Consider the following 57,671-nt stretch of genomic DNA (forward strand, 5'->3'; position numbering starts at 1 on the left):
CATCAGGCACAAGATCAACAGGCACTCACCAGATCCTGCCGAAACAACACCCAACTGCCAAGCCCCACACCAAACTTCATTCTGAAACGATCAGTGAGTACGGCTGCGGCATCCTGGGGCAGGTCGTGGTCACCGAGCGTCGACAACAGGAGGAGCAGGCGTGCGTGTTCGGCGTGGACTCCCGCGCTGTTCAGGTTGGGTGTGCGTGCTATGTGGTGGAGCTCTCGCCAGGCCAGCCCCGGACCGGCCTGATGGCCGCCGACGGTGGCCAGATGGCCGTGCCGTTCCCACTCGGGGTGGGTGATGAAGTACTCCGTCTCCGGATCGTCGGGAACGTTACGTCCGAGGACCAGCGCGGTATGGCCACCCGCGAACGGGATCCGAAAGACAGGCCACCGGTCCTCGTCGCTCAGCGCATCGCAGGCCGCATCAGCGTCCGCCCCGTCGACACCGAACCATCCCGGAACAGGGTCGTAGTCCTCTGTCTGGCTCAGCCACATCAGGTAGGCCGCCCAGAAGCCCGGCAGCTCCATAAGTCCTTCCCCCGCGACAACGGGGGCGTTCTCGAATCCCTGTATCAGCACCGGTCCAGACTCTCACCCGGCTACGACAGCCTGTACCCGGCTCGGTGACTCCACCGAGGGGTCCTCTCTCTCATGGACTCATGCCTGAGTTTCAGTGGGGGATTACGTGACCGCTGGCAGTTTCGGACTGATGCCGAGATTGACCCTCGACCTTGTGAAGGGCTCAGAGTGCTGGACGTGGAGAGCGAGATGCGCAGCATTGGTCAAATGGCCCGGGGCAGCGGACTGGGCGTGGGACTGTCCGACGCCCGCACCGAGTTCTCCACGCTCCGAGCACTACTCGAACACAGGGAGAACCCCATGACGCCACTCCACACCGCCGCCGTCCGACTGACCGTCTCCGCGCCTGAGCTGGCCGCCGCGTTGGACGCGGTCCGATTCGCCGCCAGTACCGACCCGGAGCTGCCGATGCTCGGCGGTGTCCTGTTCGACATCGAGGACGAGGCACTCCGCGTCGTGGCCACCGACCGGTACCGGATGGCTGTCGCGCAAACCGGCGCCACGGTGAACGGCGGGCCCCGTGTGCAGGTCATCGTGCCCGTTCCGCTCGCCGACGCGATGCGGGCGTTGCTGAGTGGCGAGGAACCTGTCCAGCTCGCTGTAGACGGTGACCGCGTGACGTTGGAGACCGGTGACCGTCAAGCGGCCGGTCAGTGCCTGGACCACGACTTCCCTGATTACCGTCGCCTCGTCCGCTTGCCGGCCGGGCGACGCGTCCTCGTCGACGTGCCGGCCTTCCAGGAAGCGGTGGAGACCGGTCCCATCCGCATGAGCGATACGCGCAAACAGGACGGCGTGACCTGCGACCTCAGCGTGCTCAAGGTGACGGACGACAGCACGGTGACCATCTGCGAGGACGGTGACGACGACCAGAGCCAGGTCGCCGTCAACCGCGAGTTCATGCTGCACGCGCTCTCCGCCGGAGCCCGAGACCAACTGATCCTGGAGTTCGGCGCCCCGACGGCCCCCATCGCGATCCGTCGGCCCGACGACGAGGACACGTTCTCGATACTGATGCCGGTCCGCCTGGAAAACTAACGTGATCTTTGACCTTCGGCGTCGAATCGTACGTCGAACTTGATCACTCGGTTCGGCAGCCGACGTGCGCGGAGACGGCTTACGTCCGGCGTACCGGGTGCGCTGGACCCTCCAGCGGCACCTGTCCTTGGAAGGGGGCGCCCCAGAGAACGGGTCGCCAGACACGGACACTATCGCCTCGGCACGACCGTCCCACGCGCATTCGCCCCGAAGGCAACCCTGCGCCCCCTACTGAGAGGCGCGCCCCCATCTGGGCACACGCACACGCAAAGAGACCCGGTCACCCACGTGCGTGAGGACCGGGTCTCTTCGTCCGCTCAAGCCGAGCGGAGCGTGGCGCCTGGCTCGAAGTCCCCGACGGCGACGGCTGGGCGTCCCTCCGCGGTGCGCCTCCTGGCTGACCCACGCGTGGGTCCAGTCACCAAAACTTGGCCTTCACTGCTGCCAACTCCCGTGCTTTCTCGCCCAGTTCGGCAAGGAGACCGGCAGCGCTCGCTCTGAGAGCCTGCTGCTCGAGCTTCGAGGGGTTGGAAGGAATCGCAGAGCCCGGCGTGGCGAACTTCAGCCATAGGCGGGCGCGGCGAACGGTCCGGGGTGCCCGCTTGCTCGCAGGAAATCCATTGCCGAGGACGGATATCTTCCTCTCGACGCGATCGATCGCCTCACGAACCTTCCGCCGTTCCTCGGCAGTGGAGGCCTGAGTCTTGGCCCCCGTCAGGTCGTGCTTGTTCTTGTGCTGTTGGATGCGCCTGATCGACGCATCCACTTCCCTCTGCTGCTTCTTGGTCAGCGTGCGCGCCGGATTGGTGACGGGCAGTCGGCGTTCCACTGCGCGCGGCGGCTTCGCATATATCGCGATGGCCCGTTCCCTCTCCCGGGCCGCCCACGCGCGCAAGGTGGGCGAGTCGGCCGACAGGCCCCCGGTGCCCCTGACCCCGAGCTTCTCCAGTACGGCGGGCAGACACGGCAAGAGGCCCACGTCCTCGCGGAGCAGCACCGACAAGACCGGCTTGGTGTCCCAGAGTGGGCTGTCGACCTCGACGAGGAAGTCGATGCGGTCGCGCTCGGACATGCTGACGAGGGGCTCACCGAGATACGAGGCCAGGGCGGACCAGAGCAACGTGCGCCCTCGAGGTGCGCCACCCCTCAGAAGCTCACGGGCACGAACGATGGCTTGGTCTCGGGTGAGCGTCACACCCTTCTTCGCCTGATGCCGCTGGTCCGCCGCCGCTGGAAGCTGTGCCTTCACGGGCGCGATAGGCGGCTGGTGATCCGGCTGCTTCGTCCGAGGGGCCGGAACCGGCTTGGTCTCAGGCGCCTCGGGGAGTGTCCGGGCCAGCCCCGTGGGGGCGGCTTCGTGCGCGTCGAGGCGGACGAAACCGTCCAGGTGGACGGCCCACCCGTCGGCGCCCTCGCGAACCAGTAGACGCGCGCGGTCGGTTGCGCGGTAGACGTACTTCGCCGGAGGCAGTTCGGTGTCGCCGGGCAGGGACATCACCGCGCGCACGATGGAACTGCCGAACGGTTTGACGTCCGCCATGACCAGGCGGCGTCCCTCGGCGGCGAACGGCGAGTCGTTGGGGACGGGGGCTTCGGGGTCCAGGGCGAAGACCACGCCACCATCGATGGGAAACGCGAACGGCTCCGGGCGCCAAGCGGGTATGCGTACGGCCTCTGTGAACGGCGTCAGCAGTCCGGCCTGCGTGATCCGGCAGTCCTCCAAGAAGTCCCAACGTACGGACGGTTCGTCGTAGGTCTGGGCGCCGATGTACACGCGGCGCTCGCCGCCCACGGTCTCCAGGCGGAAGCGAAGGCTGTAGCCGTTGCGGGCGAGGAGTTCCTCGGTGAGCGGGCCGTCCGTACTGAAGAGCCAGTCGACCTCGTCCACGTCGTCGGCCAGGGTGAGATTCGCCGCGCGCCAGCCTCGGTAGTCGAGCCGTGAGAGCTGGAAGCGGAGCTTGCGGCCGGCAGCGGGCAGGTGCAGGTCCACCGCGCCGCCGGGTCCCGAGCCGAGGTCATGCGTCTTCACACTGCCGCGCTGCTCGTACTTGATGAGCAGGTTACGCAGGCCCCGCTTGATGAAGAGGTGATCGGCGCTGGATTCGCCGTTGTGCTTGCGGTGGCAGGCCGGGGCAGTCGGGTGGTGGGCAAAGTGGCACACCTTCGTCGTGTAGCGCCGGTCGCTCAGCTCGCTGCCACAGCCCCCAAGTTGCAGCCCGCACCAGTAGGTGTAGTTCGGGTGCGCCTTGCGCCACCTGTCCAGCTCCCAAACGTCCATCGGCAGGATGACCGGGTGATCGGAGTTCTTGTGACCGATCACGGCTGTCTGCACGAGACGGTGGTCGAGCATGGAACCTCGCAGTGGGACGCCCAAGGGCATGGTCACCCAATCAGGCAAAGACGATGCGAACTACATCAGTATGCCGACCATGTACTGAGTTCACAACAAATTTCTCCGAGGGACGGGACTGTGCCCACCGGCCTGCTCCGGTACCTGGCCGGTGCACTCGGCCTGGACAAGGTGACCGTGCGCGACCTCACCGCCTACGCGATGGCCGTCGCAGGGCACAGCGCCTTCACCGAGTACTTCGCCGAGGAACTGCTGACCCCGGGAGTCCGGTTGCCCCTCACCCGTGACCCGGAGCTGTGGAGCGAAGCGGTTCGCATCGGTCACGAGTTCCTGTGGGCGGCGACCTACGGCGAGAGCGGCACCCGACCCGACGCGTCGGCATCTGATCAGGACGGCGTCGGCTTTTCTCGGGGAGACCCGCCAGGTGCGGTACGCGACGCGGATCGGTTCCGCCGTACCCGACACGCTGAGTTATGACGAGGAGACCGGCACCCTGCGCGTCGGACCGGGCGCTTTCACAGGGGTCCCGCCGGAAATCTGGAACTACGAGGTCGGCGGCATGCTCATCGCCAAGAAATTGGTTCGCCTACCGGAAGGCCTCCCCCACCAGCCGGAGGACCAGCCCGCTTGACGACACCCACGTCACGTCCTGGCCGAGCGAGCGGACCGAGGAGCTGATCGTCTTATTGTCCGTACTGCGTCGGCTGGTCGAACTCCCTCCGGCGCAGCAGGCACTTAGCACGAAGATCGTGAGTTCACGGGTCGTCACCACCACCGACCTCACATCGACAGGTGTTCTCCCACCGCAGCCCCGGGCAAACCGCGCCCGGCGCCGCGTCGTCCTGGACCGACCGACCGGGCGACGCATGAACCGTCGCTACTCGCCACCCCCGGTGCGGACGTGGGCCTCCGCCTGCTCCAGGGTCCACGTCCCCTCCGCAAGTCGTTTCAGGGCATACCCGGCGGGGCGGGGCGCCGCACCGCCGGACACGGTGTTGGCGTAGGAGGCCACCGCGCTCAGAGGAGCCGTCAACTCGTCGCACTTTGCAGCGCGCAGGGCCGCCGCTCCGACCGGGGTGAGCCGGAGGGTGCTCCCGTCACCGTCCCGCTGCTCGACGAGCCCTGCCAACAAAAGCGTGGGCAGGACATCCCGGACCTCGTGCGTGTCGAGGTCCCGGGCCGCGCAAGACTCCGGTGCCGCTTCGGGAGCCGGTAGGTCGCAGAGATCCAGGTCCCTCAACAGGTGCTGCTGGGCGGCGACAGATGACCGGTGGAGACAAGCATGGCCCGCACCATGCGGGGGCAGACGCTTCTCAGCACCCTCGCGCTGCCGCGGCGTCCACTGCGGTTTGCCCCGTCTGCCTGCACGGCAATGGAGTCAGGCGGACCGCGCGACCTCCGCCCAGGCCGTCTTGGTGTAGGCGTCGCGGACTGTGCAGCCCCAGCGGTTCGCGAAGGCGTCGATCAGGAGGAGACCGCGTCCCGAGCCCGCGTCGGGTGGGGACGGGACCGGGTGGCGGCTGGGGCGGGAGGCGGCCCGGGCGGATGTACCTCGATGCGGACCGCCTGAGGCAGGAGCAGGAGGGTCAGGCGGAAGTCGCGGCCGGGTAGGTGGCCGTGGGTGATCGCGTTGGAAGCCAGCTCGGCGGTGACCAGGGCGACGGTCCGGGCGGTGCCGGAGCCGTACGCGATCCCCCACGCGGCCAGCTGCTGTTCGGCCAGCCGCCGCGCAAGACGGGCTCCTCGCGGGGGTACTGCTGAGGCGGATGACGAACTCGGCCGGCTCGGCACGGAGTCCGGCGGCGACGCTTCTCGGTGACATGCGGCCACCGTGCCGCCGTGCCCTCGGTATCGGCCAGGGCACCCCGCCGTACCACGGCGCACGGTACGGCCGTTGTACGGGGCCGCCGCAGTACGACCGTCGGCAAGCGCTGACGATCGAAGCAGCGTCGTCTCGCCGCCTGTCGCGCACGGGTTCGTCAGTCGTCGATGCCCAGATCAGCACGCATCGACTGCTTCAGTGCCCCCAGGTAAGGCCAGACCTGCTCGTGGAACGCATCTTCCAAGGCCTCCAGTTCCTCGGCGTATGCGGAGGGTTCAGCTCCGTACTTCCTGAGCGTGCCGTACACGGTGTTCAAAGCCGTCTTGGCCGCGCTAGCGGCACGCAGCACCGCGTCCGGAAAGACCATCTGGGACTCCGCGTAACTGTCCCGAAAGCCCAGTCGGGCCACTTCCAATTTGTTCAGCGCCGCATCGACGTCCTGTCTGCCTGGCAGCGCATGCACGTAATTGGTCATCTCCGTCAGGTACTGGCGTGAGGCGGTGTTCAGTGTGATGTAGCAGGCTCGCCGCCGTTCAAGGCTCTCGCTCTGCCACTGCCTGGCCTGCTCCGCCTCGAGCAGCGCCTCGGCATGCCCACGTTCCTGGCGCCGCTGTTCAGCGGCGGCCTGAAGTTCCATGCGCTTGGTGCGGTCGGCACGGTTCTGTGTAAGTAGCGCGGCTCCCAACGTTCCCGCAACGCCAACGATGGCGATCAGCAAACCCGCCCAGTTCGCACTCATGCTCATTCCCCCTTCGCGATGTCGAAAGACTGGGTCAAAGTAGACCTCGAACTCCCCCAAGTGGGGTTGGCCAGCATCGAGGATCTTCGAAAGAAGGCTCTCTGACCTGCTCAAACGTGTCTCTCGCTGCTGGTCGGCGACGGCTGATCCGGATCTAACCCTCTATTTCGCCGAGTTCAGTTGTCCGGCTGGCCCTCGGAGTCGGACGAGGTAGATGTCGGCAGAGCGTCCTCCTCCCGAAGCAGATCGAACACGCCGATCGCGTCATCATCCTGCGCGAGGCCGGCGTCGCCGTAGTTCGGGTCACCGGTCAGGTCGCCGCCTGACTTCTCGATCAGGAAGCGTTCGCGATACGCGTCGCGCGCCGAAACGGCGATGCGATCGATGAGCATGTAGCTCAGCCCTGCACCGAAAGCCATGCCCGCAATGGGAACGAACTGCCCGAGCTTCTTCTTCGGTAGCTGCTGCGCGAACCTCGCTGCGAAGGTCTGGGCGATCTTGGTGAGAACCTTCTCGTTCAACTTCGCCCAAGGAGCATTCCTTACCAGCAGCTGAGTGAGTTGGGACAGTTCGGCGTACGCGGCCGTCTTCGCCGAAGTGCCCGTGGACAGTCCGAGAGCGATCACAGACATCACGAAGAGTTCCTCTTCGGGATCGCTCGGGTAGTAGCCGTAACAGAGAGCTGTGGCAGCCACCGTTCGAGTGGCAAGGGCGAGCATCATTGCAGTGTCGGCGGCCATCGCCCCGGCTACGGTTCCGATTCCGGGTGCGGCACCCGCGCCGGCGCCGGCGATTGTTCCGGCGCTGGCGAGTACCTCTCCACCTGTGACGGCTGCAGCAGATCCAAGGCCAGTTGCCGCTGCCGAGAGCGCGTGGCCATACCGAACCAGATTGTGCCTCGCGACCTCATCGACGACCCGCAGGTCGAGCTCACGGATCTCGTCCAACCCAGCGATGTCATGTCCGGAACGTCGATACTGCTCAACGACACGCTTCTTGCTCACTGTCCGGCTTGCGGTGTCTCCCACAGCCTTGCCGAGGCCCTTTGCGGCTACGCCGTAGGCGGCAGCCACTTTGTCGGCGCCCGGGGCACTCATCGCCTTCTGGCCGAGCGAAGCAAGTCGGTCCCGGGCCTGCTGTGGAATGACGTTCCTCGTCTGCTTGTTGAGGGAAGCCGCCTTTCGCTCTTGGAGTCGGTCCCACTCCCGTTGTTCGTAAGCGGAGAGAGTCATGTCGTCGCCTCAATAATTAGAGTGCTTGGAAGCAGTCCCGCCTGATCGCGGCCATGAGTCTGCGCCGCTGGACGAGGAACTCCTTGTAGCTTCCCGCCGAGAACGCAGTCAGATTCGCCGGGTCTGCACAGTGAATGGCGCAAGTCCAGTTTGAGAAACGGTAGTTGATGAGTCCCCCTGGAAGAACATCATGAAGCAGAATACGCGTCCGGCGAGGTCCATGGAGGTGGTTCGTTGGACATCCTTGGGCTGTGGGCCGGCGAAGGGGTGGTGAAGATGCCAAGTGCTGGCAGCGGGTCCCTCAAAAATCGGAGGCCGTGACGTCCTGATGCTGGGCTACGACGGGAGAAGGAACTGCCCACGTCAGTAAGCATCGTCTGGCCGCGGACCGTGGTGTAGACCCAATGCCGTTTGGACTGAACCGTTCCGGATTCAATGGAGACTCGATTCCTTGAGAGGATCGAGTCATGGCGCGTCCCTCCCCATACACCGCAGAGATGCAACGTCGCGCCGTGCGCATGGTCGCAGAGGTGCGCCCCGACTGCGAGACCGAGTGAGCCGCGATGAAGGCGGTCGCGAGCAGAGTCGGTGTCGGTACGGCAGAGACGGTGTGCCAGTGGGTCCGCCGGGAGCAAATTGGCTCCGGGGCCCCGGTCCGGGACGACAACGGAGGAGTTCGCCCAGGTCAAGGCGCTGAAGAAGGAAGTCGCTGAGCTCAGGCGGGCGAACGGGATCCTCAAAGCGGCGTCGGCTCTCTTCGCGGCCGAGCTTGACCGGCCACATCTTCACTCGTGACATTCCTCGACGAGTTGCGGGACCACTTCAGCGGCGTCGAGCCGATCTGCACCGGGGTGACCAAGCATGGCATCAGCCTCGCCTTGTCCACCTACTACGCGGCTGAGGCCCCGGTGATGTCTCGCGCGTACGCCGCCGCCTCGTGGGTGTTGGTTCAGCGCTGTTGGGCTTGTACGGGCTTTGTACGGGGCCGGAGCCGTGACGCGGGAATGGCCTCTGCTGTTGAACCATGTTCAGTCGCAGTGGGGTGGCCGGAAGGGCGTGAGGGCAGTGCGGGATACGCGGGACGGACGCGTGGCGAAGGTGAAGGCCAAGGAGGACAGTGAACTGCCGGGGGTGTGGGTGGCGTACGGGACGCTCCTCCAGCATCTGGGCAGGCGAGCCGAGTTGAGCCAGCAGGCCCTGGGGGCAGCCATCGGCTACTCGGTGGAGCAGGTTGCCTCGGTCGTGCAGGAACGGTGGCCCGCGAAGGAGGCGTTCACGGTCGCCGCGGCACGGGTGCTGGCGGCGGGCGGCGTACTGGAAGTCCTCCAGGGCGAGGTGGACCGGGCGAAGCCTCCCCGGTTCTTCCGTAACTTCGCCCTCATCGAGGCGGAGGTGCTGAGCCGTCTCTCGTGCGACCCACTACTCGTGCCGGGGCTGTTGCAGACGGAGGCGTACGCACGGGCAGTGTTCGCCGGCCACTGCCCGCCGCTGAGCAAGGAGATCGTCGACCAGCACACGGAAGCGCGGCTGAGCCGCCAGAAGCTGCTGACGCGGGACCCGCTGGCGGAGCTGTCGTTCATCATCGGCGAGGAGGCGTTGCGCGACCCGGTGGGAGGGGGCGAGGTTATGCGGAACCAGTGGGAACACGTGCTGAAGGTAAGCAGGTTGAGGAATGTGGAAGTGCAGGTGATGCCTGGCGGGCAGGGCTTCCACCCGGGGAAGAACGGTCCGTTCGTCACCGTACAGACGAAGGAACATCGACACCTCGGATACTTCGAGTCACAAGGCGTCGGGTGCACCGTGAGTGATCCGACAGACGTCAGCTCCTTCGGGTTGCGATAGGCAAGCTGCGATCGCAGGCGCTGAACGTTAAGGAGTCTGCGCGGCTCATCGAACGGCTGGTGGGAGAGCCATGAGCATGGAAGAATGTGGACGAGTTGCGCTGGTTCAAGAGCAGGTACAGCGGATCGGACGGCGGCGACTGCGTGGAGGGGGCTGCCGGCAACGGTGCTGTGTACCTACGGGACTCGAAGGTCGCGGGTGACGGGCCGGTGCTACGGGTCGGCCGTGGCGAGTGGGCGGCGTTCGTGTCGCTCGCGCGGGGGTAGAGCGCCGACGAGGCTCCCTGAATGGAAACGACGGGCTCGCCCGCATCGCGTGAGGTGATGCGGGCGAGCCCGTCGTCATGCGGAAGGCTCAGAAGAGGGAGCCCTCGGCGCCCTCGCCGAAGTCCGAGCCACCTCGCGCAGCGAGCTGTTCCTTGCGCTTATGGATGGCTTCGGCGGAGGGCTTCGGCATGTCCGGGTGCTTGGCCGGCTTCTTGTGCAGGCCGAGGTGGACCTCGTCGGCGTACGCCTGGTGGTTCAGCTGGCGCAGCCGGTCGATGATCTCGGTCCGAGCGAGCAGGCCGATGGTGTAGCGGGTGCCCTGGTCGGTCTCGTGGAAGCCGTGGTCGAGCGGGAACGTCTCGTGGGTCGGATCCGCGTGCGGGGTCTGCCCGTAGTCGTCCAGGAGGTCGAACCAGCCGTAGGCCTCGACGGTGGCCTTGTCGATCTCTTCGTGGATGCGGCGGAGTTCGGCGATGTCCTCGTCCTGGCAGTCGGGGTTGTGGACCAGGTTGTAAGTGGCGGTGAGACCCATATTGCGGGCGAGCATCAGGTCGCGGCGGTAGGTATCGAGGTGGGCTCCGGCGGCGCATAGACGGTCGGTGTCTGTCGGACGCAGAAGAGTTTCGAAGACGTCCGACGGCGTGTATCGAAGGTCGCCCTTCATCGTTGAGCCACAATCGATAGCCCACCAGTAGTGCGGGGCGCTACTCAGCACGGCGAGTGAAGCAAAGCCACTCGTAGCGATGACAGCCAACGCGTCCGAAAAGATCTGTCGAGTCGAAACCATCACCGGCATAACCGTGTGGGTATGTCGCGTGAAGACGACACAGAGATCCAAGTCAGCAATCTTCGAGTACATGCCAGGAGCACGCTCAGCAAACTGCCACCATCGTTCACGGCGGGCAATCCTATTATTTCTGTCCCGCTCAGGTTTTACTTGACGTAGAACCTGCCCATACGCCTTGGGGTAGCATTTAGCTTTATCTTCGCTCCACCCCTGAAAGGAGATGATCCAACGATCACCGCGGTGATCAGGATCATTATTCACTTCCCTTCCGTTCACATAAGGAAAGAGGACATCCGAGTATCGTGAATCATCATTGATCCAAGATTTAGCCTCCACCGCCGGCAGGGTGAACCCCAGGCTGTCAGCCTTACTGCCGTTGAAGGACAGCTCGGCGTTCCGCTTCAGCCTCTCAACCCATGAGGTCATCCGCGTAGTAGCGTTGAGTGACGACGAGATCCCGTTCGGCGCGGTGGAGGCATCCAGCAAAATGCCGGCCGCATCGGCAACATCAGCTTCACTTGCCCACACAGCGCAGTAGTCCAAAACGGCGGACTTCGACGGCCAGCGCCGACTCTTGATAGCCCGACGAATCACCACTCTCCTCGCAGTCAACTGGTCGAGACCAACTTCACGAGTGTCACCTTGCGCCAGAGTATTCGTGGCAATCAGACCACTCTGCCCCCGGCGGTTCAACAAATCATGCGCTCGCAGAACGAAATACGCCACAAGGTCAGCGTTCCCACGTTTGCCCCGAGCAGGATATTCAACAAGGCATTCACGGTATGTGTCACCAAAGGCCCCCGTGATCTTACTTCCCCCCAAAAAAGGCGGATTCCCTACAATCGCATCGAACCCACCCCCTCGCGAGAACACCTCCGGAAACACCAACGGCCAATGCATCGGCCGCCGCTCCAGTCCCCCCGTCGGCAGCTCCGCCGCCAGCCACTCCTCCGCCGTGGCCCGTGCCTCGCGCACCACGTCCGAGTCGTCCTCGACGCCGTCCGCGACGATCCTCTCCACGATCCACGCCGCCTGCGGGAACAGGTCCCTGACCCGCTCGCCCCCGTCCGCCGCGTACCACTCCACCCGACCCGACGCACACGTCGCCAGCGCGGCCCCCGCAATCAGATCGCCCACCAGGCGCAGCCGCCGTGAGTGACGGTTGACCTCCGCCAGACCCGCGCGCTTCCGCTGTAGCGCGGGCAGGTCCACTCCCTTGATCGCCGTGATTGCCAGGCGTTCATGCGTCAACTGGTCCACCAACTGCCGCGCCTGCTCGGCCAGTACGTCTGACTGCTGCTGCGGCTTCAAGTGTACCGACTGCAGTTGCTCCATGCTGTGCACGCCCAGCAGCGAGTCCCCCGTGACCAGTCGGTCGTCCAGGAAGGTGAACGGCCGGGTCGGGTCCATCGAGACCAGCCACAGCGACAGTTTCGCCATTTCCACTGCCATCGGGTTGATGTCCACCCCGTACAGGCAGTGCTCGATTATCTGGCGACGCGACTCGACAACCACCGGGTCCTGTTCCGCATCCGCCGCCGTCACCGCGTCCACCGCGCGGCCCGCCCGGTAGGTCATCGCGTCCGTGCGACCCTCGTTCTCCCACGCCTCGATCAGGCGGTCGCCCAGGTAACGGCAGGCGGCGACCAGGAAGGCCGCCGAGCCCACCGCGATGTCCGCGACCTTCAGCTTCAGGATCTGCTCGGGTGACTTGAGCCGCCACTCCTCCGCGTCCGCCGTCTGCAGCGGGCCCGGCTCGTAGACCAAGGGTTCCAGCGCGTGCCGGACGACGTCCTCGGCCAGGAAGCGGGGCGTGTAGTGCGTGCCGGTGTTCTTGCGGAGCGAGGACTCAGTGACGTACAGCGAGCCGTTCGGGATGACCATCGGCAGGTCACGCAGGTCCCGGCGCAGGATGCCGAAGAAGGGGAGCAGGCGCTCGCTCAGCGCCGGGTTCTTCGTCACCGCGTTCAGCTGCCGGCGGGCCTCGACGTCATCCGTGGCCGGGCCGAGCAGCTTCTCCAGCTTTGCCGCGCTCGCCGGGGGCTTCGGGTCCTTCCACTTCTCGTGGATCGACTTGGCCAGGGCCTTCACCGAACCGCCGGACTTCGCCGCCAGAGACTCCAGCTCCCGCAGCGGCACCTCGTGTTCGAGGCCCTCCGGACCGATCAGGCCGACCATGTCCTCGACCGCGCGCTCGCCGCCGTACGAGAGCAGACCCTCGTACACGTAACCGATCTGCTCGACGTCGAGGGCGCGGAAGCTCAGGGTGCGGACTTCGGCGTTCTTGCCCGTGCCGACGCGAACCTCCTGCACCGACTGGAGCATGTGCAGGACCGTGCGGTCGTCGATAGGGAGGAGCGGGGTGTTGAGCTCCAGCCAGGCGTACGTGTCGGGGGCGAAGATCGAGCCGTCGTACGCGGGCAGCTGCAGCTCGGGGTGGTCCACTCCTCCGTACACCGCGTGGAAGAGGGCTATCAGGCGGTGCCAGGCGGAGGTGGTGTGTTCCAGGGCGCTCTCGCCGTCCGCGTCTGCGCGGGCCTTGAGTTCGGCGCGCAGGAAGCGGGCGGAGTACGCCGTCGCGTACACCTCGTTGTCCGCCGGAAGCAGGCCGCGCTCCTCCGCGTACAGGAGGAAGACGACACGCATCATGACGGCGACCGCGCCCCGGTAAACCTCGCCTGCCGCGACACCCGACGCGTGGAGGCCCGGTGCGCCGGCGTCCATCGCACGGACGTCGGCTCGCCCTATGGCGTCAACGAGGAGTTCGACGGCCTGGCGGACCTGGATGCCGAGTGCTTCGGTGACGTCCTCTCCGGCGGCCAGGCTGGCCTTGAGCAGGCCGACCAGGGTCTCGGCTTCCTCGTACTCGAAGAAGCGGCGGCGACGCAGGAGGGAGACGAAGGCGCGGACGACGTTGCGTTCGGCGGCCTCGTTCCAGCCGATGGTGTCGAAGACGGCGGTGGTCGTGACGCCGCCGATGGGGGCCCAGACCAGGCACCACCAGCGGCCGTCGGTGACCAGGCCGAGCGGGATGTCGTGGTGGCGCAGCAGCCGGGCAAGGCGGTCGGCGGGGGCCGCCGCCCAGTCGGCGCCCGCGGCGGCGCGTGAGGTGGGGACGGTTCCGGTGGGGACGGTCGTGCCGAGAAGACGTACGCGTTTGGCGGCGGCCGCGGTGTTGGGTTCAGTGGCAAGGTCGGTTCCCGGTTCGACGAGGGCGAAGTCGGGGCACAGGACAGCGCCGTGTTCCGGGACGTGGACGGTGAGGCGGTCGAGTCCGAGGTCGTCGGACTCGCCCTGGCGCAGCGTGAGTGCGTCGCCCCAGCCGAGGAGGGAGCGCAGCACATAGGCGACCCATTCGTCGCGGCCCGCGGTGGTGTCGTTCTGCCAGTCGGCGTGACGCGCGCGCAGCCGGGCCCGTTCGTCCTTCTCCAGGACGTCGAGCTGGGGCCAGTGCTGTCGGAGCACCGGCATGGTGAGGAACGGGCCGGAGACCTCGGTGAGGTCGAGCCACTCCTGGTGCTGGCGGCGGCCGTCGAGCGCCTGGGCCTTGGCTGCGGCGAGACCACGGGAGACGGGGCGAGGGCTCATCGGCGGGCTTCCTTTGCAGGGATCACGAAGACGACGGCGACGGGGAAGAGGTGGGCGCGCGGGTCGCGGTAGCGGGCGGCGATTGCGGCGAGTTCGCGTTCCAGTTCGCCGGGCAGGCCGTCGAGGCGCTGCTGCCAGCGGGCTCGGTCGTCGTCGTACTGACGGCGTTCGGCGGCGGTGATGTCGTGCGCGCTGAAGAGCGCGTACTGCTCGCCGGTGCCGTCACCCTCTTCCTTGAGCTTGGCGCGCAGAGTGGCTTCGAAGCGGCCGAGGGTCGCGGTGATGCGGCGTTCTTCCTCGGCCTGCCGCTCGGCGAGCGCTCGCTCCAGGCTGTCGCCTCGCTCGCGGGCGCGGGCTTCGAGGGAGGTATTGAGCGGCTTGGCCAGCTTCTCCCAGGCCGTGGTGAGTTCCTGCCTGAGGTGCGGGGCCGCCTCGGTACCTTCGGTGAGCGCCTTCGCGAGGACGCCGCCCTGAGTGCGTACGGATTCCCAGCGGCGGAAGCGGCCGGTGTCGCCGAACCAGCCGCCGGCGTGGACGACTTCCTCGTGGAGGCGGGTGCCGTCGTTGCCGACGAGGACGTACCGGGCGTACGCGGAGACGAGGGTGGTGGTCACGGCCGGGTCGTCGCTGACGACGGCGGTGACGCGGTGCAGGCCGACGGAGTCCGCGTTCCAGACGGCGGCGGTCAGCAGGCGCGTGGAGAGGGCGACCAGCGGGTGCTTGAGGTGGGTGAGGACGACGTCCTCACGGCCCTTGGCGGCGACGGCGGTGTCGAAGGTGATGGGGCGCTGTTCGTCCTCGCGCAGCTTGTGGGCGAGGCCACGGGTGGCTCGTTCCCAGGTGCCGGAGAGCGGCGGGACCTCGTACAGCTCGCCCGGCTCGAAGTCTTCGGCGAGGCTGCGGTCAGGGGCCAGGGGCGGCTGGTGGTCAAGGGCGAGGGCGGTGTCGACGACTCGCTTGATGTTGGCCGGCGTCAAGCCGAGGGTGGAGACGGTCTCGTCGTACTGGTCGGCCAAGCGCTTGGACTGGGCGGTGACGTTCTGCTCGGGGGCGACCTCGCCGCCCGTGCGGCGGCCCTGAATGGTGCGCGGCTTGGCGTTCTCGATGTCTACGGGCATCGTGTCGCCGGTCATGCGGCGCTGGACGGCCTCGGCGATGACGGCGTTGACCGAACCGAGGTCCTGTTCCATGCGCGCGACCTTCTTCGCGACGCGGGACAGGAACTCCAGGTCCGCTTCGTACGATCCGGCCTGGGCCTGCTGCCAGCCGGAGCCGATGAAGTGGGATATCTGCGGGTCATTGCGCTGACCCCAACGGTCGATGCGGCCTATTCGCTGCTCGAGCTTGTTGGGGTTGAAGGGTATGTCGTAATTGATCAGACGGTGGCAGTGGTTCTGCAGGTCGATGCCCTCGCCGGCCGCGTCGGTGGCGAGCAGGATGCGCACCGCGCCCTCGTCGGTGGACGGATCGGCCTGGAAGCCGAGGCGAATGCGCTCGCGGTCCTCGCTGGTGAGACCACCGTGGAGGACGGCAACGCGGCCGTCGTCGGTGAGCTTCTCCTGGCGGAGCAGGGTGAGGAGCCAGTCCAGGGTGTCGCGGTACTCGGTGAAGACGACGATGCGCTCGTTCATCCAGTGCTTGCCGTCGGCGGTGCGACAGATGGCCTTGAGCGTACGGATGAGGAGGTCGGCCTTGGAGTCGGCGGCTGCCTCATGGGTGACCGCCCAGCGCTCCATCCGCTGCAGCAGGTCGAGTTCCTGGTTGTCCTCGGCCGGGGTGAGGGACGTGGAGCGGGTGAGTGCGGCGTCCTCGGCGTCGACGAGACCGAAGTCGTCCAGGTCGGCGACCATGTCCGCGAAGTCGTCGAGCCAGTCGGGGACTTCGGCCGCCGCCGCACGTGTACGGGAGCCCGTGTCCTCCAGGTGGGACAGGTAGACGCGGACCGTGTGGAAGAAGGCGGCCGGGGAGGAGAAGAGACGCTTCTTCAGCAGCAGCGTCACCAGGTCGGCGGCGCGGCGGCCACCGCGGGCGGTCGGGACGAGCTTCTTGCGGCGCAGATCGGCGAACGAGCCGAGCAGACCGTGGATCTCGCGCTCAGCGTCCGTGTAGTCGACGGCGAGCTGCTCGGTCTTTCGCGTACGGAAGCGGGGCGTGCCGTCCGCGTTGGTGACGGTGGCCTTGAGGCGCCGTACGACGGTGTCCTTCAGCGCTTCCTTGTCGGGGTCCATACCCCGCGCGAAGCGCTGGTCGTCGATCAGCTCCAGGAGCGCGGTGTACGACTCGGGGTAGCCGTTGTGCGGCGTGGCGGAGAGGAAGAGACGGTGCTCGAAGTGCGGGACGAGGCGCCGGATCAGCTTCGTCTGCTGGGAGTCGACGGCGTAGACCTGCTTGGGGGCGGACGGGGCGACGTGGTGGGCCTCGTCGAGGACGAGCAGGTCGAAGAACCGCTTGTGGTCGCCGTTGCTGCTCTCCTCGGGGGCGCCTATGACCTCGTCGAGGAGGCGCTGGGCCTTCGTGCCGCGCAGCCAGGGCAGGGACACGATGGTCAGCGGGTGCACACGGAACGGGTTGGCCGCGGTGCCATGGGTGCGGCGGAGCCGGGCGCAGTGCTCGGAGTTGACGATGGTGAAGTCCAGGCCGAACTTCTCCGCCATCTCGTCGCGCCACTTCAGGGTGAGCCCTGCGGGACAGACGACCATGATGCGCCGCGCCCGGCCGCGCAGCAGCAGCTCCTGGGCCACGAGACCCGCCTCGACGGTCTTGCCGAGGCCGACGTCGTCGGCGAGGAGGAGGTTGACACGGGGGGCCCCGACGGCGCGGGAGACCGGTTCCAGCTGGTACGGCTCGACGGCTACGCCGGAGCGGAAGGGGGCCTGGAGAGTCTTTCCGTCCGCGGAGGCCACGGCGGACCAGCGGACCGCGTCGAGGAACGCGGCCAGGCGGGACGGCGGGTCGTACTGGCCCGTGGAAGCGTCCGGGAGGGAACCTGCGGGCAGTACGCGGCGGCCCGGCTCGACCTCCCAGATCACGGAGAGGGTGTCACCGAAGCGGCCATCGGCGACGGACTGGAGGTGCACGAGGGTGGCGGCCCTGCGCTTGTCGCTCTCGCTCGCGGCCGGGGACGGCTCGACGCGGGCGACGACCCAGGACTGGCCGCGCACCTCGACAAGCTTCCCCTCTTCCGGAAGCTCCTCGGTACTGGTCCGCCCGCTCTCACGCTGGGCTGCTGTCGACATCGGCAGAGTTCCCCCTCGATCTGCACTGCTGCTGTCGTCCGTAGACCATGTCGGTCCCCCACCCGAACGACGCAGACGGAGCGTAACACCCACTTTTACCTGTGAACAGAGATAACAGCCGCAGATCTTGACCGGCCGTCACGCCGAACCGCGCGTGACCGTCAGGCCATGCGGTCGAGCCGCTTCAGCAGGGCGCGCGAACGGCCGCGCCGGGGGTCGTCCGCGACGAGGAAGCGCTCCTCGTCGTCGGCCAGACGGCGCAGCAGCTCCACTGCAGGATGGCGCTCTCCGGTGCGTACGAGAAGGACCGCGATCTCGTAACGCGTGTCCAGTACTGCGGTGTCCGCTGGTCCGAGGAGGCTGCGCTGCTCGGCGAGGACGGACTTCAGCTCGTCGAGGGCCTCGCGGGAGCGGCCGAGCGCGCCAGCACACAGGGCGGCCCCGACGCGGGCGGCGAGGAAGTCCGCGCGTCCGAGGCCGGGGGTGGCGAGGAGTTCCTGATATTCCTCCAGCGCGTGGGCAGGACGGCCGGAGCGGCGGAGGGCTGCGACTTCGGCCAGCCGCGGGTCGGTGCGGCCCGCCTCGGCCGGAGCGGGAACCCAGGTGGCAAGCAGGGCACGCACCTCGGCCGCCGAACCGGGCCGGTCCTCCGGCTTCTTTTCGAGCAGGCCTGCGACCAGCTTCGTCAGGCCGGTGGGTATGCCGGGGCGGTGACCGGAGAGCGGTGGCACGGGCTCGTTCGCATGCTGGTGGTACAGCATGAAGAGGCTGCCGTCCGTGAACGGCGGCTTCCCCGCGAGCAGTTCGTACAGGACGCAGCCGAGTGAGTAGAGGTCGCTCGCGGGCACGGTTCTACCCACGGCTTGTTCAGGTGCCATGTAGACGACGGTGCCGGGCGTGGCGTTGGCGGCGGTGAAGCGGGTCTCGCCGGGGCGGGGCTCCAGGGCAGCTGCGACACCGAAGTCCAGGACTTTTATCTCGCCGGAGGGCGTGATCATCAGGTTCGACGGCTTGAGGTCGCGGTGGACGACGCCCTGGCCGTGTGCGTACGCCAGGACGTCGGCGACCCCCTGCGCGACGCCTGCGGCTCGATCGACATCCAGCGTTCCTTCGTCCTTGAGCACCGCGTCCAGTGCGCGGCCCGGGACGAGTTCCATGACGAGGTACAGCTCTCCGTCGTCACTGCCGTGGTCGTACACGACGGGGATACCGGGATGGTTCAGGCGTCTGGTGAGGCGCGCCTCCCGAAGGAACCGGCGTTCCAAGGTCGTGAGTTCAGAGCCGTACCCCCGTGGGGCGAGGAGCTTGACGGCCACTTCACGCCCGTCGTCGCGGTCGCGCGCCGCCCATACGACGCCCATGCCTCCCCGGCCCAGCTCGTGCGTGAGCTCGTACCGCCCAAGGCTTCGCCGCATTGCGCCCGTCCCCAGTTCCGGCGCCGGCGGCGCCTGTCGCACCCCTACGACCGGGGCAGTGCGGCGCACCCGATCGGCCGCACCATCCTCTCACCGATCACAGCGGCTGCGGCCCCTGCGGGACGAGGAACGGGCGGCGCGGGTCCTCGGGAAGGCCGCGGCGGGCGGCCGCCGCGGGATCCGGTCCCGGCAGATGGGGTGCAAGGGCCACATAGACCTCGGTGGCGGAGGAAGGGCGGTCCTCCGGGCGCTTGGCGAGCAGGGCCGTCACCAGTTCCTGGAGCGAGGCCGGCACATCCACCCCTGATTCTCCGATGAGGGGAGGATGCGCGGTCAGATGCCGGGAAGCAAGGAGGGCGGGCTGATCGGTGGAGAAGGGCGGAGCGCCGGTGAGCATGTGGTGCAGCAGGCAGCCCACCGCATAGAGGTCGCTGCGGCCGTCGAGACGGCCGCGGCCGGAGAGCAGTTCGGGCGAGGCACAGAGGATGTTGCCGATGCCCTCCCCGGTCATGGTCAGACGCGGGTCCACGTCCGCGAGAGACTTGACCAGGCCGAAGTCGAGGATCTTGACGACGCCGTCCCGCCTCACCATGACGTTCTGCGTCTTGAGGTCACGGTGGACCAGGTCGGCGGCGTGGGCGGCCGACAGGCCGGCGCACAGCTGTGCGGCGACTGCGGCTGCCGTGGGCACGTCGAACCGTTCGTCCTGCTGCTGGTCGAAGAGATACTCCAGGGTCGTTCCATCGACCAACTGCATCACCAGACAGCAGACTTCGTCCGTGATCGACGCGTCGTGGACGGTGGTGATGTTGGGGTGGTCGAGGCGGGCAGCAGCCTGAGCCTCCCGCTTGAAGCGGGCCAGCGCCTCGTCGCGACTCCGGGGAACGGCCAGCAGTTCCGACGCGACGGTCTTCACCGCCACGGGCCGCTCCAGGTAGAGGTCGCACCCCCGCCACACCTGCCCCATCACGCCTCGGCCGAGCACGGACTCGAGCCGGTACCGGTCCCGCAGCACCATTCCCGGTGCGAACGTCTGCATATCTCCCATCCTCCACATGTTTTACACAGTGACACCACATGTCGAGCCTGTGAACAAAGTCAATGTGCGTAGTAGCCTGCCAGTACTGCGGCCGCTGCTGGGACGCCGACCCGCCTAGCCCGCCAAGGACCCCGGAGACTCTCGATGAGCACAACCAACGCTGTACCGGTCAGCCTGGCCGAGATCGCCCGGATCGCCGGGGTGGGACGCGCGGCGGTGAGCAACTGGCGCCGCCGCCACGACTCGTTCCCCTCACGTATCGGCGGCACGGACGTCAGTCCACAGTTCTCGCTCTCCGATGTCGAGCAGTGGCTCCGCAGCAACGGGAAGCTGACGGACGCCGGCGCCCGCGAGTTCCTGTGGCCGCGGTTCGAGGCGCTCGGCAGCAGGGACGAGTCGGGGCTCGCCATCGCCGACGCAGCCCGCCGGATGCGCTCCCCCCGGGCCCGCTCCGCGGCATCGGGACTCTCCACCGAAGCGAAAGACCTGGTCGGCGAAGCTGCGCGTCTCGGGCGCAGGGAAGGGCCACGCGAGACGTTCGAGTTCTTGCTGCAGCGGTGGCTGGACACCCATGTGCGACAACTCAGCACCACGCCGACCCAGCTGGCCACGCTGATGGCGCAGATCGCGCTCGACAGCCGACTCGGCGAAGGCGATGGAGGGCTCACGGTCTTCGATCCTGCATGCGGTACGGGACATCTGGCAGTAGCTGCCGCTCAGGAGTACGACGGTCCGGGCCTGACTCTGCTGGGGTGCGAACGGGATCCGGCCCTGGCTGCCCTCGCGTCCGCGCGCCTCGACTTCGCGACCGAGGGCCGGGACGTCCGTGCGGAGATCGCAACTGTCGACGCACTGCGGGACGATCCGTTCGCCGGCCTGCGAGCGGATATCGCACTGTGTAACCCGCCGTTCAACGAACGCGACTGGGGCTACGAGGAACTGGCCACCGACCAACGCTGGACACACGGCCTGCCGCCGCGCACCGAACCGGAGCTGGCCTGGGTGCAGCACCTGCTGACACACCTCAGACCCGGCGGCACCGCAGTCGTCGTCCTGCCTCCGGCCGTCGCATCCCGCAAGGCGGGTCGTCGCATCCGGGGGTCGCTGTTGCGCACCGGCCTGCTGAGAACTGTCGTGGCCCTGCCTCCGGGGTGTGCGCAGCCGCACAGCGTCTCCCTCCAGCTGTGGGTACTCCGCGCAGCTCCGGATGGCCCCCAGGTCGGCCCAAGCGCTCAGGATGCACTCCTGGTCGACGCGACACGGCTGGGCAAACCGGGTGCACGCGAGCCGGGGCCCGACTGGGATGCAGTGACCGAGTTCGTCCGCTCCGCCGTCTCGGAACTCGACAAGCCCGGGGGCCAACTGCCCGAAGGCGCCGTACGGGTGTCCCTGCTGGACCTGCTGGACGACGAGGTGGACGTCACGCCGGGCCGTTACACGGCATCCGGCAGTGAACCGTCCGGGGTCGAACTCGCTGCTTCATGGGATGAGCTGGCCGGGTCTCTGAATGAACTCGGCGACCTGACGAAGTACCTGTCAAAGATCGACCTCATGGCAGTGGAGCCACGGACGACCGCCACGGTGGGAGATCTCATCAAGGCTGGCGCGCTCACGTTGCTCGCGGGGCAGCAGCCTTCGGACAGCACGCCGCCACGGGGAGCGGGTGTTCCGCTGCTCACCGTTGCCGACCTGCTGATGGACGGCACACCCAGTGGGCTGCTGGATCCGGGTGCCGCGCAGGCCGTGGCCGAGGAGGGCGACGTGGTGGTCGCGGGGGTCGTTCGCGCGTTCAGGGCGTGGGTGCACCAAGGGCCGCCGGTCGCACTGGGGCCCCAGCTGTACGCGCTGCGCGTCACCCCGGAGAAGCTGGATGCCCACTTCCTTGCCGGCTGCCTGCGCGCACCGGCCAACGGACGCCAGGCGGGTACACACGCGTCCAGTTCGTCCCGTGTCGATATCAGACGACTCCAGGTGCTCCAGCTCCCCATCGAGGAGCAGGCGACGTATGCCGAGACCTTCCGCCGTCTCACCGCCTTCGAGGCGCTGCTGACAAGAGCGGGGAGCCTCGGCAAGGGCTTGGTGGACGATGTCGGCGACCGGCTCGCTGCAGGTGGTCTCGCGACTACCCGCAGCGGAATGTCAGGACCGGTACGGGCACACATCTGACCGGCCTCGAAAGCCCAGGCCCTCCCTCCACTGTGTATGCCCGGACTCGTTCGTCGGCCGGGTCCGGTTCCGGACCCGGCCGACGAGCGGGGGGACGGCGCCCCGAGGGCCCGCCTGATCAGCCGATTTCCGCCCCGAATGCCGCCAGCGCCTCGGGCACCGGCTGGAAGAAGGTCTCCCCGCCCGAGGAGCAGTCGCCGCTGCCGCCGGAGGTCAGGCCGATCGCGGTGTCGCCCGCGAAGAGCGAGCCGCCGCTGTCGCCCGGCTCCGCGCAGACCGTCGTCTGGATGAGGCCTTCGACGATGTCGCCGTTGCCGTAGTTCACCGTGGCGTCGAGACCGGTGACCTGGCCGTCGTGCACCTGGGTGGTGGAACCGCTACGGGTCACCGTCATGCCGACGGTCGCCTCGCCCGCTTTGGTGATCGGCTGGGTGGAACCGTTGTAGAGGTCGACCTCACTGGGGTGCGGCGTGTCGGAGGTGTACTTCACCAGCCCGAAGTCGTTGCCCGGGAATTCGGATCCCGCGTTCGTACCGATCTCCGCGCCGCCCTGAGAGTCGGACCAGCTGCTGATCGCCTCGGTGCAGTGTCCCGCGGTGAGGAAGTACGGCTCACCGTCCTTGACCACGTTGAAGCCGAGCGAGCAGCGCCCGCCGTTGCCCCAGATCGCGTCGCCGCCCGCGATGAACGGCTTGAACTCCCCGGCGGTCTTCTTGAGTTCGGCCTTGCCGCCCAGCCCGTCGACGACCGCGCCGAGTCTGTCCCAGGCCGCACCGTCGACTGTACGGTCGGCGGTGACGACCACCTTGTTGCTGACCGGGTCGACGGCCCATGAGGTGCCGGGGATCGTGGCCTTGGCCGTAAGGGTCTGACGGACCGACTTCAGCTCGGCGAGCGAGTTCGATACGACCCTGGCCCTGCCGCCCGCCTGCCGCACCTGCTCGGCGGCGGTCCCGTCGACCACGTTCACGACCAGGCTCTTCGACTTGGCGTCGTAGTACGAGCCGGCCGCGTCGCTGCCCAGATCCTGCCCGAGAGTGGTGGCGAGCTTTCCGGCCGCGTTCGCCGTCAGGGTCCGGACGGTGAACTGCGGTACGTCGTCACTGGCGTTCGCACTCTGGAACGTGACTCCCGCTGCGACCAGGGCGACAACGGCCGACCCGGCCATGACCGCGCGCTTCCTGGATATGCGTCGATGCTTCAACTTCTACCTCCTGTGGGGCCGCACACAGGCAAGTGGGGTGCCTGTGTACGGAGGATGGAGCCGCCCACTATTCCGACCGGGCAGTTAGCACACAAGGTCGACTTCAGGACGCACACACGGCACCACCGTTTCGCCGCGCCGTGTTCACTTGGCCGCCGTCACACCATGTCGGTTCCGATTGCGAACACCGCGTGCAACCGGCCGGTCGGCAGTGGGTAAGGACTGGACCTGTCCGGTACTCGCCGTTGATTTACCTCAATTGCCATTCCACACAGGGACTTTGATGAGCCATCATCGAATTGCACGAAGAAGCCGGGCACTCGGTGCCCGCACGAAGTGAAGGAGGCGCGGAGTGCGCAATCGGGTGCGCGCAAGGGACGGGCGGCATCTGATGGTGGAGCGTCTGGGCGACCCGCGCGGCAGACCGGTCTTTCTGCTGCACGGAATGCCCGGCAGTCGCCTCGGTCCGGCCCCGCGCGGCATGGTGCTGTACCAGCGCAAGACACAGCTCATCACCTACGACCGCCCCGGCTACGGCGGCTCCGACCGGCTCGCCGGCCGTTGCGTGGCGGACGTCGTGGAGGATGTGCGGGCCATCGCCGACTCGCTCGGGCTGGAACGGTTCGCCGTGGTGGGCCGCTCCGGCGGTGCCCCGCACGCGCTGGCCTGCGCCGCGCTGATGCCCGAGCGGGTCACCCGTACCGCCGCGCTGGTCGGACTGGCCCCCTGGGGCGCGGACGGCCTCGACTGGTTCGACGGGATGGCCGCCTCCAATGTGCTGGCGTACTCCACGGCGGCGGCCGATCCGGACGGACTGGCGGAGTCGTTCATCTCCCGGTCCGCGGTGATCAGACAGAATCCGGTCCGGCTCATCGACGACCTACGCCGGGAGCTGACCGACTCCGACCGGCTCGTCGTCAACGACGCCGGGATCCGTTCGATGCTGCTGCGCAACTATCGTGAGGGATTGCGCACTTCGGCGTACGGATGGATCGACGACGCGATCGCCCTCTGCACCCCGTGGGGCTTCGACCCGGCGGACATCACAGGCTCCGTGATGCTGTGGCACGGCGAGAAGGATGTGTTCTCACCGGTCGGCCACTCCCGCTGGCTCGCTGGGAAGATCCCGGGCGCCACCGCGGTGCTGGAGCCGGCGGCAGCGCACTTCGATGCGCTGTCCGTGCTCCCCGGCATCCTCAACTGGCTGTTGGAGGAGCAGGACACCGCCGCCGCCCCGGAGGACTGAACCGGGCCGGGCCCCCCCGATGGCGGGGCCCCGGCCTGCTCAGATCGTGATCGGTTCCAGTTCGCGCTGGAACCGGCTGTCGTCCCGTGCGATCCGGGTCAGCGGATGCTCGTCGCCGAGCTGCCGGGTCAGCTCTTCGACCACCTCCGCCCGTACCTGCACCGCCTCGTCCTTGCGCCCCATCTCATCGAGCGTGACAGCGATGTTCGACGTCATGGCCAAGGTCTCCGGATGGTGCGCCCCGAGAGCTTCCCGGAGCTGCGCGGACACCCGCCGCTCGGTCTCCAGCACGATGTCGAGGCCACCGAGGTCCGCGGTCGCATTGGCCAGGTTCATCACGGAGAACAGCGTGTGCGGATGCTCGCGACCGAACACCTCCCGCATCAAGGCGACCACTCGCGTCAGCAGCTTCTCCGCCTCCTCCGCCGCTCCGGCCCCCGAGAGATAGACGCCGAGGTTGTTCTGGGCGGCCAGGGTGTACGGGTGCTTCTCCCCCGGCACCTTCATGTACTGGTCGACGACTTCCCGTGCCGTGTCCCTGGCCTCGATCGCCTCACCGGCCGCAAACAGGTCGGCCGCCATATTGAGATCGCAGGCCAGCGATTCGGGATTGGCCGAGGTGTACTTGGCCCGGTACCTGGCACGGGTGGCCACCGTCAGTCTGCGGGCATCCTCCAGCTGGCCCGCCCTGCGCAGCGACACAGCCAGGCTCTTCGCCGCGCTCAGCGTGCCGGGGAAGGTGCGCCCGAGGTGCGACTTGTAACTGTCGTAGGTGCGGCTGAGCAGACCGACGGAGTCCTCGTATCGCCCTACGTCCCGCAGATCGCGGGCCAGGTTCATGGCGGAGGACAGGCTGTACGGGTGGTTCGCGCCGAGTACCTCGGTACGCCGGTCGTAGACGTCCTGATCGATTTCCCTGGCCCTGGCGTACTGCCCGACGAGGCGCAGATTCAGCGCCAGGTTGTTGGCCGCTGCCAGCGTCCTGGGGTGCGATTCGTGGAAGATCTGACTGAACCCCTCAGTGGCTTCGGTCGCCAGCTCGATCGCCCGGCCGTACTCGCCGAGCGTGCCGAGGTCCGTCGCGAGGCTACTGGTGGTCATGTACGTGTGCGGGTGCTCCGAACCCAGAACCTCCCGCTGGCGCGTGAGGGTGATTTCGTCGAGCTCCTTCGCCTCCACATAACGTCCGCGCGAGCGATAGATGTTGGAGAGGTGGAAGCAGAGGTAGAGGTACTGGAGATCCCGCTCGCCAAGCATCTCCCCCCATGCCTCGCGCAGTTCGGCGCCGAGGGTGCCGGCCGTCCTGAAATCACCGCGCTTCCACAGGTAGCGCACTCGGTCGATCAGAAGCCTGCGGGTCTCGGGTTCCTTGCAGTTGCGCGCATCGGACGGGCCGAGATGCGGCCAGATGGTGGCGAACCGCGGCCATGTCAACGGGTTGTCGATCGGCTCGTCGTCATCGGGCCTGGCACCCGCCAGAATGCGGTGGACGACATGCCGGGCCTCGCGCTGCTCCTCCTCGCTGAGCTGCGCCCGGATGACGGCCTGAACGAGGCGGTGCACCTGGATGGAGTTGGAGACCTGGTCGACCTTGGCGAGGGCGAACCGGCCGATCTCCCGGATGACCCGTCCCAGCACCAGCTTCTCCTGGAGCGAGGCGTCGTACGGTTTGAGTGCCTCGATCATCTCCTTGCTGTACAGGAGATCCCCCGAAATCGGCTCGGGGGCGAAGAAGGCGCAGAGCTGCAGCAGCCGTACGGCGGCGGGCGAGCGCTCCTTGAGGCGCTCGATGGAGATGTTCCAGGTGGCAGCGACGGGTTCCGGGTAGCCCGCGGGCTGGTTGAGGGCCAGGACCTGGGGGGCCTGCTGGGCGAGCTGTTCCAGATAGGTGTCGATCGGAGTGGCGGTTTCCGCGATCCAGGCGGCCGCCTGTTCGACGGCGAGCGGCAGGTCGCCGACGGCGGTGGCCACCTGGGCGGCGTCCTCGTCACTCAGTCCCGGGGCGCGGCGCTGGAGGTGCTCGATGGACTCTTCCCGCAGAAAGACGTCGACGGGCAGTGCGTCACCGTGCTGGGACCAGGTCTGATTCCTGGAAGTGACCAGGATGTGACCGGACCCGCCCTGAGGGAAGTAGCGCCTGAGCCGTTCGGGGTCGTCGGCATTGTCGAAGACCAGCAGCCAACGTTCTGACGGAACTCCGCGGCGCAGCAGGTCGACGGCCTCCTGGGAGGCCGCGGCCATGTCGTCGCCTCCCTGGGCTCCGAGCCGGACGGCGAGTTCGGCGAGGCCTGCCACCACATCGTCGGTCTGCTCGGACGATATCCACCAGACCAGGTCGTAGTCGGCCATGAAGCGGTGCACGTACTCCAGGGCCACCTGGGTCTTGCCGACGCCACCGAGCCCGTACAGCGTCTGCGGCTGGGGAAGTACGACGGCCATCCCGCCGCCGAGCTGATCGCGCATCCGCTCCAGGACCAGGGAGCGACCCGTGAAGCCAGGGTTGCGGGGTGGTGCGTTCCAGATCTTCGGCACGGTGCCGGGGAATCGGGGGCCTGGAGCGACCCCGTCGACGAGCTGCACCGGGCGGTCCAGGGCACGCATCAACGCCGAGGTGGCGTGCACCTCGTCGAGCCGGAAGAGATCGACGGGGTTGCGGTCGATGTATGGGGCGGAGAGGCGTACGTCCCCGACCCTGAGGGGAAGCAGCTGACGCCTGCCGCCACCCGGGTCCTCGGCGACCGCCCTGTCCCACAGGCTCACGGCCCGCTGGGACTTGAGATACGCACTGGAGAGCAGGACGACGGTACGCGTGGCGGTCTCGGCCGCGGCGTGCGCCGGGTCGGCCGTGCCCCGTTCGGCGGAAACATCACGCGGGACGACGCGGAATCCGGCCCGGGTGAGGACCGATTCGATCCAGTCGGCCCACATCCGGTTCTCCGCCACGTAGTTGAGGAAGAGATCGGCCGGCAGCGCGGGCCTGCGCCGAGTGAAGGCGTCCCGGATGCGGAGCCGCACCTCTTCCGCCACGGGGGGCATCGAGGTGATCTGCCGGTCGGTGATGACGGCGGTGAGCCGCTCAAAAGCGGAGAGCAGCGAGTTGGTCAGACCTGCCTCGTCGCCGAAGGTGGCCAGGGTCTCCTCGTACGCGTAGTAAGGGCGGTACGGAATCTCCACCGCACCCCAGTAGGCGGTGAGTTCGTCACTCGAGAGGTCTCGGGGCAGCCGGTCGAACTTCAGCCGGGCCAGGGCCCGGCCCGCATCGGCCTTCTCCTTCTCGCCCTCGTCGATCCGCATCGGGACGGGGAAGATGGAGATGGGACGGCCGGTATAACGCTCGGAAATCTGCCGGGCTACGGATGCAGCGCCGTCGATGGACTGGTCGCTGAGCGTGAAGCAGTCGACGAGCAGGTCCGGAAGGTGGACGGTGCAGATGTCGGCGATGTCGCTGAGGCCGGTCCGGCTGTCGATGAGGACGTAGTCGTAGTTGGCCTTCATGTCGTCGCGCAGGGCGTCGAAGAAGTGGCCGCCGCCGAGCCGGTCATAGAAGTTGTCCCAGTCGAAGGTGGAGACGGTCGCGGAGTACTCGCGGTTCTGCCGACCGGCGGACACGAAGTCGAGCGTTCCGCCCTGTGGGAACTCCCAGCCGAGTGTCTCGGGCGTGAGGGAGACCGCGTGCGGCTGGATCCGGGCGTAGTCGCGGTGCCAGTCGTCGGCACGCTGGACCGGGCTGGTCGCGGCCCAGGCGTACTCGGTGATCAGATCGATGACGCCGGTGGTGGCACCGAGGGTCGAAGGGTCGAGGAACGGGTGGAAGAACCGGTGGAGTCCCGGCGCCTCCAGGTCCCAGTCGACGGCCAGTACCCGTTTGCCGTTGGCGGCGAGTATCCAGGCGGTGTTGGCCAGGGCCATGGTGCGCCCGGTACCGCCCTTGTACGAGTAGAAAGTGACGATGCGTCCGTCACGCCCGGCCGTCATACGTCCTCCGCATCCGTCGCAGGGTCGTGCATGTCCGGTATGAACTGCGTGTTGCCCATGGGCCCCATCAGTCGTGTCCGTTCAGTGTGGCCGCCGCCCGTCGCCGGCGGATAGACCGCCGCATGGCGCAGATACTGCTGGGCCGCCGCCTCCACGACCTGAGGCAGGACCTGTCCGAAGGCATCCATGCTCGGCACTCCCCTTGCCGCGGCGCGGCAAAAGGCGCGCCCTTGGCGGATCTTCGACGGCATGGTCTGTTCGAGCTTCTCGGTCAACTCGGCCTCGGCAGCCCTGCTCTGGGGGTCCTCGCGGTTCCACGGCACCACCATGGTCACCCATGGGCGGTTCTCGGCGTCGAAGGCTGCGAGTCTGCGGCGGCGGTCCTCGTCCATCAGCGCCCAGCGGTCGACGACCAGGATCTCCGGCCTGTTCGGTGGCCCCTTGCTCTCCGCATGGCCGGATTCCTCGTCGAAGGAGGTGATGGTGGCCTGATAGTTGAGGGCACGTACCAAGTCCTCGGCGACGTAAGCCAGAGGGCGTACGGAGGCCGGGTGGTACGGGTTCCAGTCGTGCGGGTTGTCGCCGTAGTAGTCGGCGCTACGCCCCTCGGGCAGGTCGTGCCGGGTGGGAGCCACGATGGTCACCTTCATCGGGCGGGGTGCACCGGCACCGCTGCTCGGCGAGCCGAAAGCACTGGGGGCCAGCCGGTAGTCGACGGGACGCCCCACTTCGATCCGGGCGGTGGCCGCGACGCTGACGATGCGTTTCGCAAGTTCGTAGACGGCCCGTTCGTACTCCTGGGCGAAGAGCCTGAGTTTGATCAGCCCGTAGAGTCCGTCACTGACGTAACGGTCCCCGAAGTCGCGGTGATTGAACTGCAGCCGCTCTGCCGGACCGGGCAGTTGGGTCGGTGGCACCGGCACCCACAGAGCGGGCACGATCGCCTCGGCGGGCTGATTGCTGCGGGCCCGGTGGGCGATGGCACGCTGCTCGAAAGCGTGCCACTCCTTTCCGCACATCTCGCTGGCGAAGTAACGCGGCGAGAAGAGCGGAACGAACACCCGGCAGGTGGCCAGCACGCTGCCGAGCCGTTCCGACCACCCCTCGCCGGACCGTATCTCCCGGTCCATGAACCCGGCGGAGGCACCCGCCGGGAGGTCGGTCATGGCCATTACGTGGCCGCAGAGATCCTGAAACAGCCGCTCGACCCACATATCCGGGTCCGTTCCACCGCCGTACCCCGGTGTATGCGCATAGCTCAAGAAGAAGTACGGCCGATGGTCCGCCGCTCGCGGTTGCGTTGATGCGTGCACACGACCCCCGTCCTGTGTGAGCACTCGCATCCGAGGAGTGTGGGAAGAATGCGAGCGAATTCATCATTCCGGAGCGGACCTTGCTCCACCCCCATGGCGTTCGGTCATTCACCGCTGCTTTTCAGTCATCCAGCCTCACGCCCGGTCAATCGGGTTCTTGATCGAAATCAGTCTTGCAACTGTTCTTCCCGGATGTCCCGTGTGTACCGCTGATCTCCTTCCGGACTGCGGCCAGCAGCTGCTTTCCGTCGATGGTCGTCTCGGCCGCCGCTTCGAGCGTGTCGAGTGCCTGCGGCACGCCGTCCAGGAACCGGGGGTCGAAGAGACCGAGCCCCACTCGCTCGTAGGTCGAGGACAGCAGTCGGGAGAAGGGAACGGACTTTTCCTGCCAGGGCGTCCGATGTTCCCAGGCTCCGTCCAATGCGTACAGATCCGTGACATCCACAAGGGCCCTCAGCTTGGCCCGCCGGAACCCGCGGAGCAGACCGAGCGCCGGCTCCTCGGTATCCCTGCAGACCCCGATCCCCAACGCTCCGTAGCCGTGCTGTCCCGCCACGGGGTGTCCGGTGACGAGTGGTGTCAGCACTGTCAGGCTGCGCGCCATCTCGGCCGCCTGGTCCGGTACGACCACCGTCAGCTGTTCCCATGCCCCGGCGAGGCGCGCGCTCCACGCGTCAGCCTCGGACTGCCCGAGCCGGGGAGCGACGGGCGTACCGAAGCAGTCGCGGTACGGATCGAGATCGTCGAGCAGGAACCCGGGCGCCCCGTCACCGCCGACACGGCGCACCGGAAGCCAGCCGAGAGGGCCCTCCGTCGAGTTCCGGACGATCCGCTTTTCGGCGGCGTGGCCATCCCGCCGGATCAGGAATCCGTCGTCGGTGGCGCGCACGAGGGCAATGCCACGCTCCTCCGACCCACCGATCCGCAGTTCTCCGAGAGTGGGGAGGTAGATGCGGCCTTCCCGGTAGGGGACGGGGACGACCCGTTCGAGCCCGGCGCGTACGGCGGCTGCGGCCACCGACGACGACAGCCGCAGCGTCGCTGACCGGCCGGCACCGGGCCGTTCGTCACTCACGACGTCCAGCGCGTCGAGCAGCCAGGTGCGGGTGTAGGGATGGGCCAGGACACCGTCCAGGCCGCCGGCGCCCGCTTCCGTCCGGTCCAGAGCCTGCACCAACTCCCAAGCCTCGTCCCATCGCTCCCCGCCTCGTCCGTCGAGGTCTGCGTGGAGCCGGGCGAGCAACGTTCGCGTCAGGTCCTGGTGTGCGCCGATCAGCTCGTGCGGTTCCGCAACCGCGGCCGACTCGGTTTCGGCAGCGGTTCGCACCTCGATGCCGTGCACCAGTGCTTCGAGATCCGCGCAGTACACCGAAGGGTTGTCGAATCCGCTGTCCGAACGGTAGCGGTGTGTGTAGAGCCCCCCGCCGCACGAACGTACGACGGGGCAACGGCGGCAGGTCTCACTGACCCCGGCCAGTCCGAGCTGCCGTGCCCGGACCCCGGGGTGCGCCGCGACCTCGTCGAAGGCATGCGTGAAGACGTCGAACCCGGTGGAGGCCGCGCCCTCGTAGGCGCTCTTGAGCGAGTCCACCTGTTCCAGCTGCCCGTCGGTCTCGACGACGACGAGGTCGGTGGGGGCCAGACCCAGGGACTCGGTGAGACTGGGGCCACCGCTCAGGCTGGACAGGACCGAGGAGAAGAACCGCACCGGCACCGGCCGGCCCTGTTCCCTCCAGCGGTCGAAGATCGCGAGAAGCCAGTCGGCATAGGCCGTGGGCGATCCGTCCGGACGCGGCGGGGGCTGGTCCCAGGTGGCATGCGGAAGAAGGAAGTCGATGAGCGGCGGTTCGAGTTCGGCCAGGGCGTCGAACACCGCGTGCGGATCGTTCCGGATGTCGACGGTGCACAGCAGGCCGAGGTTGAGGTGGCGGTAGCGCTCCTGGCGCAGAAGCTCAACTGCTCGGAGGACCAAGGGGTGGCTGGTGCGTCCGTCGGCGAACCGGCGGTGCCGGTCGTTGGCGGTCCGGTCTCCATCGAGCGAGATGCCGACCTTGACACCGAACTCGTCGAAGAGATCCAGATAGCGCGGGCTGAGCTGCAGACCGTTGGTATGGATCCGTAGATCGAGAGCGGCGATGCCGTTCAGTGCCGAGGTCAGCTCCTCGCAGACGCGGCGCAGACGCGCGGGGCCCGCCAAGAGAGGCTCCCCTCCGTGCAGGATCACTGACACGGAGGGCAGCGCATGCGTCAGAGCATGCTCGGCCAAGCGTTGAGCGGTCCAGGAAATAGCCTCATCAGAGATTGCCTTAGGGCGGGTACGCCAGCTCTGATCAGCATGTTCATAGACGTAGCAATGATCGCAGGCAAGGTCACACCTGCTGTGCACTTTGAGCACGATTTCACGGAAGGGGACCAGGGGTCCTGTCATTCCGTCAGTCTAGCTACCTTACGGCACGACTCAGAGAGCCGAGCTGAAGGTTGACGCCTTGGTGGAACGGCCGGCTGACGTGCTGAATACCCGATCGAGCTTCCTGGTGGCTTCGGCACCACGGACGTCGATCTCGGCGAGCGGCACACGGCTCTTCGCATTGGCGAAGGATGAGTTGGATTCGTTGGTCTTCACGGCCGTCCTTGATGGGATTGTTCCGGACACTGAAACGCTTCCGGCTACTGCATAAATGCAGTGTCCGGCGGCACGACTTTACTCTGCTGACAGCGCTTGGCAAACGCCGAGGGCGCCCGAAACGCAGCTTTCACACAGCATTACGCCAGACGGAACGCGACTCGACATTCCTCCGTCGGAGTGAGGGAAGAAAGGGCAGGCGGGAGCAGCTGACACGAGCCAGTTCCGACAGACTTGACGATCCTCCCCGCCCTCCTGTGCACAAGCCGGCCGGGGCACCCATGCATCAAGGACGAGCGATGCGCCACCCCGATTCAGGTGAAAGATGCGTGGATTTGACTTCGGGGCAGATGCCCGAAGCCGCGCGTTCACTTCCACTCCGTCCACCCGTTCGGCGCCACGTTCTGCCGGTTCCATCCGCGAACACCTCGCATCGGCCGCCTCTGCCGAGAGGGTGGTCGGGTTCTGCCGAACCTCAGTCGAGCGGGGCATTGAGATCCGTCCTCGCCCCCTTCATGCAGTCCAGGATGCGCTCGTGGGTGTCACCTACGACGTCGGTGATCCTGAGCCGTATGTAGAACGCCTCGACGTCGCGGACGAACCTCTTCGAGAAGGCACCCACCAGCACCGTGTCGTATCCTCCGGTGCTCACCAGGGGGAAGCCCGCACCGAAGTGGATGATCTGGAAGTCCTGCGCTACGACGAGCCCGGCAGCTGTCAGTTCGGTCACGGCCTCGTCCAGGTCGCCCCAGGGCGCACTGGGGGAATCGGCCTGTCCGGCCAGGACCAGACGACAGTCCCAGGCGTCGACTACGGCAAGGTGCTGCCCGCCGTTGAGCACGCCGACGCGCCACCCGGATGCGTCCCCCTTCAGATGTCCCTTCTGCCAGGATCCGCGCCAGCCCAGGTACGGCCGCACCGTACGGGCGTACTGCGCCCTGGCCAGGACGGCGCCACCGGCGACGGCCAGCAGGCTGCCCAGTGCATCCATGTCGAGCAGGTGCAGGCGCCACGGCCAAGCGGACCGGGCCTCACCCGCCATGTTCGTCCGGATCACTTCCCAGAGAAGGATCGCGGCGAGAAGCGCGAGGAGCGCGAGGGGCGTGGTGAACAGCAGTGGGCTTCGCCGGATCCTCCGTTGGACACCGGCCGGCGACTGCACATCGTCCTGATTCGCATCCTGCACGTTCGCTCCCCCCAGCGAGAGGCGAGCCCCGAAGCTGTCAGGTGGGTAACTCGCCTGTAATCAAAGACAGTTGGTCAACCATGCCACAGCGCCTCGGATCGCACGAGAGCGACCGGATCCGGGCCGAGGGAGGTTGCCGTCACCCGGGGGCACCATTGCAGTGCCCGGACGCTCGATCTACTCTCGTGCCCCCGGTCGGCCTCCGCGCACGCATGCGTGCGCCCCGGGCAGCGCACAGGGGCCTTCCAGCTTCCGGCTGGACCGAACAGGCCATCCGCCTAGCTGAACGGGCATGTCCAAAACTGCAGACGGGGTGAACATGACGGCGATTCCCGGACCGCTTCAGTCCATGGTCTTCAGGGGTGAGGACCTCCCGGCGCTCTTCCACCACACGGACGCCATCGCCATCGCACGCCAGCGGGAGGCGGTCAATACGACCCGTGGCCAGCTCGCCCTCCTCGTGCTAGGTGCCGTACCGGCGGCCCTGCCGTGGCACGGCAGGTTAGGTGGCTCATTTCAACTGCTCGACGCGATAGGGGCGTTGGCCTATCTGGGGGTTCTGGTCACGACGTTTGCCGCTGCCCGGCGCAAAGCAAAGTCGCATTGGCAACTGAACCGTTCCGCCGCCGAGTTCATCAAGTCGATGTGCTGGCGATACGCCGTGCACGGCTCCCCGTTCGACACCGGTACCCAGCACCCTGAGGCGGTGTTCGCCAACCGGCTCGAAGAGGGGCTGCAGGAGCTCAGAAAGGTCGGCTGGGTGGACCCCCGGGACGAGATGAGCGATGCCGGCGACGGGCTCATCACGGAATCCATGCGGGAGTTGCGGAGCAGGGCGTTCACGGTGCGCAAGGAGACCTACATACGGGACCGGCTGATCGAACAGCGGCGCTGGTACCGCAGGCGCCAGCACGTTTCGCGGCGCGGGGCCGTCGTCTGGTCCAGCGCCATCGCGGCACTGACCATGCCGGCCCTGGTGCTCAGCCTGCTGCAGGCGTTCGGGGCCGCCCGGTCCTTCGCCCTGACAGGGGCGCTCTCGGCGGCAGCGGCCGCCTGCCTCGCCTGGAACGAGATGCGCCGCCATCACCCGCTGATCTCGGCGCACTCGCTGGTCGAGAAGGATCTGGAGTCGATGCAGGCCGCCATGGAGACCAGTCTGACCGAACGGCAGTGGCCGGTCGCGGTCTTCGAGACCGAGCGGATCGTCTCACCCGAACACACCGATTGGCTGGCCCGGCATCGCATGTGACGTGACGGCCGGTCAGGCGCGCTCCACTCCGTCACGCCAGATCACCGTCACCGGGCGGCCGAGCGTCCGGGCGTACGTCACGATGTCGCCCGTGCCGCCGAAGCCGCGGGCCGGGCGGCCGTCCCAGACCGCGAGCAGCCGGTCGCAGTGGTCGGCGATGTAGGCGCCCGCCGCGTAGTACGCCTCGTCGGTGGAGTGCGGGAAGTCCAGCCGGACCTCACGGGCCGCGCGGCCCTTGAGGCTTCGGTAGCGGGCCAGTTCGGGGCCGTCGGCGAAGCATGCCTCGTAGTCACCGCTGGGGATGACCACGGTCAGTTCCGCCCCGCAGGCGAGTGCCAGGTCGGCGAAGAGCTGGTCCGCCCCCACAGCCAGGCTGGAGAGGGCTTCCAGGGAGCCGTCGAAGCCGCAGAGCACCGCTCGTATCCCGGCCATCACATGGGCGTGCGCTTCCTCGGGGATGCTGCGATGTCCGGTCACTCCGATACGTTTCACGGACTGGAACCCCCTGGGGTGTCTGCCGGGGGTCCCGGAGGGCATCCCTCCGGAAGGCACAGCATCCGCCCCCGTTGTTCCTGCGCGACCGTCCTCCCCCACATCCTCTCAAAAGCCGCGGGGTGAACGGGAGCCCCCGCCCGGAATTCGGGCGGGGGCTCTGGCGTTGCCGAACGCGGTTTCGAGCAGGTGCGCGAGGTGCCGGGTGTCAGTAGACGCTGACGCCGTATGCGCTGAGTGCCTCCGTGACCGGCTGGAAGAACGTCGTACCACCGGAGCTGCAGTTGCCGCTGCCGCCCGAGGTGAGCCCGATCGCACGGGTGCCGGAGTAGAGCGGGCCACCCGAGTCGCCGGGCTCGGCACACACGTTTGTCTGGATCATGCCGTAGACGATGTCGCCGCCGCCGTAGTTGACCGTGGCGTTGAGGGCGGTGACGGTTCCGCTGTGGATGCCGGTGGTGGAACCGCGGCGGGTGACGGACATACCGACCGTGGCGTTGGCCGCACTGGTGATGTCCTGGCTGCCGACGGTGCCCGCGTGGGCGACCGAGGCGTTGTCGTACCGCACGATGCCGTAGTCGTTGGTCGGGAAGCTCGAACCGACCGTCGGGCCGATGCTCGTGGAATTCGACGAGTTGGTGTACCAGGGCGGGTTTCCGTCGGTGCAGTGACCGGCGGTCAGGAAGTAGTAGGTGCTGCCGCTGCGGACGTTGAAGCCCAGCGAACAGCGCCAGCCGGGCGCGTAGATGGCGTCGCCGCCGGAGAGCAGCTTGTTGAACGTGCCGGACGTGCGCTCGATCCGCAGAGCGCCGGCGTTGGCTCCCGCGGACTTCTTGATCTGCTTGATCTCGGCCTGGGAGACCGTGCTGTCGACCGTGACCCTCAGGGTCTTGGTCGCCGGGTCGACGTTCCAGGCGGTTCCGGCGATGTCCGCGCCGAGCACGGCGTCGCTCGCGGCGGTGAGCTGGTTGGCGCTGAACGTCCCGGTGGAGTTGGCGTGGGCGCTGGGCACGGCGAGAGCGGCGACAGCGACAAGGCCTGCGGAGATCGCGACGGCCCTGCTTCGTCTCGCCATACCGCTGAGGGGGGTGGTGCGCTTGATCCTCACTTCTGATTCCTCCCAAGGGGAAACGGGGGTCCGCCCGTGGGGTGGTCGGACCCGTGAGGCGCAGTCGGGCGCACGGCCGTGCTCCGCATTCCGGATACGGCGTGCCCCTGACAAGCGCTGCTCGGGAGTATTCAAGGCGTCAACTTCTTGCGCAAGAGGGCCTTTTGGCCTGAGGTCGTCGCCCCGCGCATGCGGCCGGCAGGCGCCGGACACGCGGCAGGGCCCGGCAGCTCGCGAGCTGCCGGGCCCTGCCCGGATGAAATGTGAGGGTGTGTCTCCGGTACGTCAGCGGTACGTCAGTGGTCGATCCGGTTCCGCTCCCCCGCCTCGACGGCGACGGGAAGGGTGTTACCGGGTGGCGGGAAGGGGCAGATGAAGTGGTCGGCGAAGGCGCACGGCGGCAGCACGGCTCGGTTGAGGTCGATCGTCACACTGCCGTCCTCGGCCGGCACCGCGGGCCGCAGGAAGCGGAAGCGAAAGCTGCTCTTCCCGCTGGTGGCGTCGGCGAAGACCGCCCAGAGCGAGCCGTCCTGCTCGACCGCGACCTGGAGGGTGTGCTCCGTTCCCTCCACCTCGAAGGCGATCTCACCGCCGAGACCGAGTCCGCGCTCGACTCCGTCCGCGTTCTCGACCCGGACCGAGCGGACGGTGTCGTACGGCCGGAAGGTGCCCGTCAGCGCCCAGCGGGCGTCGTACGACGTCGCCTCGATGGCCCGGAAGGATTTCCGCGCCGCGGAGTCCGGGTCGAAGTCCCTTACCGCCCAAAGCCCTTCGCGGTTCAGCACGACCAGCCGCCGCTCGCCGTGAGCGACGCGGGAGGATTCGATCGCGACGCGGTCCGCGGTGAGCCGCACCTCACCGGTGAAGGGTTTCCCGTCGACGGTGAGCCCGTCCTCGGCGGTGGCTGTGAGCACCAGTTCGTCGCCGTCCTCCCGCCACTGCCCCGGGACGGCCGGAATTCGACCCTCCGGGTGGTCGGACAGCCAATGGGTGCCGGTGAGCGAGAGCGGTCCGTACGGTGCCGAGACCGTGGCGGTGCGCTCCCCGTGCCAGCGGTTCCATTCCTGCTCACTCTGTTCCGCTGGTTGCGCCTGCTGTGTGTCCGTGCTCATGCGATCAATCCTTCCCTACCGGATCGGCCAGCCCGAGATGGGACCGGAGAGTGGAACCGGCGTATTCGGAGCGAAAGGCTCCGCGTTCCTGGAGGAGCGGGACGACCCGGTCGACGAAGTCGTCGAGGCCGCCCGGGGTGAGATGCGGTACGAGGATGAAGCCGTCGGCCGCGTCGGTCGAGACGAACTCGATGAGCTCCGAGGCGACCGTCTCCGGGCTGCCGATGAACGACTGCCGCCCGGTCGTCTCGATGACCGTCTGCCGGATGGACAGCCCCTTGGCCTCCGACAGCGCGCGCCAGCGAGCCGCGACGGCGAGCGGGTCACCGATCCTGACCCGGCCCTGGACCAGTCCGGAATCGGGGTCCGGGTCGATCTCGGGGAGCGGCCCGTCGGGATCGTACGAGGAGAGGTCGCGGCCCCAGACCTGTTCCAGGGCGAGGATCGCGTTCTGCGGGGAGATCTGCTGACGGCGGATCTCGGCCGCCGACTCCTGGGCCTCGGCGTCACTGTCGCCGAGGACGAAGGTGACCCCGGGCATGATCTTCAGGTCGTCGGGTTGCCGGCCGTACTTCGCCAGCCGCGCCTTGACGTCGGTGTAGAAGGTGCGGCCCGCCTCCAGGGTGCCGTGCCGGGTGAAGATGACATCGGCGGCGGACGCGGCGAACTCGCGGCCCTCCGGGGAGTCCCCGGCCTGGATGACGACCGGGTGGCCCTGCGGGGAGCGTGGGACGGTGAACTCGCCCTCGATGGCGAAGTGCTGTCCCTGGTGACGGAACGGGCGCGGGGTTCCGTCGGGGGTCCAGGTGTCCCACAGTTCGCGGGCGGTGGCGACGAACTCCGCGGCCCGGGTGTAGGGGGTCCCCCCTGTTCGAGCGGAGCCGAGAACTTGGGGGAGGTGGGCCCGGTCGAGGTAGCCGCCGCGCCGGAAGTTCTCCCCGGTGAACGCATCGGAGGAGGTGACGACGTTCCAGGCGGCCCGGCCGTCGCTGAGATGGTCGAGGGTGGCGAGCCGCCGGGCCAGTTCGTACGGCTCGTTGAAGGTCGCGTTGACGGTGGCGGCGAGGCCGACCCGGTCGGTGACGGCCGCCAGAGCGCTCAGCACCGTGAGGGACTCGGGGCGGCCGACCACGTCCAGATCATGGATCCGCCCGTTGTGCTCGCGCAGCCGGAGCCCTTCCGCGAGGAAGAAGAAGTCGAACCTGCCGCGCTCCGCCGTGCGGGCGAGGTGCTCGAAGGAGGAGAATTCGATCTGGCTCTTCGAGCGGGGGTCGGTCCAGACCGTGGTGTTGTTCACGCCGGGGAAGTGGGCGGCCAGGTGCATCTGTTTCCGCGTCGGTGCGGTCATGCTCGTCCCTCCGCAAGGGCGTATCGGTTCGCCGGGCGCGCCAGTCCCAGGTGCTCGCGGAGCGTGCCCCCCGGGTAGAAGGTGCGGAACAGGCTGCGGTGCTGGAGCAGGGCGACGGTTCCGTTGACGATCCGTTCGAGATCGCGCTCCGGTGTGATGGGCGTGAGGTGGAAGCCGTCGACGGCTCCGGCCCGGTGCCACCGGGCGATCAGTTCGGCGAGGTCGACGGGGCCGCCCCGGTAGTACGAGCCCCCGGCGGCGAGCGGCGGTCCGCTCTCCGTACCGGGTTCCGGCACGGTCTCGGCGTCGCCGAGGTCGACGGTGAGCGCCACCAGCACCCGCAGGGTGTCGGGGTCGCGGCCGTACGCCGCGGCGCGGCGCCGTACGTCCGCCCGGATGCCCGCTGCCTGCGCGGGCCCGGTGGCCCGCACGAGTACGACATCGGCGTGGCGGGCGGCGGCCTCCTGGCTCGGTCCGCCCGTCCCGTCGATCACGGTGACCGGGTGGCCCTGCGGGGGCCTGGGCACGATGGCCGGTCCGCGGACGGTGAACGTCGCGCCCTCGAAGTCGACGTAGTGCAGCTTGTCGCGGTCGATGAAGCGGCCGGTGGCGACGTCCCGGATCTCCGCGTCGTCCTCCCAGCTGTCCCAAAGCCGGGCGCCGACATCGGCGGTCTCACCCGCCTCGCGCCACAGCTCGGCGGCGGGCGCGGCGGACCGCCGGCCGAACAGCCGGGCCTCGGCCTCGGTCGTCGACACCTCGGCGCTCCAGCCCGCCCGGCCGCGGCTCACCCAGTCCAGGGTGGCCACGGCGGACGAGACATGGAACGGCTCGGTGTGGGTGGTGGTGACGGTCGGCACCAGCCCGATCCTGCGGGTGGCGGGCGCGACCCGGGAGAGCACCGCGAGCGCGTCGAGCCCGGGGCGGGCGAACGAGTCGCCGAGGGTCACGAAGTCGAGTGTCCCGCGCTCGGCGAGCCGGGTGAGCTCCACGTAGTGCCGGGCGTCGTAGTGGGGCGGGCCGCCGATCTCGGCAGCCAGATGAAGAGCGGTGGTGACAGACATCGCTGTGCGTACCTCTCGGGCTCAGTTCTTGGGCTTGGGAAGGCCGGGCGGGTTGATCTCGGACTTCTCGACGGCCTCGTCGGAGAGTCCCCAGCGCCCCAGCACCTTGGCGTACGAGCCGTCTTCGATGATGTGGTCGATGGCGGCCGCGTACGCCTCGACCAGGCCGCTGTCCTTCTTCGTGGTGGCGGCGATCTTCCCCTGGAGTCCGTCGCCACCGCCCGACAGCGTGCCGACGACCTCGGACCGGCCTGCCGACGCCACGTGGTAGTTCACCGACGGGCCGGGGCCGAGATACCCGTCGATCCGGCCGGACTGCAGGGCCAGGTAGTAGTCGGTGTCCTTCTGGAAGTACTTGATGTCAACCGGCTTGCGTCCGGCCTTGACGTTCTGCTCGCTCCAGTCGACAAGGATCTTCTCCTGGTTGGTGCCGGACGCGACGGCGATGGTCTTCCCCGCCGCGTCCTCGGGGCCCTTCACCTTCCAGCCGGAGCCTTTCTTGGCCTCGAAGGCGATGTTGTCGAGCCGGTAGGTCGCGAAGTCGTACTTCTCCTTGCGTTCCTCGGTGACCGTGACGTTCGAGAGGACGCCGTCGAACTTGGAGCTGTCGAGGCCGACGAAGAGGTTCTCCCAGGAGACCTCCTCGAACTCGGGCTTCAGCCCTAGCGTGTCGGCGATCAGGGTCGCCATGTCGATCTCGGAGCCGATCCGGGTCCTGTCGTCGGTGGCGTAGAAACCGAGCGGCGGCGAGGCGTCGGCGCTCGCGCCCAGCCGCAGCGTGCCGCGTTCACGGACGGCTGCCGGCACCTTCGCCGCGATGGCGTCGACCTTCTTCTCCCGGATCCGGTGCTGGTCGGGGCCGATGTTGATGCCCGTGCCCCGCTGCCCCTTCGGGTCGATCTCGTCGGTGGCGGCGTCGCTCGTACCGCAGGCCGTGAGGAGTCCGGCGGCGGTGAGGGTGGCGAGCGTGGCGGCGAGGGTACGGCGGACGGACACGTGAGCGCTCCTTGCAGACGGCGCGGAAGGGGTGGAAAGGGACATGAGGTCACAGGACCTTGGAGAGGAAGGCGCGGGTGCGCGGGTGTTCCGGACGGTCGAGTACGTCGGCGGGGGCGCCCTGCTCGACGATCCGTCCCTCGTCCATGAAGACGACGGTGTCGGCGACCTCCCGGGCGAAGCCGATCTCGTGCGTGACGACGATCATCGTGGTGCCGCCGTGCGCCAAGTCCTTGATGACATCGAGGACTTCGCCGACCAGCTCGGGGTCGAGCGCCGAGGTCGGCTCGTCGAAGAGCAGCAGCTTCGGCTCCAGAGCGAGCGCGCGGGCGATGGCGACGCGCTGCTGTTGCCCGCCGGAGAGCTGCTTCGGGTACGCCCCCGCCTTGTCGGCGAGTCCGACCCGGGCGAGGAGCTTCTCGGCGGCGGCGACCGCGTCCTTGCGGGGGCGGCGCAGGGCGGAGACCGGCGCCTCGATGATGTTCTCCAGGACCGTGAGGTGCGGGAAGAGATTGAAGTTCTGGAAGACGAAGCCGATCCGGGTGCGCTGGCGCAGGACCTCGCGTTCGCGGAGCTCGTGGAGTTTGTTGCCGTCCCTGCGGTAGCCGACCAGGGTGCCGTCGACGCTGATCCAGCCGTTGTCGACCTTCTCCAGGTGGTTGATGGTGCGCAGCAGCGTGGATTTCCCGGACCCGGAAGGGCCGAGGACGACGGTCACCTCTCCGGCGCGTACGGACAGATCGATGCCGCGCAGGACTTCGAGAGTGCCGAAGCTCTTGTGCACGGCGCGGATCTCGACCATGGCGTCCGGGACGGCATCCGTGGAATCGGCAGCGGTGGCGCTCATCGCGCGGCCCCCTTGGCGTAGTGACGTTCGACGTAGTGCTGGAGGACGGAGAGCACGGTGGTCAGGAGGATGTACCAGACGGTGGCGACCATCAGCAGCGGCACGACCCTGCCGTTGCGTCCGTAGACGACCTGGACCTGGTAGAAGAGTTCGCCGATCGCCATCACGGAGACGATCGAGGTGCCCTTGAAGAGCGAGATGATCTCGTTGGCGGCGTTCGGCAGGATGGAACGCATCGCCTGCGGCAGCACGATCCGCCACAGCTGTCGGTGCCGGGGGATCCCCAGCGCGGCGGCCGCCTCCAACTGGCCGCTGTCCACGGCGAGTACGCCACCACGGACGATCTCCGCCGCGTAGGCCGCCTGGTGCAGCGCGAGCCCGAGGACGGCCGCGCTCATCGCGCCGACCAGGTTCATCGTGTCGAAGGAGAAGAAGCCGGGCCCGAACGGGATGCCGAACTGCAACTCCTTGTAGAGGTAGGCGAGGTTGAACCAGAAGAGCAGCTGGACGATGAGTGGTATGGAGCGGAACGCCCAGATGTACGCGTAGGCGACCGCGCCGAGGAACGGGCTGGCCGACAGTCGCATGAAAGCGAGCACTATGCCGAGCGCGAAGCCGAGCACCGTTCCGTAGAAGGTCAGTTGGAGGGTGATCCAGACGGCCTTGAGGATGGTCTCGGCGGTGAAGAAGCGGGCGAAGACGTCCCACTCCCAGCCGGGATTGGTGATCAGACCGTGCACGAACTGGGCGAGCAGGACGGCGGTGGCGACGACCGCCGCCCAACGCCAGGGGTGGCGCACGGGGACGACGGTGAGCGCACCGTAGTCGATGGCGGAAGCGGCTTCGGCCCGGGGCCCGGTCGTTCTGTCGAGAGGTGGATCGCTGGTGAGCGACATGAGGTTTCCTTGGGATACGGGCCATGAGGCCGAGGGGTAAGGAGGCCGAGGAGGTGGGACGGCACCGGGGTCAGGCGCTGAGGCGGTCGCCGCCGTCTGCCCCGTCGCTGCGGTCACCGCCGTCTGCTTCGTCGCTGCGGTCACCGCCGTCGCTACAGAGCAGGTCGCGGAGGAACGCCAGAGCCGTCCGTGCGGTGGCGTCGTTCTGCCGGAACGCCGGCCCGCCGGTGCGCGGCCGGGTGAAGGCGCCGCTCACCCGTGCGGTGGTGTGCGGGCCGAGGGCGAAGCGCCGGGGGTGCGAGCGGCCGTCGCGGCTCAGGATCCGGCCGTCGTCCGGGTCGACGGAGAGCAGTCCGCTGGCGGTGGCGGCGGCTCCGTCCTCGTACAGCGCCCGGAGGATCGGGCTGCGGGTGCGCTCCAGCGACGGATCCGGCAGCCGGGCCTCGACCAATGCGCGGGCCTCGATCCACTCCCCCGGAACGGTGTCGCTGCCGGCCCGGAAGACGCCCCGCTCCTCGTCCGCCTCGACGGTCATCCCCGCGCCGAGGAAACGGACGACCCCGGCCCGGGAGAGGGCGAGCAGCTGGTGCAGCCGCGGTCCCGGCGGGCCGGACGCGAGGTAGCTGAAGAAGCCGTGCCACCAGCCGCCGATGTCACCGAGCCGCATCAACTGCCCGTAGACGGAGAGAAGTCCGAGGAAGACGGCGAGGTCCTCGCTGTGCGCGGGATCGTGGCGGCGGTCGAGGTCGGCGGTGATGTAGTCGCGCAGCCCCGCCTGGAGTGCGTCGTACGACGGGTGGCGCACGCCGTCCAGCGGGTGGTCGAGCGCATCGAGATCGAGCCGGTCGGCGGGGTCGGGGACTGCGGCGGCGACGAGGGCGCGCAGTTCCTGGCTGCCCGGGTCGGCGGCCGCGTACTTCTCCTCGAAGACCTGCCGGTCGACGGTCGTGCGCTCGGCGTGAGCGGCGAAGAGCCGGTGGTAGTGGGCGTATCCGAGCTCCTTGTCGACAAGTGGCCACACATCGCGCCGGAAGTCGAGCGGGCCGGGCCGGCTCAGCAGCTCCTCGGTCCGGCCCGGGCCGAGGAAGCGCGGCAGCGGAGGCCGTTCGCCCTGCAGGCCGTAGCCGATCTTGGAGTGGTACGGGACACCGCGCCGCGATCCGACGTGCAGAACGGGCTCCTTGCCCGAGGGCAGGTACTCGCCGTTCTCGTACCGCCCCCCGCGTCCCTCGGTGAGCAGCACCATCAGATCGACGAAGGCGAGCCCGAAGCCCCGGACGATGACCGGTTCACCGGCGGGCAGGGCGGTCAGGTCGCTGTCGGCGGTGAAGTCGGGCGGTAGGTGGACGAGCCCGTGCCGGTTCGCGAACTCCGTCACCTCGACGTGTTCGGGGGCGGGTTCGGCGTCCAGGTGACCGATGGTGAGTACGACGAGGTCGGCGGTCAGCGGTTCGGCGCGACCCTCCAGCCAGACATGCTGACGGCCGTCACGCTGCCCGGTGACACGCAGGGCGTACCCACGGTGCTCGTGCACGGTGATGCCTGCCGGAAGTGCGGCGACCGCCTGCTCGTACACCCATCCCAGATAGGCGCTCTGCAGCCGTCTGCTCGGGAAGTCCTGGCCTCCCAGCGCCTTTATCTGTGCAAGGAGTTCCGGTTCGGCCCCGAGGGTGACTCGGCCGTCGCGGACGTCGGCCGCCCAGGTGTGCAGTGCGGGCCCCGAACGTATCGGCCCCTCATGCTGGACCGTGTCGTCGGTGAACATGGTGACGTCCTCGGCCATGGAGTTCATCCAGAGCAGCGGGGACTGGTCGTGCCGCCAGATCCGGCCGCCGCCGGGCGGGTGCGGGTCGACGAGATGGATGTCCAGCCGCCGGCCTTCGTACAGCTCGGGGGCGTTTGCGGCGATGCGCTCGATGAGGCCGGTGCCGCGCGGTCCGGCGCCCACGATGACGAGGGCCGGCCCGACGCTCACCGGGCACCCGCCGTGCCACGGGCGTAGTGCCGTTCGATGTAGTGCTGGCCGACGCCGAGCAGCGAGGTGACCACCGCGTACCAGAGGGTGGCGACGAGCAGCAGAGGTATCACCTGGTAGGTGCGGTGGTACACGAGCTGCACCGAATAGAGCAGGTCCTGCACGGCGATGATGCTGACGATCGAGGTGCCCTTGAGGGTGCCGATCAGCATGTTCCCGGCGGGCGGGACGATGGAGCGCATCGCCTGCGGCAGCACGATCCGGCGGAACCGGCGCCGGGCGCCGAGGCCCAGCGACTGTGCGGCCTCGATCTGCCCGCGCTCCACGGACAGGATGCCGCCGCGGACCACTTCGGCCGCGTACGCGGCCTCATGCAGGGTGAGGCCGATGACGGCGACCGTGACGGGCCCGAGGAGATTCACCGTACGGACGCCGAGGATCTCCGGGTAGAGCGCGCCGATGTTGAACCAGAAGAGCAGCTGGACCAGGATCGGGGTGGACCTGAAGAGCCAGACGTAGCCCCAACTGACGGCCTGGAGCACGCGGTTGGTGGAGAGCCTGAGTACGGCCAGCACTGTGCCGACGGCGAAGCCGAGCGTCATGACGAGGGCGGTGAGCCAGAGGGTGAGACCGAGGCCGCGCAGGACGGAGGCGGTGGTGAAGTAGTCGCCGACGACGTCCCACTGAAAGGCGTCGTTGCGGATGACGGAGTTCAGCGCCAGGGCGAGCAGCAGCAGGACCACAACGGCCGCTGCCCACTGGCCTGTCCGGCGCACCGGGACGATCCGCAGGTGGTCGGCGTCATCGTCCTTGCCACTGTTCCCGGAGAGCGGGGCCGGGCGTGATCGAGGAAAGTCATCTGTCTGCGCAGACATGCGAAGGCTCCGTGGATGCAGAGATCGAACACGGGACGTGCCTTCACGAAAGAACACAACGCGGACCGGCCCCTCAGCGCGATCCGCCTCCGAGGTAAGCGCTGTTCACAACGTGTTGTCAAGCCTGTCCACACTGTGAGTCATACGTCTCAGGTAAGTTGACGGACGGTGGATCGCCTGTTCCACTTGGGCCATGCATTCGCAGCAGTGGCTGGTCAAGCGCTCCCACATCGACTTCGGTCGCGTGTGGTCCTCCTCCTGTTGAGCTGACCCCCTGCGGTTTCTCGCGTCCGTGCCTCGCGCCGTGTCCGGCGCCTGAGCACCGTTCCCTGCGCGCCTTCACGTACACAACATCGCTGCATCCTCCCCTCAGGCTGTTCGCTGTTCCGAGCTTCTTCCGCTCTTCCTTCGCCCCGCCCGTGGCTGTGCTGCCGTGGCGCGCCGCCCGGCGCTGCCCGGCTGCCCGCGCACGGTCGACGAACCTGGAGAACCCCACCTCATGCCCCGTACCCGGCACGCCGCCGCCTTCGCGCTGATCACCGTCGCCGCATTCGCTCTCACCGCGTGCGGGTCCGGTGATCCGGCAGCCGCTCCGGCCGGCGCGGCCGGCCCGGCCACCTCCACCAAGGGGGAGATTCCGACGCAGGACGTCGTGTCGTCGGTGAAGAAGAACAAGGCCGCGGCCGCGCTGCTGCCCGCCGACGTCCGGGCCTCCGGCACGCTGACCATCGCCTCCAGCGTCGGCACGCCGCCCGGCGCCACCTATCTGCCGGACGGGAAGACCGTGGCCGGCACCGACATCGACGTCGCGGACGCCGTGGCCAGGGCGCTGGGGCTGAAGCTGAAGCGCGAGGTGGCCGCCTTCGAGGCGATCCTGCCTGCGCTGGGCAGCGGGAAGTACGACCTGGGGACGGGAAACTTCGGGGTCACCGACGAGCGCCGCCGGACGATCGACTTCGTCACGTACCTCAATGACGGGCAGGGCTTCGCGGTCCGCGACGACAGCAAGGCGGCGAACGTCACCGATCTCACCCAGCTCTGCGGCCTGACCGTGGCCACCGCCGCGGGCACCACCTTCGAGGTGACGCTGGAGGAGAACAGGCACCGGTGCGCCGAGGCGGGCAGGAAGCCGTACGACGTGAAGACCTACTCCGATCTGGCGGCCGTCTGGGCCTCGCTCCAGCAGGGCCGCAGTGACGTGGTGATGTCGACCATCAACGGGTTGCGCTATGCGGTCGAGCAGCAGGAGGGCGTGCGCTTCCTCAATGAGTTCAAGCGGCTCGATGTCGGCTTCGCGTTCAGGAAGGGCACCCCGCTGGCGCCCGCGTTCCAGGCGGCGGTCAACGGGCTCAAGGCGGACGGGACGTACGACCGCATCCTGAAGAAGTGGGGCATCGGCGCGTCGGCGATCGAGTCCTCGCGGATCTCGCCGCCCGAGATCAGGTGACCCCGGGGCCGTCGAGTCGGCTCGGGGCGTGGCTCAGCAGTCGCACCCGCAGTCGCAGTCGCAGCAGTCGCAGGAACTGCAGCAGTCCCCGCAGTTGCTGCAACAGTCGCACGCATCGCAGCAGTCGCTGCAGTCGCACTGGCTGCACAGCCCCTCACGCCGCTGCCGGCTCCACGGGTCCTCGAAGGTCCCGCAGCACATCTGGCAGGTACAGGCGAGGCCCGCCCACACCAGGCAGCCCGTGATCAGCCCACGCCGGTCGCGCGGCGGTTCCGGCGGGGGCTGAGGCGGGCCGAACGGGCTGCCGGGGCTGTTCGGCGCGTACGGATTGCCCGGCGGCGGCCCGAAGGACCCGGTCTGCCGCAGCCCCGGCGCGTCCACCGGCACCTTCGCGGCGGACTCCGTCCGCTGCCTGTCCGTCAGATCCCCGCCGGTGCGCTGCGCATCCGCCTGGTGCGAGCACGTCTGCGTGGCGAAGGCCCGGTCCACCGAACGCCGCAGTTCGTGCACGAGCAGCACATGCGTCAGCTTGTCGTCGGTGAATTCGGCGTCACGCAGCGCCAGCCGCACACCACGCAGCGCGTCGTCGCACAACCGTCGGGCCTCGGCGCGCGAGGTGCCGGTGGCCGTGAGCGGGTTCCAAGCACCCGACGCGGCGTCAGTCTCCTGGTCCTCCACGGCATCCAGCAGATGTGCGAGCCGCCCGAAGAGCCGGCCGGCCTCGGCGAGGGGCTCGGCGTTCCGCGGTCGGCCCGCGAGCGTGGCGGTGTGGGCGAAGGCCGCCGCGGTGGCCGTCTCGGTGGGTTCGGTGACCGTCAGCAGCGGGGTGCCCGGTCCGGCGAGCCGTTCGATGCCGGTCTGCCGGTCGACGGCGTCCACGAGGACGGCGGTGTCGAATCCCAGCTCCGCACCGGTACGCGCGCCGGCCCGGTCCCAGCCCGCGGCGACCCGACGGGCGGCCGCGGCGACCGGGCGGCGCCTCAACAGCCCGTCCCGGTCCGCTATGTGGTCCCGGACCTTCGCCGAGGCGAGCACCAGAGAGACGGCGGCTGCCAGTCTGGCCCCCTCGCCACGGGCGACCGGAGCGGTCCGCATGGAGCGCAGTGGGCAGGGCCCCGCAGTACCTCGCCATCCGGTGGTGCGATCAGCCTGAGCTTCCGTCAGAACCGAGACGATCAGGCCGTCATAGTTCGTGACGATCCGGGCGAACTGCCCGTGGTCCGAGCGAAGTGCGAGGCAGAGCCCGCAGAGATGGGCCATCCACTCGGTCTTGAGGCCTTCCGACAACCGATGGGCGCAGGGCCTGACTATTCCGAACACGACGATCCCCCGAGAGTCGTTCCGACGTGCGCCGCACTCGTGCGTGTGCGCGACGGGCATCGTATCGAGTGACCCGTTCACCCGTACGCACCCCACGTCACCCGTACGGACCGGGACATCATATTTTCTTTTCACCAGGGGCCCTATGCAGGAGGAACCTTGACGAATCGCCACATCTTCTGCACCAGTAACGTCACGAATCCCCTGCGCGCCGACTATCCACTTGGCGCACGATCCGCATCATGGTCGACCATAGGGATACGAATGAGATGCGGAACACCAAGGAACCGCGGTGAGAGGAGGCGTCCATGGGATCGGTGCGCAAGGCGAGTGCCTGGCTGGGCCTCGTAGAGGACAACGACGAGCGTTACTACGACGACGACGACGAGTACGCCGAGGGTGCACGGACCGGGACCGGCAATGCCTGGGTGACCGACCCACGGGTGCAGGTGGTCTCGGAGGCGGCCGAGGAGACGGGCCGCCGGATCGCCACAGTCACCCCGGACAGCTTCCGGGACGCCCGCGGCATCGGCGAGCTCTTCCGGGACGGCGTCCCGGTGATCATGAACCTCACGGCCATGGACCCCTCGGACGCGAAGCGTGTCGTGGACTTCGCCGCGGGGCTGATCTTCGGACTGCGCGGGTCGATCGATCGCGTCGCCACCCGGGTCTTCCTGCTGACCCCGGCCGACACCCACGTGGTCAGCGGCGAAGCCGCCGGCCGACCGGCCGACGGCTTCTTCAACCAGAGCTGAGCAGGGCGCTCGCCGGATCGGTCCGGCCGGCGTCCCGTTCTACCGGAATGCGTCCAGACCGGTGAGCGCCTTGCCCAGCACCAGCTGGTGCATCTCCACGGTGCCCTCGTAGGTGAGCACCGACTCCAGATTCGTCGCATGCCGCATCACCGGGTATTCGAGCGAGATCCCGTTGGCGCCGAGAATGGTGCGTGAGGTACGGCAGATCTCGATCGCCTCCCGCACATTGTTGAGCTTTCCGAAACTGACCTGTTCCGGGCGGAGCCTGCCCGCGTCCATCCGACGGCCCAGATGGTGGGCGAGCAGGATGCCCTTGTGCAGTTCGACGGCCATGTCCGCGAGCTTGGCCTGAGTGAGCTGGAAGCCGCCGATCGGCCTCCCGAACTGTTCCCGGGTCTTCGCGTAGTCGACCGCTGCCTCGAAGCTGGCGCGTGCGGCGCCCATGGCTCCCCAGACGATGCCGTAGCGGGCGTGGCTGAGGCAGCTGAGCGGGCCACGCAGGCCGGTGACCCCGGGGAGCACGGCATCGGCGGGCAGTCGCACCTCGTCGAGTACCAGCTCACTGGTGACCGAGGCACGCAGCGACCACTTGTGCTTGATCTCGGGTGCCGAGAAGCCGGGGGTATCGGTCGGCACGACGAAGCCGCGGATGCCCTCGTCGGTCTGTGCCCAAACGACGGCCACCCCGGCCACCGAGCCGTTGGTGATCCACATCTTGCGGCCGCTGAGGACCCAGTCCCCCCCGCCTCCGGCTTCGCCCGAGCGGTGGGTTCCCCCCGGTTCCCGCTTGGCGTACGTCCGCATCCCGGCCGGGTCGGAGCCGTGGTCCGGCTCGGTGAGCCCGAAGCAGCCGATGATCTCGCCGGCTGCCATCCCGGGAAGCCACCGCTCCTTCTGCTCCTCCGAGCCGAAGCGATGGATGGCGTACATGGCGAGGGAGCCCTGGACGGAGACGAGCGAGCGGATCCCGGAGTCCGCCGCTTCGAGCTCCAGGCAGGCCAGTCCGTACTGGACGGCCGTGGCGCCCGCGCAGCCGTACCCCTGGAGGGACATGCCGAGGGCACCGATCGAACCGAGCTCGCGGGCCAGCTCACGGATACCGGGCAGCTCACCGCTCTCGTACCACTCGGCGATGTGCGGCAGGATCCGGTCGGCGGCCCAGGCACGGACGGTGGAGCGGATCGCGAGGTCCTCGGGGCCGAGCAGATCGTCGATGCCGATCGGGTCGGCCGGATCGAAGGGCGGCAGCTTCGACGGCTTCGCGGACTCAGCGGACTCGGTGGTGGACATGAGAGTGCCTCCGGCGGCTCGCACGGTACTAAAACTAGCAGTGTTAGTTATGGCGTCGTGCTGACGTTACGACTCAGTGTGCCGCTCGTCCAGAGCCGGTGGCCTCGGCGGGTTGCCGCCGGACAGGCAGCGAACGGGGCCGGTTCCGAAGGTCCTGCCCAGGGGCTCCCTGAGGACCGTGGAACGCCCGGGCCTCACGGGGCTCCTGGTTGTCCTGCACATCGCGCGGATCACAGAGAACCCGCGGCGGGCACTCCATCACCCGCGGTAGCCGCAGCGCGGCGAGCGCGCCGAGCAGCAGCAGCCCCGCGCTGACCAGCAGCGTGACATGCAGACCGCTGACGAAGGCGTGCCGGGCGGTGCTCCGCAGCACCTCGCCCAGCGGACCACCCAGCTGGGACGCCACCTGATAGGCCTCGCCCAGCGAGTGGGAGGCGGCGGTGGACGCCTCGGCGGGCACGCCCGTCCCGGAGAGCTTGGCCAGCCCGGGGGCGTAGGCGGCATTCATCACGCTGCCGAGCAGCGCGATCCCCATACCCGCTCCCAGCTGGTACGAGGTCTCGCCGATGGCCGCCGCACCACCGGCCCGGTCGGCGGGGGCCTCACTGAGCATCGATTCGTACGCACCGAAGAGCGTGGACTGGAGACCGAAGCCGAGCACGACGAACGCGACGGTCAGCAGACCGGGACGGTCGTGCTGCCCCATCAGGGTCAGGATCAGCACCGAGGCCGCCGTGAGCACGAAGCCCCAGCCGACCATCCGGCGCGGGCCGATCCGGCGCAGGGTGTACGAACCGGTGGCGCCCGCCGCCATCGCGGCGAAGGTGAGCGGCAGCAGCCGCAGACCGGTCTCCAGCGGGCTGAGGCCCAGGACCAGCTGGAGGTACTGGACGGCGATCAGTTCGAGACCGACCAGGGCCAGCATGGCAAGGACGATGCAGCCGACCGCGGTGGAGAATGCGGGTCTGGCGAACATCCCTATGTCGATCAGTGGATGCGTACGGCGCTTCTGACGGCGTACGAACGCGACGATCAGCGCGCCGCCCAGGGACAGCGGTACGAGGGTGGCGAGGACGAAAACGCCCTCGCCGGTGCCCGCGCGCTTCACACCGAGGACCACACCGAGCACTCCGGCCGCGGCCATCAGCGCGCCGAACACGTCCCAGGGGCCGTCACTGCAACCCCGCGATTCGGGCAGCAGCAGCCGGCCGACCGGAAGGATCACGGCCATCAGCGGGATGTTGATCAGAAAGACCGAGCCCCACCAGAAGTGCTCGACGAGGAAACCGCCGATGACCGGTCCGATGGCCGCGCCGACCGCGGCGACCGCGGTCCACACCCCGATGGCGACGGCCCGCTCACGCCGGTCGGGGAAGACCTGGCGGAGGATCGACAGCGTCGCCGGCATGATCATCGCGCCGCCGACCCCGAGCAGGGCACGCGCCGCTATGAGGACGCCCGGACTGTCGGCCATCGCGGCGACCGCCGAGGCGACCGCGAAGAGGGCGTAGCCGAGGAGCAGTATGCGGCGGCGGCCGACCCGGTCACCGAGGGTGCCGAAGAGGATCAGCAGTGAGGCACAGACCAGTGGATAGGCGTCCACGATCCACAGCAGGCCGACGGCGCTCGGCCGCAGGTCCTCGGTGACGGCGGGGACCGCGACGTGCAGCACGGTGGCGTCGAGCGCCACGAGCAACAGGCTGAGGCAGAGGACGACCAGGACGACCCATCGGTTGGCACCGTCGGCGGCTGCGCGCAGCCGGAGTCGGGCTGTGGTCGTCCCGGACATGCATGTACCTCCCAAAAGGCCTCGCGCTCGGCAGGCCAACCGGGGATGCAGCGTCTGCTGCCCCTCCAGGCCCGGCATCGACGGGCGAGTGATCCGTCAGCGTACGCGAGTTCGGCGTGGCCACACGTGGTCCATCTCATACCTCGGCGGACCACGGAGTGTGGCGTACGCCACGCCGGACCCCACACCCGGCCCACGCCGGACGGCGCCCGTCGCCGCCATGGATGCGCACCGGACTCACCCCGTGACCGGTCCGGCACCGTCCGTTCACCTGGGCGGGACCGGCCACAGAAATGCATACGGCATCACTCTTTGTTATTAACGGATCCCCAAACACCCTTCCGAAATGAGTGCGGGAAAATAGATCGGAAGATCGCCGGGATTCGCCGAACGGTCAAGAAAAGATGCCCGGCTGAGACATAGTCCACATCACATCGTCATCACAAAGCGGCCGGATCGACCGGAACGCGCACTCACTCGCTGTAACGTCGATTGGGTGCGTACCGACATCTTTGCCCGGCTGGACCGGGAGCCGGAACCGCCGAAGATAGAGCCACCGCGGATGAGTCGTCACCGCATCGCTCTCTTCGGCGGGACGTTGGCGTTCTATCTCGCCATCGTCTTTGCCGTACTGATCGGTTCCTGGCTGGTGACCCTGGACTGGAAGGTCATGCTGTTCCGGCCCTACCAGCAGTGGCCCGGAATCCATGCCTTCCTCGACTACTACGTCGTGCTGGGCCAGCGAGGCCCCACGGCCGTGATGGTCGCCTGCTGGCTCGGCTGGCGCTCCTGGCGGCAGCACACCCTGCGGCCCCTGCTGACGCTGGGCGCCTCACTGCTGCTGCTCAACCTGACAGTGGGTGCGGTCAAGCTGGGCCTGGGCCGGCTCGGCCCGCACTACGCGACCCAGATCGGCTCCGCGGAGCTCTTCGCCGGCGGCGATATATTCCCGTCCGGGCATACCGCCAACGCGGTCGTGACCTGGGGAATCCTCGCGTACCTGGCCACCACCCCGAGGGCCAGGCGCTATCTGTCGGCCCTATCGGCAGTGGTCTCGCTCGGGGTCGGGCTCACGACCGTCTATCTCGGCACGCACTGGCTCAGCGATGTGCTGCTGGGCTGGGCCGCGGGGCTGCTGATCCTGCTGGGCCTGCCGTGGGCCGAGCCGCTGATCACCCGCGCCGAGGACTGGATCTTCGCGGTGCGCGAGCAGTGGCGTGCGCGGGGCAGGGCGGTGCCTTCGGTGCCTGTCGCGGCCGGCGGCCCCCGGACCGTGCTTCTGCCGCAGCGGACCGGTGTCGACGCCATGGACGAGGACCCGGCGCTGGAACCGGTCGCCGCGGGAAGCCGCACGGCGGGCACGGCCCCGGCGGCGGGTACCCGGCCACGGGCCCACACGACGCACACGGTGCGCTCGGAGCGGACGCCCATCACCCCGGTCGGCAGCCGGCGCCCGCCGCACGCGGACCGTACGCCGCGCGGCGGCACCAGCCCGGCCCGCCCGATGAGCGGCGGCTGACGGACCTCCCCACACATCGGGGACGGTACGCACAGCCTCACCCCCGCACAGTCAAGGCCCCGACCTCGGTCGGGGCCTTGCTCGTGTCGCGGGCCGGTCGCAGCCGTCCGGCGGCGGTGCGGTCTCAGCCCACCCAGCAGCGGGTCACGACGGCGTCGTCGACCTCGAAATTGATCCGTCCGGCCCGGTACTCCATGGTGATGATCGCGCCCGGCGGCAGGGATCTCACGCTGCTCCAGCCACGCGTACGGGCCCTCCGCTCGGCGGCTTCGGCGGCGAGGCCGACATACGCGCCGGGTGTGTCGTCGGGCTGTACGGGAGGAGTCGGTATAGGTGCCATGTCTCTCACCGTAGGCGGCCCCGGACGGGTACGGAAGCCTGGCTCCGGCAGCGGCGCACCATCCTCACGTACGCCACCGGTCACGCTTGTGTCACAGGATCACCACACACGTTTACTCGAACTGCTTCACTCGAACGTGCGATCCGTAAGCCGACGCACAGTAATCGAAGGCGACGAAGAATGATCTCGGAACAGGCGGAGAAACCAAACGGATTACGCCATCCCAGGTAGTCGAAATTCCCACCCCTGGCGGTGTCCGGAAAATGAACCAGGCACCGGGAATTCACGCTTCCTTACGTCGACCTTATCTTTTGGACACGATATCCACACCATCGGACCGGTACGGCCGCCGACATCCACCCGTATACCGGACACAGCGAGTTGACAGACGAAAGAGCACCGCACGGTTCAGCCGAGCGCCCGGGACAGCCGGTCCCTGGCGGTCCTGATCGCGTCGGTGAGCTCCTGCGGCTCGACGACTTCGAAGTCGAAACCCATGAGCATCACGTGGATCACCAGAATGTCCAGACCGGCCGCCCCCGTGCGCAGCAGGCAGCTGTCCTCGTCGATGCGCTCCAGCACACCGGAGGACGGCGAGATCCGCTCGGCCGCCCGCTCGACGGGCACCTTCAGCCGGATCACGGCACGCTCCGCGTACGCGGCGGTGGAGACGCCCTGGGAGACATACGCGGCAAGGTCGTCGGCGGGCGGGCGGCGCGGGGCGAAGCGGGGTCCGTGGGGCGGCGTGGGGGTGATCCGGTCCGCCCGGAAGGTACGCCAGTCCGCACGGTCCAGGTCCCAGGCGACGAGATACCAGCGGCGCTCGGTGCACACCAACCGGTAGGGCTCGACGATCCTGCGCGATACGGAGCCGCCATGGGCGCGGTACTCGAAGCGCACCCGCTCGCTGTCCCGGCAGGCCCCGGCCAGCTCGGTGAGAACCCCCGGGTCGACGGTCGACGCGTCGGGTCCACGCAGCATGGGCACGGTGAAGGCGCCCAGCGCGCTCACCCGCCGGCGCAGCCGGTTCGGCAGTACCTGTTCGAGCTTGGCGAGTGCGCGTACGGAGGTCTCCCCGATGCCCTCCACGCCGTGGCCGGCCGCCGTGCGCAGCCCGACCGCGACGGCGACGGCCTCCTCGTCGTCGAGGAGCAACGGCGGCAGCTCGGCACCGGCACCGAGCTGGTAGCCGCCGCCGGTGCCGGGGCTGGCGTTGACCGGGTAGCCGAGCTCGCGCAGCTTGTCGACGTCGCGCCGGACGGTCCGGGCGGTGACGCCGAGCCGCTCGGCGAGCTCGGTGCCGGACCAGTCCCGGTGGGCCTGCAGGAGTGAGAGCAGGCGCAGCAGTCGTGCCGAGGTCTCCAACATGGGACGAGTCTGCCAGCGGTTGCGGACAGCTACCGTCCGCGATCCGGATCGGCCTGCTGCGGTGCGGTGCCCGGCTCCAGTCGGGGCGAAGGGGTCGTCCCCGGCCGAGCACGCCCGGCGCGGGAGCGTCGCGGTGACGGAAAACCACCACGGCCCCGTCGGCATGGTGCTCCGTCGGCGCACCGGCGAGGTGGAAACGTCGTACGGATGAGCCCCTGCAGGAGCCGCCATGCCCCCGGTTCGACCGATGTGCTGCGGGTTGCACCTGGCGTGACGGCGAGAACCGGCTGCCGTTCCTCTCAATGCATGGACGACTTTCAGCCACCGGATACGTTCCCTGTTTTCCTGATTTGTCGACCTGTCGTCGTACCCTCCCTACCCTCGCATGAACGGTCCGATGCGGGTTCGATCAGCAGGTATCGACCGGGAGTAAACCCATCGGCCCGCCGATTCACCCTCTGCTCCGGATGGTTCGATTCCGTTCCCTTTCCCGCGTGACCCCGGCCGCAGCTCACCCGTTGTCTGTTCATGAGCCGGGAACCGCCCGGCGCACGCACCGAGTTCGAGGAGCCACCCGTGCCGCGCATGCTCGACGTCAGCGAGGACGTACGCGCCGAGATCGGCGACGCCGAAGCCGATCGGCTGCTCGTCGGCGACAACGCCCCAGGCAGCTACGACTGCACCTCCTGCCGCACCCCGGGCGACTCGGAGCAGGAGCGCACCAGCACGGTGCTGTTCGTCGGCGACGAGACCGCCGTGCTCGCTTTCGCCCACGCGACCTGCATCCCCTCCCAGGTCGTCCAGGTCTCCGAGGAGCAGCTGCAGGGCGCCGTGCGCAGCATCACCGGCAACGAGCCGGAGACCCCGCAGGGCCTCATGCCCGAGCAGGCCGTCCTGGGTGTCACCAGCGGACTCGTCCTGATCGATGACGAGCTCCACCCGGCACTGGTCGTCGAGCCGACCGGCGCGATCACCCGCCCCGGCACGTACGGCGGCGGGGCCGACGAGTTCCTGCAGCTCCTGCTGGAACAGGGCTTCCACCCGGTCCACCGGATGGACCAGGTGCCCGCCGTGCTGCACGGCTGGTCGATCCTGCTCGCCATGGGCCAGCTGCACGCCGTGCTCCAGCCGGGGACGGGCGGCGGCGCCCCCGTCGCCTGGTGGCAGGCCCATGCACCGCTGCAGGTCACCGAGGGCTGGCGGGCCGCGGCCAACAAGTCTCAGACCGTGCTCGTCTTCGCCGCTCCGGTCGGATCGATCGGCCAGCAGCCCCGCGAGGACCTGCTGCGCGACGCCCTGGAGAAGGCCGCGGCGAGCGGCCTCCTGGTCGCGGCCGCGATGCCGCTGGCCGGGACCTGATCATGTCCGTACGCTCCTCGCACCCCCGGCGAACAGCTATTTCTCCGCCGGGCCCGCATCCGACGGCCGATGGGGTCGTTGGCACATACGTGCACTCATACGACCCCTCCCACCAGCGCCCGAGCCCGATCCCTGCCATGCGTCCGGCGCAGGACCGCTCGGGCGGTCCGACCCACACCCCGATCTACGACGCGCTGTACACGGAGTACCGCCGGTCGTTCCGGGCGCTGCCAGGTGATCGGAGCGGCGAGGAGGACCTGGGCTTCGTGGGGTTCGGGACCGGCATGTTCGGCAGCCGGGCCCCACTGAGCGGCCACTCCGGCCACTCCGGCCCGGGCACGCACACCGGAAACCCCGGCTCCTGGCAGCGGGTCGGCCGGCACGCCGGGCGCCCCCAGCCGGCGGCGCTGCCCCCGAGATCCCGGGGAGCCTGACCGCACGGTGTAGCCCTGGCACGACGAAGCCCCGCACCGTTCACAGCAGGGACGGTACGGGGCTTCGTCATGTCCGGCGCGCCGCCATGGCCGGGACGGGGCGGATCAGGACGGCGTCACTTCTTGCGGCCGCGCTTCTCGCGGACCCGCACCGAGATGTGGATCGGGGTTCCCTCGAAGCCGAACTCCTCGCGCAGCCGGCGCTCGACGAAGCGGCGGTAGCCGTGCTCGAGGAAGCCGGAGGAGAAGAGCACGAACCGCGGCGGCTTGGTACCGGCCTGGGTGCCGAACAGGATGCGGGGCTGCTTGCCGCCGCGGACCGGGTGCGGGTGGGAGGCGACGATCTCACCGAGGAAGGCGTTCAGCCGGCCGGTCGGGATGCGGGTCTCCCAGCCCTCGATCGCGGTCTCGATCGCCGGGACCAGCTTCTCCATGTG

The 57,671-nt window shown here is 68.4% G+C and carries 44 protein-coding genes and 1 pseudogene (1 of these 45 running past the window's edge); 13 read left to right on the forward strand and 32 right to left on the reverse strand.

The window, feature by feature from the left end:
• Window positions 1-14: 14 nt before the first annotated feature.
• Window positions 15-533 carry a hypothetical protein gene (locus tag ACFYP5_RS35425; RefSeq protein WP_389043459.1) on the reverse strand — a complete coding sequence of 173 codons (519 nt, stop codon included), beginning with the start codon at window positions 531-533 and terminating at the stop codon, window positions 15-17.
• Window positions 534-773: 240 nt separating this feature from the next.
• Between ACFYP5_RS35425 and ACFYP5_RS35430 the strand changes: the two genes are divergently transcribed.
• Window positions 774-1,622: a DNA polymerase III subunit beta gene (locus ACFYP5_RS35430; RefSeq protein WP_389043461.1), complete on the forward strand. Its 849-nt coding sequence runs from the start codon at window positions 774-776 to the stop codon at window positions 1,620-1,622.
• A gap of 418 nt (window positions 1,623-2,040) precedes the next feature.
• On the opposite strand, the gene ACFYP5_RS35435 is transcribed toward ACFYP5_RS35430, so the two are convergent.
• A complete protein-coding gene (locus ACFYP5_RS35435) occupies window positions 2,041-4,008 on the reverse strand; it encodes a hypothetical protein (protein WP_389043464.1) in 1,968 nt (655 codons plus the stop codon).
• An 84-nt stretch (window positions 4,009-4,092) separates the two neighbouring features.
• On the opposite strand from ACFYP5_RS35435, the gene ACFYP5_RS35440 reads away from it, so the two are divergent.
• Window positions 4,093-4,449, forward strand: a complete 357-nt coding sequence (locus ACFYP5_RS35440) for a type ISP restriction/modification enzyme (protein WP_389043467.1) — start codon at window positions 4,093-4,095, stop codon at window positions 4,447-4,449.
• Window positions 4,397-4,603, forward strand: a complete 207-nt coding sequence (locus tag ACFYP5_RS35445; RefSeq protein ID WP_389043469.1) for a type ISP restriction/modification enzyme — start codon at window positions 4,397-4,399, stop codon at window positions 4,601-4,603. Before ACFYP5_RS35440 ends, ACFYP5_RS35445 begins: the two co-directional genes overlap by 53 nt.
• A 246-nt stretch (window positions 4,604-4,849) precedes the next feature.
• Here the strand turns inward: ACFYP5_RS35445 and ACFYP5_RS35450 are convergent, their stop codons facing one another.
• The 4 genes from ACFYP5_RS35450 to ACFYP5_RS35465 form a co-directional block, all read right to left on the reverse strand.
• Entirely contained in the window at window positions 4,850-5,101 is a 252-nt protein-coding gene (locus ACFYP5_RS35450) for a hypothetical protein (RefSeq protein WP_389043471.1), read from the reverse strand.
• Between the two features lie 335 nt (window positions 5,102-5,436).
• Window positions 5,437-5,856, reverse strand: a complete 420-nt coding sequence (locus ACFYP5_RS35455) for an ATP-binding protein (RefSeq protein ID WP_389043474.1) — start codon at window positions 5,854-5,856, stop codon at window positions 5,437-5,439.
• Between the two features lie 95 nt (window positions 5,857-5,951).
• Window positions 5,952-6,533, reverse strand: coding sequence for a hypothetical protein (locus tag ACFYP5_RS35460; RefSeq protein WP_389043476.1), 582 nt, complete (start codon window positions 6,531-6,533; stop codon window positions 5,952-5,954).
• A gap of 176 nt (window positions 6,534-6,709) precedes the next feature.
• Window positions 6,710-7,765, reverse strand: coding sequence for an EcsC family protein (locus ACFYP5_RS35465; RefSeq protein WP_389043479.1), 1,056 nt, complete (start codon window positions 7,763-7,765; stop codon window positions 6,710-6,712).
• A gap of 1,098 nt (window positions 7,766-8,863) precedes the next feature.
• Between ACFYP5_RS35465 and ACFYP5_RS35470 the strand changes: the two are divergent.
• Window positions 8,864-9,681 (forward strand): annotated as a pseudogene (locus tag ACFYP5_RS35470) (helix-turn-helix domain-containing protein).
• A gap of 12 nt (window positions 9,682-9,693) precedes the next feature.
• Complete coding sequence (locus ACFYP5_RS35475) at window positions 9,694-9,873, forward strand: DUF397 domain-containing protein (RefSeq protein ID WP_389043481.1); 180 nt, start codon at window positions 9,694-9,696, stop codon at window positions 9,871-9,873.
• Window positions 9,874-9,961: 88 nt separating this feature from the next.
• On the opposite strand, the gene ACFYP5_RS35480 is transcribed toward ACFYP5_RS35475, so the two are convergent.
• The 4 genes from ACFYP5_RS35480 to ACFYP5_RS35495 form a co-directional block, all read right to left on the reverse strand.
• Complete coding sequence (locus ACFYP5_RS35480; RefSeq protein ID WP_389043483.1) at window positions 9,962-14,248, reverse strand: Eco57I restriction-modification methylase domain-containing protein; 4,287 nt, start codon at window positions 14,246-14,248, stop codon at window positions 9,962-9,964.
• Window positions 14,245-17,484, reverse strand: a complete 3,240-nt coding sequence (drmD, locus tag ACFYP5_RS35485; RefSeq protein WP_389043485.1) for a DISARM system SNF2-like helicase DrmD — start codon at window positions 17,482-17,484, stop codon at window positions 14,245-14,247. Before drmD ends, ACFYP5_RS35480 begins: the two co-directional genes overlap by 4 nt.
• Window positions 17,485-17,645: 161 nt before the next feature.
• The gene (locus ACFYP5_RS35490) at window positions 17,646-18,899 is read right to left on the reverse strand and encodes a protein kinase (protein ID WP_389043488.1); all 1,254 of its coding nucleotides are present in this window, start codon (window positions 18,897-18,899) and stop codon (window positions 17,646-17,648) included.
• A 97-nt stretch (window positions 18,900-18,996) separates the two neighbouring features.
• Window positions 18,997-19,938, reverse strand: coding sequence for a serine/threonine-protein kinase (locus ACFYP5_RS35495; protein WP_389043489.1), 942 nt, complete (start codon window positions 19,936-19,938; stop codon window positions 18,997-18,999).
• Between the two features lie 144 nt (window positions 19,939-20,082).
• On the opposite strand from ACFYP5_RS35495, the gene ACFYP5_RS35500 reads away from it, so the two are divergent.
• Window positions 20,083-22,104: an N-6 DNA methylase gene (locus ACFYP5_RS35500; protein WP_389043492.1), complete on the forward strand. Its 2,022-nt coding sequence runs from the start codon at window positions 20,083-20,085 to the stop codon at window positions 22,102-22,104.
• Between the two features lie 118 nt (window positions 22,105-22,222).
• Here the strand turns inward: ACFYP5_RS35500 and ACFYP5_RS35505 are convergent, their stop codons facing one another.
• Window positions 22,223-23,308, reverse strand: a complete 1,086-nt coding sequence (locus tag ACFYP5_RS35505; protein WP_389043494.1) for a S1 family peptidase — start codon at window positions 23,306-23,308, stop codon at window positions 22,223-22,225.
• A gap of 352 nt (window positions 23,309-23,660) precedes the next feature.
• On the opposite strand from ACFYP5_RS35505, the gene ACFYP5_RS35510 reads away from it, so the two are divergent.
• Window positions 23,661-24,554 carry an alpha/beta fold hydrolase gene (locus ACFYP5_RS35510; protein ID WP_389043497.1) on the forward strand — a complete coding sequence of 298 codons (894 nt, stop codon included), beginning with the start codon at window positions 23,661-23,663 and terminating at the stop codon, window positions 24,552-24,554.
• Between the two features lie 39 nt (window positions 24,555-24,593).
• On the opposite strand, the gene fxsT is transcribed toward ACFYP5_RS35510, so the two are convergent.
• The 5 genes from fxsT to ACFYP5_RS35535 form a co-directional block, all read right to left on the reverse strand.
• Window positions 24,594-28,529: an FxSxx-COOH system tetratricopeptide repeat protein gene (gene fxsT / locus ACFYP5_RS35515; protein WP_389043499.1), complete on the reverse strand. Its 3,936-nt coding sequence runs from the start codon at window positions 28,527-28,529 to the stop codon at window positions 24,594-24,596.
• Complete coding sequence (gene fsxC, locus ACFYP5_RS35520; protein ID WP_389043501.1) at window positions 28,526-29,872, reverse strand: FxsC protein; 1,347 nt, start codon at window positions 29,870-29,872, stop codon at window positions 28,526-28,528. Before fsxC ends, fxsT begins: the two co-directional genes overlap by 4 nt.
• A 115-nt stretch (window positions 29,873-29,987) precedes the next feature.
• A complete protein-coding gene (fxsBH, locus tag ACFYP5_RS35525) occupies window positions 29,988-32,270 on the reverse strand; it encodes a radical SAM/SPASM protein FxsBH, inactivated beta-hydroxylase extension form (protein WP_389043503.1) in 2,283 nt (760 codons plus the stop codon).
• Window positions 32,271-32,300: 30 nt separating this feature from the next.
• Complete coding sequence (gene fxsA / locus ACFYP5_RS35530) at window positions 32,301-32,465, reverse strand: FxSxx-COOH cyclophane-containing RiPP peptide (protein WP_389043505.1); 165 nt, start codon at window positions 32,463-32,465, stop codon at window positions 32,301-32,303.
• 475 nt (window positions 32,466-32,940) lie between these two features.
• Window positions 32,941-33,651 carry a hypothetical protein gene (locus tag ACFYP5_RS35535; protein WP_389043507.1) on the reverse strand — a complete coding sequence of 237 codons (711 nt, stop codon included), beginning with the start codon at window positions 33,649-33,651 and terminating at the stop codon, window positions 32,941-32,943.
• A gap of 349 nt (window positions 33,652-34,000) precedes the next feature.
• Here ACFYP5_RS35535 and ACFYP5_RS35540 point away from each other — a divergent pair, with 349 nt between their 5' ends.
• Window positions 34,001-34,900 (forward strand): DUF4231 domain-containing protein, encoded by a 900-nt coding sequence (locus ACFYP5_RS35540; RefSeq protein WP_389043619.1) that lies wholly within the window; start codon window positions 34,001-34,003, stop codon window positions 34,898-34,900.
• Window positions 34,901-34,912: 12 nt separating this feature from the next.
• Here the strand turns inward: ACFYP5_RS35540 and ACFYP5_RS35545 are convergent, their stop codons facing one another.
• The 10 genes from ACFYP5_RS35545 to ACFYP5_RS35590 form a co-directional block, all read right to left on the reverse strand.
• On the reverse strand, window positions 34,913-35,392 hold the full coding sequence (locus ACFYP5_RS35545) for a hypothetical protein (protein ID WP_030977230.1): 480 nt from the start codon (window positions 35,390-35,392) through the stop codon (window positions 34,913-34,915).
• 208 nt (window positions 35,393-35,600) lie between these two features.
• Window positions 35,601-36,500, reverse strand: coding sequence for a S1 family peptidase (locus ACFYP5_RS35550; protein ID WP_383969651.1), 900 nt, complete (start codon window positions 36,498-36,500; stop codon window positions 35,601-35,603).
• A gap of 296 nt (window positions 36,501-36,796) precedes the next feature.
• On the reverse strand, window positions 36,797-37,612 hold the full coding sequence (locus ACFYP5_RS35555; protein WP_389043509.1) for a DUF1684 domain-containing protein: 816 nt from the start codon (window positions 37,610-37,612) through the stop codon (window positions 36,797-36,799).
• Window positions 37,613-37,616: 4 nt separating this feature from the next.
• Entirely contained in the window at window positions 37,617-38,960 is a 1,344-nt protein-coding gene (locus tag ACFYP5_RS35560) for an NtaA/DmoA family FMN-dependent monooxygenase (protein ID WP_389043512.1), read from the reverse strand.
• Window positions 38,957-40,024 (reverse strand): LLM class flavin-dependent oxidoreductase, encoded by a 1,068-nt coding sequence (locus ACFYP5_RS35565; protein WP_389043515.1) that lies wholly within the window; start codon window positions 40,022-40,024, stop codon window positions 38,957-38,959. Before ACFYP5_RS35565 ends, ACFYP5_RS35560 begins: the two co-directional genes overlap by 4 nt.
• 21 nt (window positions 40,025-40,045) lie before the next feature.
• On the reverse strand, window positions 40,046-41,020 hold the full coding sequence (locus ACFYP5_RS35570; RefSeq protein ID WP_389043517.1) for an ABC transporter substrate-binding protein: 975 nt from the start codon (window positions 41,018-41,020) through the stop codon (window positions 40,046-40,048).
• 49 nt (window positions 41,021-41,069) lie between these two features.
• Window positions 41,070-41,822, reverse strand: coding sequence for an amino acid ABC transporter ATP-binding protein (locus tag ACFYP5_RS35575; RefSeq protein ID WP_389043622.1), 753 nt, complete (start codon window positions 41,820-41,822; stop codon window positions 41,070-41,072).
• A gap of 41 nt (window positions 41,823-41,863) precedes the next feature.
• On the reverse strand, window positions 41,864-42,763 hold the full coding sequence (locus tag ACFYP5_RS35580; RefSeq protein ID WP_389043518.1) for an amino acid ABC transporter permease: 900 nt from the start codon (window positions 42,761-42,763) through the stop codon (window positions 41,864-41,866).
• 70 nt (window positions 42,764-42,833) lie between these two features.
• A complete protein-coding gene (locus ACFYP5_RS35585; protein ID WP_389043520.1) occupies window positions 42,834-44,738 on the reverse strand; it encodes an FAD/NAD(P)-binding protein in 1,905 nt (634 codons plus the stop codon).
• Window positions 44,735-45,613, reverse strand: a complete 879-nt coding sequence (locus ACFYP5_RS35590) for an amino acid ABC transporter permease (protein ID WP_389043523.1) — start codon at window positions 45,611-45,613, stop codon at window positions 44,735-44,737. Before ACFYP5_RS35590 ends, ACFYP5_RS35585 begins: the two co-directional genes overlap by 4 nt.
• A gap of 499 nt (window positions 45,614-46,112) precedes the next feature.
• On the opposite strand from ACFYP5_RS35590, the gene ACFYP5_RS35595 reads away from it, so the two are divergent.
• Complete coding sequence (locus tag ACFYP5_RS35595) at window positions 46,113-47,060, forward strand: ABC transporter substrate-binding protein (RefSeq protein WP_389043525.1); 948 nt, start codon at window positions 46,113-46,115, stop codon at window positions 47,058-47,060.
• 33 nt (window positions 47,061-47,093) lie between these two features.
• Here the strand turns inward: ACFYP5_RS35595 and ACFYP5_RS35600 are convergent, their stop codons facing one another.
• On the reverse strand, window positions 47,094-48,380 hold the full coding sequence (locus tag ACFYP5_RS35600) for a DUF5685 family protein (protein ID WP_389043527.1): 1,287 nt from the start codon (window positions 48,378-48,380) through the stop codon (window positions 47,094-47,096).
• Window positions 48,381-48,688: 308 nt separating this feature from the next.
• On the opposite strand from ACFYP5_RS35600, the gene ACFYP5_RS35605 reads away from it, so the two are divergent.
• Entirely contained in the window at window positions 48,689-49,135 is a 447-nt protein-coding gene (locus ACFYP5_RS35605) for a cell division protein SepF (RefSeq protein ID WP_030917985.1), read from the forward strand.
• A 39-nt stretch (window positions 49,136-49,174) separates the two neighbouring features.
• Here the strand turns inward: ACFYP5_RS35605 and ACFYP5_RS35610 are convergent, their stop codons facing one another.
• Window positions 49,175-50,425, reverse strand: coding sequence for an acyl-CoA dehydrogenase family protein (locus ACFYP5_RS35610; protein WP_389043530.1), 1,251 nt, complete (start codon window positions 50,423-50,425; stop codon window positions 49,175-49,177).
• 73 nt (window positions 50,426-50,498) lie between these two features.
• A complete protein-coding gene (locus ACFYP5_RS35615) occupies window positions 50,499-52,214 on the reverse strand; it encodes an MFS transporter (protein ID WP_389043533.1) in 1,716 nt (571 codons plus the stop codon).
• A gap of 496 nt (window positions 52,215-52,710) precedes the next feature.
• Between ACFYP5_RS35615 and ACFYP5_RS35620 the strand changes: the two genes are divergently transcribed.
• Window positions 52,711-53,733 carry a phosphatase PAP2 family protein gene (locus tag ACFYP5_RS35620; protein ID WP_389043535.1) on the forward strand — a complete coding sequence of 341 codons (1,023 nt, stop codon included), beginning with the start codon at window positions 52,711-52,713 and terminating at the stop codon, window positions 53,731-53,733.
• 124 nt (window positions 53,734-53,857) lie between these two features.
• Here the strand turns inward: ACFYP5_RS35620 and ACFYP5_RS35625 are convergent, their stop codons facing one another.
• Together ACFYP5_RS35625 and ACFYP5_RS35630 are read right to left on the reverse strand one after the other, a co-directional pair.
• Entirely contained in the window at window positions 53,858-54,073 is a 216-nt protein-coding gene (locus tag ACFYP5_RS35625) for an I78 family peptidase inhibitor (RefSeq protein ID WP_389043538.1), read from the reverse strand.
• Window positions 54,074-54,481: 408 nt separating this feature from the next.
• Window positions 54,482-55,441: a helix-turn-helix transcriptional regulator gene (locus ACFYP5_RS35630; RefSeq protein ID WP_389043539.1), complete on the reverse strand. Its 960-nt coding sequence runs from the start codon at window positions 55,439-55,441 to the stop codon at window positions 54,482-54,484.
• A gap of 576 nt (window positions 55,442-56,017) precedes the next feature.
• Between ACFYP5_RS35630 and ACFYP5_RS35635 the strand changes: the two genes are divergently transcribed.
• Together ACFYP5_RS35635 and ACFYP5_RS35640 are read left to right on the forward strand one after the other, a co-directional pair.
• Window positions 56,018-56,800 (forward strand): hypothetical protein, encoded by a 783-nt coding sequence (locus ACFYP5_RS35635; protein ID WP_389043542.1) that lies wholly within the window; start codon window positions 56,018-56,020, stop codon window positions 56,798-56,800.
• Window positions 56,801-56,937: 137 nt separating this feature from the next.
• Window positions 56,938-57,234 (forward strand): hypothetical protein, encoded by a 297-nt coding sequence (locus ACFYP5_RS35640; RefSeq protein WP_389043545.1) that lies wholly within the window; start codon window positions 56,938-56,940, stop codon window positions 57,232-57,234.
• A 116-nt stretch (window positions 57,235-57,350) separates the two neighbouring features.
• Here ACFYP5_RS35640 and der read toward each other — a convergent pair whose 3' ends face one another.
• A protein-coding gene (gene der / locus ACFYP5_RS35645) for a ribosome biogenesis GTPase Der (RefSeq protein WP_389043547.1) crosses the window boundary here: on the reverse strand, window positions 57,351-57,671 show its 3' portion. It continues 1,149 nt past the right edge of the window; 321 of the gene's 1,470 nt are visible here — the last part of the coding sequence; its start codon lies off the right edge, out of view; its stop codon occupies window positions 57,351-57,353.

Source organism: Streptomyces sp. NPDC005262, assembly GCF_042872425.1.
Classification (GTDB): Bacteria; Actinomycetota; Actinomycetes; order Streptomycetales; family Streptomycetaceae; genus Streptomyces.

Bases quoted from the DNA above. Each gene is read 5' to 3' on its own strand.
- ACFYP5_RS35495 (WP_389043489.1), bottom strand. From the start codon at position 19,938: ATGCAGACGTTCGCACCGGGAATGGTGCTGCGGGACCGGTACCGGCTC.
- ACFYP5_RS35490 (WP_389043488.1), bottom strand. From the start codon at position 18,899: ATGCGGCGAAGCCTTGGGCGGTACGAGCTCACGCACGAGCTGGGCCGG.
- ACFYP5_RS35480 (WP_389043483.1), bottom strand. From the start codon at position 14,248: ATGAGCCCTCGCCCCGTCTCCCGTGGTCTCGCCGCAGCCAAGGCCCAG.
- ACFYP5_RS35640 (WP_389043545.1), top strand. From the start codon at position 56,938: ATGCGTCCGGCGCAGGACCGCTCGGGCGGTCCGACCCACACCCCGATC.
- ACFYP5_RS35555 (WP_389043509.1), bottom strand. From the start codon at position 37,612: ATGAGCACGGACACACAGCAGGCGCAACCAGCGGAACAGAGTGAGCAG.
- fsxC (WP_389043501.1), bottom strand. From the start codon at position 29,872: ATGCGAGTGCTCACACAGGACGGGGGTCGTGTGCACGCATCAACGCAA.
- ACFYP5_RS35610 (WP_389043530.1), bottom strand. From the start codon at position 50,425: ATGTCCACCACCGAGTCCGCTGAGTCCGCGAAGCCGTCGAAGCTGCCG.
- fxsT (WP_389043499.1), bottom strand. From the start codon at position 28,529: ATGACGGCCGGGCGTGACGGACGCATCGTCACTTTCTACTCGTACAAG.
- ACFYP5_RS35565 (WP_389043515.1), bottom strand. From the start codon at position 40,024: ATGTCTGTCACCACCGCTCTTCATCTGGCTGCCGAGATCGGCGGCCCG.
- fxsBH (WP_389043503.1), bottom strand. From the start codon at position 32,270: ATGACAGGACCCCTGGTCCCCTTCCGTGAAATCGTGCTCAAAGTGCAC.
- ACFYP5_RS35540 (WP_389043619.1), top strand. From the start codon at position 34,001: ATGGTCTTCAGGGGTGAGGACCTCCCGGCGCTCTTCCACCACACGGAC.
- ACFYP5_RS35595 (WP_389043525.1), top strand. From the start codon at position 46,113: ATGCCCCGTACCCGGCACGCCGCCGCCTTCGCGCTGATCACCGTCGCC.
- ACFYP5_RS35425 (WP_389043459.1), bottom strand. From the start codon at position 533: ATGGAGCTGCCGGGCTTCTGGGCGGCCTACCTGATGTGGCTGAGCCAG.
- ACFYP5_RS35605 (WP_030917985.1), top strand. From the start codon at position 48,689: ATGGGATCGGTGCGCAAGGCGAGTGCCTGGCTGGGCCTCGTAGAGGAC.
- ACFYP5_RS35430 (WP_389043461.1), top strand. From the start codon at position 774: ATGCGCAGCATTGGTCAAATGGCCCGGGGCAGCGGACTGGGCGTGGGA.
- ACFYP5_RS35630 (WP_389043539.1), bottom strand. From the start codon at position 55,441: ATGTTGGAGACCTCGGCACGACTGCTGCGCCTGCTCTCACTCCTGCAG.
- ACFYP5_RS35615 (WP_389043533.1), bottom strand. From the start codon at position 52,214: ATGTCCGGGACGACCACAGCCCGACTCCGGCTGCGCGCAGCCGCCGAC.
- ACFYP5_RS35625 (WP_389043538.1), bottom strand. From the start codon at position 54,073: ATGGCACCTATACCGACTCCTCCCGTACAGCCCGACGACACACCCGGC.
- ACFYP5_RS35590 (WP_389043523.1), bottom strand. From the start codon at position 45,613: ATGTCTGCGCAGACAGATGACTTTCCTCGATCACGCCCGGCCCCGCTC.
- ACFYP5_RS35465 (WP_389043479.1), bottom strand. From the start codon at position 7,765: ATGACTCTCTCCGCTTACGAACAACGGGAGTGGGACCGACTCCAAGAG.
- ACFYP5_RS35500 (WP_389043492.1), top strand. From the start codon at position 20,083: ATGAGCACAACCAACGCTGTACCGGTCAGCCTGGCCGAGATCGCCCGG.
- ACFYP5_RS35575 (WP_389043622.1), bottom strand. From the start codon at position 41,822: ATGGTCGAGATCCGCGCCGTGCACAAGAGCTTCGGCACTCTCGAAGTC.
- drmD (WP_389043485.1), bottom strand. From the start codon at position 17,484: ATGTCGACAGCAGCCCAGCGTGAGAGCGGGCGGACCAGTACCGAGGAG.
- ACFYP5_RS35580 (WP_389043518.1), bottom strand. From the start codon at position 42,763: ATGTCGCTCACCAGCGATCCACCTCTCGACAGAACGACCGGGCCCCGG.
- ACFYP5_RS35560 (WP_389043512.1), bottom strand. From the start codon at position 38,960: ATGACCGCACCGACGCGGAAACAGATGCACCTGGCCGCCCACTTCCCC.
- ACFYP5_RS35460 (WP_389043476.1), bottom strand. From the start codon at position 6,533: ATGAGTGCGAACTGGGCGGGTTTGCTGATCGCCATCGTTGGCGTTGCG.